Genomic DNA, 57,671 nt, shown 5'->3' on the forward strand with positions numbered 1-57,671 from the left:
GCGAGTTTTGACCGATAGCGAGATTAAAGGGTGGGTTTGACAATCCTCAGACGTAGGGTGGGCATTGCCCACCATACTTCGCTACTCAGACGTAGGGTGGGCATTGCCCACCATACTTCGCTACTTCGGTGAAAGTTAACTATTTAAACTATTTGGATCGATCCCGTGCGATCGCAGCAATTCCTCAAGCTGTTGCGATCGCGTAGCTGCGGCTTCAGCGCGTTGTCGTTCCGCTTCAGCGCGAAGGCGTTCCGCTTCAGCGCGAAGGCGTTCCGCTTCAAGTTGCTTCACGGCAAGCGCTTCCCGTTCACTGGGTGTTAAAATCCAACTTCCTTGAGCATCATACCAACGTAACCAAACTTGATTTAGTCCTTCATAAGCTCCAGACCACAAACCCAAACCCAACTCTAATTGAGGCAGCCAAATTTTCGGTTCGGTTAATTTCAATTCCTGATAAAAACCAGCCATTAAAGCAAATGCTTTTAACTCATCGGTATAGCGATCGAACACTATATAATAAGGAACTTTCAAAATTTGTTCATAAACTTCCCATTTCGTGGGCGGTTCGCTAACCAACCGAGTCCGTTTACCCAAGTCTTCGGTTTCTGTCCCTGGTGACAATAATTCCACCACCACTGTGGGCGCAACCATTTCTTGCCACATCACATAACTTAAGCGTAAATCCCGATTGTCATAAAGTCGAGAAACTCCTACTACTCCAAACCAGTCCGGTCGTTTATACCAAGAATGGTGACGTACATCATAATAGAGATTAATATTTCCAGCATGAAATACTTGTTCTAGGGGATAATTTTTCGGATGAAAAGTTAGACTGAGTACAGTAGATTGAAGATAATGGAATTCGTCAGGCCATCCAGGTTCCTCCGGGTTTTCGCTAGGTAGATCGTACATAGTGGGCAAAGTTTCTCTGGCAGAAAGCGGCGGATCGCTTTGCTCAACTGGATATTTTATTTGTTTGATTTGCATCTCTTTACTGATTCAACGGGGTACGATTCTATGATAGTTCGGCCTGTTCTTTGGCATCTAGCCAATTATCCCCGACCCTCGAATCCGCGATCGGCCAAAAAAAATCTTTCCATCAGCGGAGGGCGATCGCTCTCTCACAAATTCTGGAGCAAAATATCGACTTTTGACTAATATAGCGATCGCTATTTTGTGGTAAAATAAAAAATTATTTAACTTCAACAATTCGGCGAGGTTAGGCTATGGCAACCGGAAAGCAGATTCAGAAAAAAGGATCGTCCCATTTCACCCCAACTCCCGTAACGGGAATGTTTAAGCCGCGTCCCTTTGCGGAACCCGTGCAACCGGAAACCGCAACACCGGAAGTACAGACTAAAGTCGAGTTAGGAAATATAGAAGGCGATCGCCTTGCGGGGATGCAAATTTCTGCCCCGGCACCCATTCAGGCAAAACTGACCATTGGGGCACCGGGGGATAAATATGAACAAGAAGCGGACACCATTGCCGAAACGGTGATGAGAATGCCTGCGATATCTGCTCCGGCGCCCGTGGAAAATCCCACAGCCCCAAGCCCTTTTGCTCAAGCTAAACCCATTTCTGCGGCTATCTTTGCTCAAGCTAAACCCATTTCTGCGGCTATCTTTGCTCAAGCTAAACCCATTTCTGCGGCTATTACTCCAGTAGAACCTGTTATTCAAATGCAGCCACAACCCTCTGAGTCACTATCAGAAGAAGCAGGGGAAAATAAAAAAGGTTTTATTCAACGTCGGATTAAAGTCCAGGCAGCCGCAGATGGTAGCCTTAATGCTCCAAATTCTCTGGAAAATCAAATCAGTCAAAGCAAAAACTCTGGCAGTCCTTTAGCCCCGCAAATTCGTGCCTACATGGAACCGCGTTTTGGGGCAGATTTTAGCAGTGTGCGCGTACATACGGATAGCCAAGCGGTACAAATGAACCGAGATTTGGGCGCACAGGCATTTACCCACGGCAATCATATTTATTATGGTTCGGGGAAATCTCCCGGTAATAATCATTTGACTGCCCATGAGTTGACCCACACTATTCAGCAAAATGAAAGTTCTCAGGTTCAACGCGCAACAGAGTTTTTGCAGAGAAAAGCTGGAGATAATCCTGACAGCAGCGTTCTCGCAGGGTGTATCCATCCTTATGTTGTTCGTCAGATTATACAATGGTTGGAAAATAGAAAAGCAGCACAACAGCGTCAATATAAGACATTCGTATTATTTTTTCTCAACCAAAGTGATGAAGTTCAAGAGAGAACAATTGTTAATATTGTTCTTAATGATAAGCAAAAAAAACAGGCTCAACAGAAGCCAAAAGGCGAATATATCATCACAGAATTTAATAGTGATGTTAAAAATAAATTCAAAAAAGACGCTTGGTTTGGTCTAAAGAAGAATGCCAGCGAAATCGATTGGGATGCTTTTACTGAGGCGGCTCGACAGGCGGGGGCAAACACAGATATCTGGAAAAATTACGATTTTGACTCAGTAGAAGCATCCCAATCGAAAGAAGTCTTAAAAAATACAGCATTAGAAGTCACGGGCTTATCTGCGTTTGATAAAGACTTGCAAACTAGCGATCGCTTTGCCGGTGGTGCAAGCCTCGCAGGGAACATTTCAATAGCCGTTGGTTCGTTGACCAAAGCTATCAGTGACGAAGTTGCCAAAGCGGCTTTGATGCCCACGGGGATTGTCACCGGAGCAATGGATGTTGTTACGGGCGGTGTTAATGCATATACAAATACGAAACAGGCTAACCAATCCCGTGAATTGCAAAATAGTGAAGACAAAAAAATTGCGGAGGCAGCACGAGTCAATAAGCGTAATCAAATGGCACTTCGAACCGATAATATCGGGTTAGCGGCTCAAGGTGCGATCGCTGTGACTTTAACCGCTGTTGGTTTAGCCACCATGACCTTCCCAATTATCACAGCGGTGGGGTTAATGGTTTTAGCAGGTCGCAAAATATATGCGTACTTGAAAAATCAAGCTAATAAGGAAAAATTTGCCGATGAAGTTTTGCAAATCCAAGATATCAAAGATAAGCAGGAGCGGTATAACAAAAGAGAACACTTACTACATTCAAACGGCTACGCTAGTGTTGACGGACTCTACAAAGATTTTGTAAACATGGTATCTGCGGATCTCTATTTACGAGGTGTTATTCGTGGGGAAGAAGAACCTGTTCAGTTGATTAATTCGCTGGGTCTGAAGATAGATCGCAAGAAAGCTCCACCTACACCCACAGAGAAAGTAATAGCCAGTAAGTATGGAGTTTAAAACCAAGTCTGTTCAATATTCGCGATAATTCAGGATTTCTCGATCAAGATATATGATGGTATCAATACAATCTCAAAAAAAATTTCTTAAGAATCTGCAATCTCTTTTTGAAGAGTCAGGACAGGAAACTCTCTTAGGACACCCTAGCGATAATCCAGCGTTAGATATGCTCGCAGTTCGCTTTGATTTCATCGGCGAAAAAGATGCGTTTTTGGATCTGAATATTAATTTCATTCCGTTGGACGATATGTCCCCATTCTATCTCTTACAATTTTTCCTCATCGTCAGTGATGAAGTGACTCCAGAAGCCGCCGATGAATTGTATATTGTAACTAATACTATTAGTGAGAAAATTCCCATTGGTGCGTTTGGCTATTTACCCGATCGTAATGTTTGTTACTTCAAACATAACTACATCATGCCTAATAACTTTGAAGAAAGTATAGGGCTATATTTAAGAATGGTTCAGTATCAATGTATATTATTAAGGGGAATCCTCAATAGCTTTATTGATTCTATCCTAGCGGTTGTTGAGCAAAAATTAACGGCTCAGAATGCCTTACAGTCGGGTCAATTGGCTCAATTTTTTGGAGACTCATCCGGAAAAGAAACCGGGTTTCTATGAGAGAGCAGTAGGGTGGGCAAATTTTGCCCACCCTACCCCTGAAAAATCAACCCGGTTTCTGAATCAAGACCTTTGCCACAACAATTCATTACGACTCGGAGCGCCAATTTCAATCAATTCTCGATTGCTGGGATAATTGCGGGTAATTTGTGGGAAAGGTTCCGGGGATATTCCCCATTGTTTTAAGAATTGGTGTAATAACTGGTCTTGTCGATCGCGAAAACCCCAAATATCATCGCCCCCACCGTTAAGGATGGCAAACCAGACTAAACCGCGATCGCGGGTGGGTAAAACTCCGGCTAAGGCACTCACATTCCAGAGGGTGCCGGTTTTAACCACGGATCCAGCGGGAATATTGCGGTCTTCCATCGTGCCGCCATCAGTTCCGGCAATGGGAAATAAGTCCGCAAGAGTCAGGGGCGCTGTGGCGTTCCCCGGTTTGGCGGCATCCCGGCGTAAATAATTCTGAATCGCCATAAATAAGCCACAAGCCGCACGAGGAGAAATCCGATTTTCTTCACCCAACCCAGACCCGTTAATCAGTTGAATTTGTTCTGGGGGCACTCCCGCAGCTTCAGCGGCAATTTTTCTGACTACTTGCACTCCCCCCAGGGCGTCCGCTAATATCTCCGCCATCGTATTACTGCTGTGGATGTTCATTAACTTTAATAGTTCTACCAGGGGCAGGGAATAATGACGAATTAAGGGAGTAGTCTCGGTCGGGGGTTCTTTAGACACAAGCACCTGACCGGCGATCGCTACTTGGGGTTTGGGTGTAGCTGGGGCGGCCAGTTTTTTTTGAGCATTTCGGGACATCAGATTATAGGTATCGGTAATTTCTGCTGACCAGAGTTGTGCGTTCAATGCTTGTTTCAGCAGTTCCCCACTTTTTTGCCCGTTATCCTCGCCATTCATCAAAAAATCACCTGCAATCACCAAATTGCCGGTGACACGCCGAATGCCCAAGCGGTTGAGGGCATTCCCCAGAGCGATCGCCTCTTCCCACACAAACAAAGGATCGTTGCCACCGACAATCACTAAATCCCCTTCTAACACCTCACCCACCACCTGACCCCTAGCGGCAATCAGGGTTTCAAACTGATGATCCAGTTTCCAAGTAGACAAAGCCGCCAAAGAGGTCGCCACCTTAGTAATCGAAGCTGCTGACCGGGGAATATTCCCTTGATGATTAGCCAGTAACTCTCCGTGAGTGGTCTGCAACCAAATCCCTTGATTGTCTCGCCGCACCCCTTTCGCCTCCAATGCTTTGAGATATTCCTCTAAGGTGGCATTCGTGGGCGAATCCACTCCTCCGATTTTTGTTTCATCCCAGACAAAACCGGGAATTCCCGATCCGACTAATAATTCCCCCGCATCCTGCTGACGGATCTGAACTCCGCTTAACTCCAACCATACAGATATCAAACCTGAACTCAATAACTCCAGCATTTTTCTAATAATCGATAAAATTTTTTAAGTAGGGACAGGGAATTTTCTCTACCCTACGCCGACAACCAATTCAGGACGGATTCCCTAGGGCATATCATTTTTTTGGATGCTAGGAAACAAGTATAGTTTCTCCGGTGTGTCGATCAAGCACTATACTTATGCTTGGGTAGAAGCCTTCTGGTAGAATTTTTAAGGTTTCTATGACGAAAGATCAATGGGATCGACTAGCGCAAGAATAGCAGTAGATGCGATGGGAGGGGATCATGCCCCTGCCGAAATCGTCGCTGGAGCTATTAGAGCCCAGCAAGAATTGGGCGTAGAGGTTTTGCTGGTCGGCGATCGCGATCAGATTTCCCTAGCGCTCAAGCAACATACCAATATATCTCCATCTCAAGTACAGATAATTCATGCTGAAGAAGTTGTGGAGATGGGTGAGGAGCCTTTGACCGCTTTAAAACGCAAGCCCAAGGCTTCAATTAGAGTGGCAATGGATTTAGTCAAAAATAACCAAGCGGATGCGGTTGTCTCTGCCGGACACTCTGGTGCGGCAATGGCAGCAGCATTGCTTAGGTTAGGACGTTTACCCGGAATCGATCGCCCGGCCATTGGCGCCGTTTTTCCTACGGCGATGTTGAATAAATCTGTACTGATTTTGGATGTGGGAGCTAATGTAGACTGCCGCCCGAAATTTTTAGAACAGTTCGCGGTGATGGGATCGATTTACAGCCAATATGTCTTAGGTATGTCCGAACCGAAAGTCGGACTGCTCAATATTGGCGAAGAAGCTTGTAAAGGAAATGAGCAGAGCCTGAAGACCTATCAACTCCTCGAACAAAACTCCCAAATTACCTTTATTGGTAATGCGGAAGGTCGGGATGTGCTGACAGGAAAATTTGATGTCATAGTCTGCGATGGCTTTGTCGGCAATATTTTGTTGAAATTCGCTGAAGCCGTGGGCGAAATTGTCCTGCAAACCCTAAAAGAAGAACTTTCCGCTGGCTGGCAAGGTAAGCTTGGAGCCACGCTTTTAAAACCTAGTTTAAGGCGATTTAAGCAAAGGGTGGATCATGTGGAACATGGGGGCGGCTTGTTGCTGGGTGTGGCTGGAGTTTGTATTATTAGCCACGGCAGTTCTCAAGCACCTTCTATCAAGAGTGCCATTCGTTTGGCCAAAGAAGCTATTGACCATCAAGTGTTAGACCGAATCAAGGTTTGGGATCAAAACCCCGACCCATCAGAGGTGAGCAATTAACTCAGGTGGTGGCGACTAACAGCGAATAGATAGCGAATAGATATTTAACGCGAATGAAACGCCAATGCTTATGGAGAATTTACATTGAAACAGGTATTTAATTCTGGAGGGGCAGGGATTGCAATTATCGGCAGCGGTTCAGCTACTCCAGGGGTTTCCTTGGATAATGAAGCCCTTTCACAGATAGTCGAAACTTCCGATGAGTGGATTACAACTCGCACCGGCATTCAAAACCGGCATATCGCTCAACCAGCAGATTCTCTGGCGCAGCTAGGAACCGAAGCGGCGGTTGAGGCGATCGCTATGGCCGGTATTACACCAGCAGACATCGATTTGATTATCTTAGCTACCTCCACAGGTGATGACCTATTTGGCAGTGCCACGACCATTCAAGCTAACCTCGGAGCGACGCGAGCGGTAGCTTTCGATTTGACCGCCGCTTGTTCGGGCTTTTTGTTTGGATTGGTGACAGGCGCCCAGTTCATTCGCACCGGCGCCTACCAAAATGTGCTTTTAGTAGGTGCAGATATTCTATCGCGCTGGGTCGATTGGTCAGATCGCACGACCTGTGTCCTGTTTGGGGATGGCGCCGGAGCCGTGGTGATGCGGGCATCTTTGGACGGCGATCGCTTGTTAGGATTTGAACTCCGCAGTGATGGCAGCCAAAATCAATGCCTGCAACTTCCCTACTGCTCAACCCCCAAAACTCTGGTCAATGACATTTCGGTCAGCCAAGGCACTTATCAGCCCATCGCGATGACGGGTAAAGAAGTTTATCGCTTTGCGGTGACGCAGGTGCCAGAAGTGGTGGAAAAAGCTCTGTTTAGGGCAAATTTAACCGTTGACCAAATCGACTGGCTGCTACTGCATCAAGCAAATCAGCGGATTCTGGCTGCTGTAGCCCAACGGTTAAATATTCCTAGCGATAAGGTATTGACAAATTTGGCAGCTTATGGTAACACATCGGCGGCTTCTATCCCCTTGGCACTGGATGAAGCGGTGCGATCAGGTAAAGTGCAACCCGGTGATATTATTGCCTCTGCTGGCTTTGGTGCCGGTTTAACCTGGGGTGCGGCGATCTTTCAGTGGGGTTGATTTTTGGTCGGTGGCCGTTGGCTGTTAGCCGTTTGCCGTTCGCGAAGCGTGCCGGAGGCATTAGAACAGTGAAAATTTAACCGTCTGTAGGGGCGAATGGCCATTCGCCCCTACCAGTCAAAACTTAACCAACAAATTCTTAATTCCTATTAGGGATTTCTACAACAGTAAAGTAAAAATAAACATAAATGACTAAAACAGCATGGGTTTTTCCCGGACAAGGTTCTCAGGCGATCGGCATGGGAGTGGATCTCCAAGAATTGCCCCAAGCACAACCTTTCTTTAAAAAAGCTGAGGATATTCTAGGTTGGTCGGTTTTGGATATCTGCCAAAGTAATGAAGAAAAATTATCCTATACCCCATATACTCAACCTTGTTTGTATGTGGTTGAAAGCATTCTGGCACAGTTGATGCGCGATCGCGGATATCAGCCCCAGTTAGTCGCCGGTCACAGCTTGGGAGAATATGTAGCCCTGTATGTGGCTGGGGTCTTTTCCTTTGAAGATGGATTAGCCCTAGTCAAGCAGCGGTCGGAATTAATGAACACTGCTCCCGAAGGGCAAATGGATGCTCTGATGGGCTTTCAGCGGGAAGAACTGGAACAAGCGATTGCCCAAATTCCTGATGTGGTTATTGCTAATGACAATAGCGCCGTGCAAGTGGTGGTGTCCGGCACTCCTGCCGCGATCCAACAACTTAAAGCCAGTATTAAGATTAAGCGAGCGGTGACATTGAAGGTTTCCCGCGCTTTTCACTCCCCGTTTATGGCTACTGCGGAAGCGGAATACCGCGAAGTCTTGGCATCAGTGCCATTTACCGATGCTCAAGTGCCGGTGTTGTCTAATGTTGACCCCACCCCCGCGACCAAAGCCGAAATTTTAAAAGCCCGACTGATGGCCCAAATGACTGGTTCAGTCCGTTGGCGAGAAACTTCTCTCCAGTTGGCGGCAGAAGGCATTGAAGAGGCGATCGAAATTGGGCCGGGTAATGCCCTGACGGGTTTGATTAAGCGGACTTGTCCCGATATCGCTTTGAAGAATATTCACCGGGTGGCAGATTTATTGCCGAGCTTATCTTAAACCAAGCCGCAAGCGATCGCCTTGTAATATCCCCCGATCGCTGCCCCATCACTGCCTTTGTCATGTAAATCATAGATCACCATAGATCACCATAGATCACCAATGAGTCACGACCAGCCGAAATCCAAATTTGTAGGCCGCGAACCGCGATCTAGCTTAATCCTTTATCACTTATTTAAGTGGTCAGTGGTTAGCCCCATGCTGCATATCTATTTTCGGGGTCGCATTTATGGCGCCGAAAAAGTCCCGCAGTCCGGCCCTTTGGTGGTAGTCAGTAATCATGCCAGTGATTTTGATCCGCCGATTGTCTCTAACTGTATGCGGCGACCTGTGGCGTTTATGGCCAAAGAAGAGTTATTTCAGGTGCCGGTACTGAAAGATGCCATTCGCTTGTATGGAGCTTATCCAGTGAAACGCGGCTCCGCAGACCGCAGTGCGATGCGTTCGGCTTTATCATATCTGGAGCAAGGATGGGCAACGGGGCTATTTTTGCAAGGCACTCGCACCCCCGATGGTCGGATTACAGACCCCAAGCTGGGGGCGGCATTGATTGCGGCGAAAGCGAAAGCCCCCATCCTGCCGGTGAGTTTGTGGGGGACTCAAGCCATTGTGAAAAAGGGATCGCTTTTGCCCAAACCTGTACCCGTTACTATTAGAATTGGCGAACTTATGGAGCCACCGAGTTCGAGCGATCGCGAAGAATTAGAAAGAGTCACCAATCATTGCACTGAAGCTATTAATGCGATGCTTGATTTGGGACGATAAGAAATTGTTATTATTTGTTGGTTATTGGTTATTGGTTATTGGTTATTGGGCGAATTAAACAACAACCAACCAATAGTTATCAGGGAACAGGCAACAGGGAACAGGCAACAGGGAACAGGCAACAGTGGTGAATAGTGAATAGTGAACAGGGAACAGGGAACAGGCAACAGGCAACAGGCAACAGGCAACAGGCAACAGGCAACAGGCAACAGGCAACAGTGGTGAATAGGGAATAGGGAATAGGGAATAGGGAATAGGGAATAGTGAATAGGGAATAGTGAATAGGGAATAGTGAATAGGGAACAGGGAACAGGCAACAGTGGTGAATAGTGAATAGTGAATAGTGAATAGTGAATAGTGAATAGTGAATAGTAAATAGTGAATAGTGAATAGTGAATAGTGAATAGTGAATAGTAAATAGTAAATAGTGATACTTCTTTTGTACGGGCGTCCTTGCGAAGCATAATCCGTCAGGCTATATGGCCATTCGCCCTTACCACTTTTGTACGGGCGTCCTTGCGAAGCATAATCCGTCAGGCTATATGGCCATTCGCCCCTACCACTTTTAACTTTTAACTTTTCACTTTTCACCTTCCCCGTTCCACGCCACTTGCTAGACTTGGGGAGACCCCAAGATCGCAGTGGCTCCTGATAACTGTTCCCCTTTCTCCAACCAACAACCACCAACCAACAACCAACAACCAACAACGAATATTAACTTGGTTCCTTGCGGTTAGCCAAACTCGATCCGGTATATCCGGTTGTCACCCACAACACCGATCGCACCCCATCCCGAATGACTTTTTCTATGGGTTCAGGCGATCGCCCCGAAGGAACAGGTAAGGGCTGAAATTTAATCCCTCGACTCCCCAAAACAATCTCCCCAATCACTCGTGCCCGCAACATGTGGTCATCGGATGTCACCAAATAAACCGATTCAACCCCTTGGGACTTGAGTTGATCCACCACCGTCGTAAAGTTTGTCACCGTATCCACCGCTTGATAATCTAGATGGACTCGATTTAGATCGATTCCCTCGTTGGCAAACAGCCATTCGGCATATTCTTCATTACTGCCTCCAGAAACCCAAATCTCTAATTCTGGGTGTTCTAAGGCAAATTTAGCAGCAAATTCTTCCCGTTCGATCGCCCCTCCCAAAACTAACAATGCTTCTGGAGGCGAGGGACTTTTGAAGGGTTGATAATGCAACCATAACGCCATTAAGAATCCTATGAGTAACCACCAGAAAGTCTTCCGCATAGAAAACTTTTGAGTACGTCTTTTTCTGGAAGTCAAACAGAGCCTCATATCGATTCGGGAGTTGGGTAGATTTTCAATTAGAGAAAGGTAGGATCCTTTTTTTGGCGTCAGGGCTTTCGCATTGGCACTGAAACTTTAGTTGTAAGGCAATGGGAGAATCGCCAAGATTTTCAAGGGAATGCGAAAGACCCTATCCGGGCTGCATGATAAACCAAAGCGATGCCTGTTCGCTAGACATCGCTTTAAGTTTAGCAAAGGAAAATCAATTTCCACCGGAAAATTTAACGCTTATTTAAGCCTTGTTTGGACGGGACTGGCCGGATTTGAACCGGCGACCTAGCGCTTCAGATTCGTGAGAGTTTCCCCTCTCTCTGGACTATTCCTTCACCTTATGCTAACAGCCGTTAGGTGGTGGCCGTTACGTTTGAGGAGGTTTCTACTTTGTAGAGCATCGTTTCCGGGACATAAGGCCGAATTCGTTCAAGAAATTCTTTCCCTGCCTTGGTTCCCATGCGTAGACGGTAAAAGTTTTTCCCTTTAGTTAACCCCCAGTTTATTTCCCAAACTTCGGAAAAATAAGCGATAATTAGCTCATTTTCTGCCTGAGAAATTTGGGTATTTAAGGTTATTTCTAAGCTATGAATTTTACCGTTTTTTTTTGAACGATTTACTTCCTTTGTCTAAGAACCATAAGGCAATTCCTGGCAGAGTTAATAAGTTTAAAAACTCTCTGGTTATTTTTTGAGTGCCTCCAGGAAATCGCTTTTTGACCAATACCCTAATTAAAGGGATTAACTTGGGTTCTAAACAGAGGAGACGAGCGCCCTTTTTCGTGAACCGACTATACAGGCTAACGGGTTTTTGGGTAATCTGTTCCAGAAGTCGCTGTTTAAAGAGGACGTAATCTTCTTGAAAAGCTGGGTGTTGAATATAAAAGTTGTTTTGTCTTTTATACGCATTTCCCAACAACATTCCCACTAAAACCCCGCGTTTCTCTACTTTTGATGAGACATAATAGTCCATCTAAATTTCGCTCCCGCAAACCAGTCTCTGCACCTTCTCTACCTTTATTGGGTAGAGCTTGGCTCAAGATTACCTTATTTGTGACTTAGAGTCATCTGGGATTCCTCTCAACACATCTTTAGGCTTTCTTGAATTTGACCACATTCACTCCTGAAGTTTCCCCCAGGGTGCCCGATGATTCAGGAGGCGCTTGCTCTATCCATCTGAGCCACAGCCCCACGCATTTTTAGATCATAGCAGACCTTTACGGCAACAAAGCAGGATTTTGACCTGAATCTTTGACTCTGAGAGAGATTTCCGCGTTGATAAATCCATCGATGGGAATCGGTGTTCGGTTGAAATTCTGTCCCCAGCCCCGGAACCGGATCCGGCGATCGGGTGTAAGCTGCGATCGCAATTGATTAGTTGATTAGTTGATTAGCTGATTAGTTGATTGGTTAATTGATTCGTTTTTGCATCGGAGTCGCCATGAATAGCCGCAATACTCAAAATCCTGTACTCTTGGTTCATGGGATTTGGGACAAAGAGAAAATTTTCTGCCGTCTATGTGATTATCTGCAAAATCAGGGTTGGACTTTGCATACCCTAAATCTCAGACCCAATACTGGGGCAGCCCCTCTGGAAACTTTGGCGCAACAGGTCGCAGCGAAAGTCGATCGCACCTTTAGACCTGATGATATGTTTGATTTAGTGGGTTTTAGTATGGGGGGACTCGTGACTCGCTACTATGTCCAAAGACTTGGGGGTGTGGAACGAGTGCAGCGATATATTACGATTTCTGCGCCTCATCATGGGACCATCACGGCTTATTCTCTGCCGTTGAAAGGGGTGATGCAAATGCGTCCTGGGAGTGATTTTCTGCAAGACTTGAATGGGGATGCGGTGGAAATTTTGAGCCGATTGCAGTTTACTTCGATCTGGACTCCTTACGATCTGATGATTGTGCCCGCGAGTAGTTCCAAAATGCCTGTGGGAGAAGAAATTGTGCTGCCTGTGCCAGTGCATCGTTGGATGGTGAGCGATCGCTGCTGTTTGGAAACCGTGGCTCAAGTGCTTTCGGTTGAGCGGCGCTCTAGCGGCGCACGAGATGTATCATCGATTTATGCCTAGCCAACGTATGATAGTAGCAGATTATCAGGCAAACAAGGCAAAAATTATCTTTGCGCTTCAGAAACGCCAATATAGTAAATAAAACATTACTAAACTAATGACTATGGCAAAAACGACAAAATCAACAGCAATTAAAGTTCAGCTATTGCGAGAAGGGATTGTCGAATCCGTTCATCAGGTTGAAGCCGTAGTTTGCGATCACCGAGGACGGGTGCTTTCCGTGGCAGGTAATGCTCAAACCACTGCCTTTGTTCGCTCCGCACTCAAACCATTTCAAGCCCTGGCAGTGACTTCTACCGGCACATTGGAACGCTATGACCTGAGCGATCGTGACTTAGCGATTATTTGTAGTTCTCACAAAGGTTCTATTGAGCAATCACGGCAAGCGTTTCATATCCTCTGGTGCTGCGAACTCGAACCCTCAGCCCTGCAATGTCCCATTCCTCCTGGGAAAAGTAGTCCCTTGGAACATGGTTGTTCTGGGAAACACGCGGGAATGTTAGCGGTTTGTCAGCAGCGTAATTGGGCAATTAACACTTATCTGCAACGCAATCATCCGGTGCAACGCTTGATATTAAGCAAAATTGCCGAACTGTTGCGGATGCCTGCGGAAGAGTTTATCTCCGCTTACGATGACTGCGGCGCCCCAACTTATCTGATGGAACTGGCACAAATGGCCACTTTATATGCTCAACTCACCTCTGGGGAAAATTTGGAGATGGAACGGATTATCCGCGCTATGACCATTTACGCCGGTTTAGTCTCTGGAGAGGGAGAATTTGACACAGAACTGATGCAGTTGACTCAAGGAGAATTGGTCAGCAAATCTGGGGCTGAAGGAATTCAATGTATTGGTCAAGCAAGATCGGGGCTGGGATTGGCAATTAAAGTCCTTGATGGCGGCAAACGCGCTAAACGAGCCGTGGCGATTCACTTGCTGAAACAGTTGGGCTGGATTACCCCAACGATCGCCGAAACTCTTTCGGACAAGTATATTAATCTGACCAATTTTACCCGGTTAGATACCTTTGGCGAATTGTCTATGGTCTAAGTCATCGGGTATTTTCGCTCCCCCTGGCGACAGTTTAAAACTTGTCTCTGGATCAAATAAGTCCGCTTTGGCGGGCTTATTTGATATTAAATACTTATTATTGAATATTTATTATTGGTTATTTGTTATTTGGGACAAAAGTTTTTTTAATTAGGGGTTGCAATTTAAATCAAAGTGTGGTTATAATAGTGAAGGCAACGCGGGATAGAGCAGTCTGGTAGCTCGTCGGGCTCATAACCCGAAGGTCGGTGGTTCAAATCCGCCTCCCGCCATTTTACTTAAACCCTTATAGGCTAATGCTTATAAGGGTTTTTATTTAATATCCTATGCTTCTGGTTTTGTTGAATCGCCATCGTAATACAATTTGATACTCCGCCGCTAAGAAACGGGGGATTCTAAGTAGAAAGGGGAAAAATCAAGTCAAGAAGACTTTTGCCTGCGATCGCTTTGATCGGGTAAATTGTTCAATAAAAAATCGATCGCCTCTGGATCCATTGGCCGATAAAATAAATAGCCTTGTCCATATTCACAACCGAGCGATCGCAAAATTGCCATTTGTTTAGGGGTTTCCACCCCTTCCGCAATCACATCCAATCCCAGACTATGCGCTAAAGTCACAATTGATTTAACCAGAGTGAAATTTTTGGAATGTACTTCCATATTACTCACGAAAGAACGGTCAATTTTCAGGGTATCAATCGGTAAATAATGGAGATAACTTAAAGAAGAATAGCCGGTGCCAAAATCATCAATCGAGACTTGAATCTGTTTCGCTTTTAACTGTTCTAAAATTGCCGTAGCGCGTGCGGCGTTCTCCATTAACACAGTTTCAGTAATTTCCAACTTGAGGTTGGCTCCTTTTAAAGAATATCCGGCTAGAAAATCATCAATTTCTAATAACCAATCGGGGTTAGCCAGTTGAATTGCCGAAAGATTGACACTAATCGTCATTGATTCAGCAATAGGGAATTTTTTTTGCCATAAATTTAACTGGCGGCATACTTCCGTTAACACCCATTTACCCAGGGGAATAATCAATCCGGTTTGTTCCGCCATAGGAATAAACTTTCCAGGAGAAATCATTCCCAAACGGGGATGTTTCCAGCGCAATAAAGCTTCAAAACCTTTAACTTTTCCGGTTTTTAAGCAAACAATCGGCTGATAATTTAAATGGAGTTTTTCTAATTGAATGGCATTTTGTAGCTCGACTTGTAACTGAAGCGATTCAATCGCGCTGCTTTGCATTTGTGGATCAAATAGCGCGGTTTTTCCCTGTCCGTGGAGTTTGGCATGGTGCATCGCCGTATCCGCTGCTGTGAGAAATTTCTCTGGGGTTTGATAACCGATATGGCTCATTACAATGCCAATACTGGCGGTAGAAAAGACCATTGGGCGAACGCTCAGTTGAAAAGGCGCTTCCATCGCTTGATGAATCCGCTCGGCGACGGCGATCGCCTCACTAACCTCTTGAATATTAGGCAGTAAAATTGCAAATTCATCAACGCCAATCCGGGCAATTTCTATGTCATTTTCCAGACAAGTTTTTAACCGACGTGCGGTCGCTGCTACCAATTGATCTGCCAGCCGATGACCGAGGCTATATTTAATAATTTGATAACGGTCTAAATCAAGATATAAGATAGCAAAGCCACCCGCAGGCTGATTTGGCTGATTGTCTAATTCGGGAGGGATGTCTAATTCATCAGATTGATCGGCATAATAATGTAGAGGAATAACGTTACAAATAGCCGACGTTTGCTGCTGCTTAATTAATTGACTCAGGTGTTCCAAAAATAAAGTTGTGTTGGGTAAACCTGTGAGGTCGTCGTATAAAGTTAAATACTCTAATTTGGCGATCGCCTGTCGGCGTTCGGCTCGCAGTTCTGCTTCTTTTAGCTCCCGATCGATCACGGGAACCAGTCGAGTCAGCTTATCTTTTAACATACAATCATGGGCTCCGGCTTTCATCGCCGCCACAACGATTTCCTCGCTCACCTTGCCGGATATAATAATAAACGGAACATCTAGTTCTCGTTCGCGCAATAATCGCAAGGCCGAAAATACATTGAGGTGGGGCATAGAATAGTCAGCCAGAACAATATCCCACTGCTGCATTTTCAGGGCTTTGGTCATTGCCGTCGCATTATCCACCCGTTCATAAATCAAGTCATATCCACCTTGCTGAAGCGCGATCGTCAGCAATTCAGCATCATCTGGTGAATCTTCTAGAATCAAAACTCTCAGAGACTTAAGCATATCAATTTTCGATAATATCAGGAAACATTAGCAGGAAACATTAACAGGAAACATTAACAGGAAACATTTAGTTAAGATGGCACCTTAACCTTTCCTTGACAGAATCATCGGCGATTTGAGACGAATAGCCAAAAATTATACTGAACTTCAATCTAGACAGATCCGTACCAAAAAAACTGTGTCACAGATCACTATATTCAATGGTCAGATTTAACCGATCCCTTAAATTTGATCGGATTTAACGGATCAGATTTAACTGGTAAGATTTACTTATGAGATGGCTAAAGCAATTCAAATTAGCTTTTTGTTGTTGAGATTTGGCTCTTCAATATGTTCGATCGCATCCCCTGATTTCCAGATATAGATTACCGACGATTCGTTAAGTTTGGGTATTGATTCGTTTAAATTAATAATTATTAAATTTTTATTAATTTTTTTCGGTTCTCTATAGTTTCTTTCAAGAAGTATGATATCACAGTAAATTTACTTATACAATCAATATTCTTTCAAGGTTTCCTCAAGATTAACTGAGTTGACTGATTACATCAATAACCCGATGTCATAGAATTTTGTCATAGAGGGTTAATTGAATAGTTAAAGCTGTGGAGATAGATGGCGGATTCTGTTCAGAATCCGCCATCTATCTATTTTAATCGGTAATCATTAAATAATACTTAAAATAAATTCAGCCAAAGAAATAAAGATTCTGGCTGGAGCAAAATAAGGTTTCTTCTTTATATGATTGTTATTAGTTATTTGTTATCAGCTAGTTATGACATATAATAACAAATAACTAATAACCAATAACCATCCCAAACAACCAATAACGCTTAACCAATTAGTCAAGGCGGCGAAGCCAAATGTTAGATTTTCTAGATCCATTAAGTGGAAGGTATGGGCGCTTCATTGAAAATTAACCAATAAATCGCTAATTGCCGAATTGTTGCTTGAAACTGAGTAAAATCAACGGGTTTGCGAATATAACTATTACATCCTAGATGATAACTATTAATCAAATCTTCGGGTTCCCCAGAGGTGGTCATCACCACCACCGGCACAAATTGGGTGTCAGGGTTCGCCCGCAAACGGCGCAATACTTCAAAACCACTGATTTTGGGGAGTTTTAAATCCAGTAACACGAGGGAAGGGATGACTGGACGATCGCATGAACCAGACTCATTTTGAGCAAATAAATAATTGAGTGCTTCCTCCCCATTACGAGCGATCGCGACTTCCGGCAATAAACCACTTTCTTGAAAAGCTAATTCAGCTAATTCACAATCATCGGGGTTATCTTCTACCAACAAAATGGTCGGTCTCATGGTCATATTTACCTGGAAACGATGTGAAGTTTTGTAAAAACCATCTAGTCAGTCATCCACGGTTGAAGGCTAATTTAGCCGATTGACAATTATTTGTGACTGGCTGAGGTGAAGATTTTATTAAAAAATGTAACAATTATAAGTAAGAATGACTCAGAATTTTTTTGGGCGACAATAAAAGTAATATCGCCATTTTAACCAGAATTTTCAGGGACAATATTTTCAGAATAATGTCAGGAATTAATTAACGTTGAATCATTAGCTTAATTTTCCGAAAAAAACTCTCGTTAGGCAGCGATCGCAGAGACAGCAAATCCGTGATAAATCAAACCAAAAATAGTGAGCCAACCTAGAGATAGTCTGTGATAGGGATCACTCAGTATTTTTAATTAGATTTATGATTTTTTTATGAATTTAAATTAAGACAATTCTGCCAAAGATTCATTGTTGGCTGAAAAGCCTCTATATTTTTACAGATCGATCGAGAAAACTTTGATAAACTTTCATAAAGTTTTGATAAAGTTATGACATAAAACCTTCATGGCTCAGTGTTTTCTCCGCCAATTCACCATTGGATGTCAACTGGGCGCGAAATTCTCGGTGTACCGCTAAGTGGCGTAATTTTTTTTCAGTAAAATTGCGTATTCGCGGCTGGATCTAGGAGCCAGCAATTTCCAGGGCTAACCCATCGTGGTGATATTTAATCGAAGCATGAAGAATTGCTGGTCGTAAATTCACGAATGGGTCAGGCGATCGCGTCCGGCTAGGATAAGGTAAAATAAAAAGTAGCCCCTTGATTCACCGCACTTTCCGCCCAAACTTGCCCGCCATGTTTGTGGATAATCCGCTTCACCGTGGCTAGTCCGATACCAGTACCGGGAAATTCCTCCTCAGAATGGAGCCGCTGAAAAGCGCCAAATAATTTGTTGGCAGAGCTCATATCAAATCCGGCGCCGTTATCTTTAACAAAATAGGCTAATTTTCCATGATAATTTTCGATCGCGCCAAATGAAATTTCTGCTTTGGGTTGTCGGCAGGTGTACTTCCAAGCATTATTGAGTAAATTTTCCAGAACAATTCGCAACAGTCGCGTGTCCCCTATAGCGATCAGTCCTGGAGTGCTGCTAAATTTAACATTTCTTTCGGGGGCATTTTGGCATAAATCGGCCATAATTTCTGAGGCGATCGCACTTAAATCCACTTGAGTCCGCTGCATCTGACTCCGGGTAAGTCGTGAAAGACTCAACAAATCGTCAATCAATTCTCCCATCCGCAAGCTATTCGCTCTAATCCGGTTTAAATAATGTTTTGCCCGTTCATCTAATTGATCTTGATAAAACATGAGCAAAGCCTTGCTAAATCCATCAATGCCCCGCAGAGGAGCCCGCAAATCGTGAGAAACCGAATAGGAAAATGCTTCGAGTTCTCTATTAGTAGCTTCCAGTTGGGCGGTGCGTTCTTGAACCCGCTGTTCTAACTCCTGGTTAATGTTTATAATTTTTTGTTCCGTTTGTTTGCGTTCGGTAATGTCCCAAAACATAGAAACCCCGCCAATAATCGTGCCATCGAGATGGCGAATCGGGGCGGAACTCATCAGCAAAGTTCCGAGAGTTCGATCCTCATATTCAATGACAATTTCTTCGGCTTTGATCGCTTCTCCCGTGGTAATGGAACGGATAATCGGCCATTCTTGCGGTTGATACAAACTTCCATCTGGGTGAAAACCCCGCCAGTGAGAATAGTCCTCAATGTTTGTGGTATCTAAAAAAAGATTGCCAGAAAAAAGAGTGCCAGAAATTTGTTTGGCTTGTTGGTTGCGCCAAATTAAGCGCCCAGAAGGGGCTTCCGCCACGATCGCGCCCACGGGCATATATCGCAAAACCGCTTCCAGAAGCGATCGCTCTTTGGCTAATAATGATTTAGATTCTTGAGTGACGATCCCTTGGGTGTTTCTGGGCAAATTCGTTAACTTTTTGATAGGTAAACAAGTGCTTTGGATGATTAATCCCGCAATTTCACCAGTGCGATCGTACCAAGGACACATTTGCCAAATTACCGAATAAATACTGCCATCGGCTTTCACCCATTCGGCAATTTCACTGGTTAAAGTTTCCCCAGCTAAACATCGTTCTTTAATCACAACCCAATTGGGCGGGAGTAAAATTGGTAATCGCTCGTAAACTTGACTGATAGTTTCGTCATGTTCTAGGTTATAATCCTTGAGCCAAAGCTGAGTGACTGCCAAAATCTTGCCTTCATAGTCCACCCAGGCGATCGCCGCTGGGATAGAGGATAAAAACTGTTGATAAGGTAGCAACTGCTGTGGTTCTATTTCGTAATTTTGCTCTGAATCTTGATCTGGTTTCGCCATCATAGAGATCAGCCTTAATACAACTGAAAGCTTGCCGCAATGTTTTTGGGCAAAATTTCCTGGAAAAATTGGTTTAAAAAAATGGCTAAAACATTACGGTATTTTTAGGGGCATAAATTGACCAATTTGAATAAATTATTCTATAAATGAGAGCCAATGGCTTTATGGTTATGGCCAGTAAATCTCAACGTACCTAAAATTTAACATCAAAACTATATTATAGATAAGATAGCCCTGATTTTTTTAATAATTTTTTTGCTCAAATAAAATAACTTAAATTAAGTATTAATAGAGACAACATGGCATCGAAGAAATGTTTCCTGGAATACACAAAATCCTCGGAATTACCAGGTTAAAATTTTTTCATTAATTCCTAGATCGGCAAAGGTATCGGTAAAGGTGTGGTTTACTGGTTAGTGGTTATTTATTTGCTATATGCAATTTAAAAGTAAGTTTTTGTTAACCAACAACCAACCACCAACCCTTCTTCGACCGCCATCGGGCTAGGGGGGCAACCACCAACCACCAACCACCAACCACCAACCACCAACCACCAATATGGGCGAACAGCCGTTAGTCCCTACAGAATAATAACCAACAAGTAGTAACAATTACATCTGATATTTACCACCTTTTTGAGGATTTGACCAGTCACATCCATAGTTTTTCGTCTCTTTAATTAATTGACTCCACGGATTTGGCAAGATAGGCTTGTCTGTAGAGTGAATAATCTCAAATAGGCCATCATCTCTTACCTGACCAATTCGCACGGTTTTCGATAAATGGTGATTATTTTCTATTCTGACTATCCCTTCAGGAGCCATTATTTGTTGACCCAAAGCCGCTGACCGGACTGCGGTTAAGTTCGCAAATGTTCCGGCTTTTTCTACTGCTTTTTTCCACAAAAATACCATAATATAAGCTGATTGCATTGGGTCACTAAGCACCCGTTGTTTTCCATACTTAGCCTGGAAATTTTGGATAAATTTTTTATTTTCTGGACTATTTAGCGTTTGAAAATAGTTCCAAACCGCATAGTGTCCTTTGAGATATTGCGAGCCAATAGCTTTAATTTCCGTTTCGCCGATACTGACGGACATAGTAGGATATTTTTCGGGGGTTAAGCCAGCGTTTTTAAGTGCCTGAAAGAAAGCGACATTACTATCTCCGTTCAAAGAGTTAAAAATCACCCCCCCATCAGGCATTGCCGCTGTAATTTTATCAATGATTGGTGTTACTTCTGTGCTACCTAGCAGCAGATACTCTTCGCCGAGGGCTTCTCCTCCTTCGCTCGCTAACTGTGCTTTAATAATTTGATTCGCTGTTTGGGGAAAAATATAATCAGAACCCACTAAGAAAAATTTTTTACCTTTATTTTTGAGTAACCAGTCAACAGCCGGTTCAATTTGTTGATTAGGGGCAGCGCCGGTATAAAATATATTTTGAGAACATTCTTGTCCTTCATATTGCACTGGATACCACAGGAGATGATTTGTTTCCTCAAAAATTGGCAAAACCGCTTTACGACTGGCAGAAGTCCAACAGCCAAAGACCGTGACCACTCGATCTTGAGAAATCAATTTGCGGGCTTTGGCCGCGAAAGTAGACCAGTCAGAAGCTCCATCTTCTATAATGGGTTCTATTTGTTTACCCAGGACTCCACCCCCGGCATTGATTTCCGCGATCGCCAGTTGTTCGGCATCAACAACACTTTTTTCACTAATGGCCATTGTTCCCGTCAGAGAATGAAGAATTCCGACCTTGATGGTCTTGATGGTATCATCAACCGCTGATGATTGGCGATCGCACCCTTTTAATAAAAAGCTGGTTCCCAGGGTTCCAGATGCATACAACATAAATTTGCGACGATTCAGTTGGCTAGTCATGGTACTTTGTCCTCACTTGATTAATTGTTTGAACTCAGTGAACTCTGATTAGACTTAGATAAAATGACAAATGTTTGTTTTTTTGTTACAATCCTAGATCGAGCTTATGGATGTTTTTCAAAAGCCTTTTTTGTCGTCTAGGATGGGGCTAATTAAGGATTATAATATAATATTAATGATTTTTATTATTTTTTTCTCACATCACAAATAATTTTATTTAAATAATTTATATTATTAAAATAAGTTTTTATTATAAAAGGTATTTTTTAATTAAAATTTAAGTATAATTAATTGTTGATTTGAGCAATAATAGCGAAAAAATTCCCAAAAAATATGGCAAAAATATTAGTGATTGATGATGATATTACTGTCCAATTAGTGTTAGTTCACTTACTAGAAAGAGAAGGACATCAGGTGAACACCGCAACCGATGGAGCAACCGGAATGCAACTGGCCAAGCAACAGCATCCAGATGCGATCGTTTGTGATTGGATGATGCCCGGTCTTGACGGTCTAGAAGTCTGTCGTCAAGTGAATGCCGATCCCGATTTGGCCACGACTTTTTTTATTTTACTAACCGCGAGGGAAGATGTGGGCGATCGCGTCAAAGGTTTAGATGCGGGGGCTGATGAGTTTCTCTCGAAACCCATTGAAGCGGAAGAATTGTTAGCCCGAATGCGAGCCGGTTTGCGATCGCGTCGGTTAACCCAACAAGTGGCACACACCAATCAGTATCTAGCGGCCTTAGTAGAAGTGCAAAATTTATTATTAGCCTGTAGCGGTCACTGTATTTTATACAACCAAGCGATCGCCACCTTGGGAAAAGTCTTTGGGGCGAGTCAGGTTTATGTTTGTCGATTATCTTTCGACTCCGAGGGCAACCTTAAACCTTTACTCCAAGGGGAATGGTGTGAAACCAATTCTTGTGAGACTTCGGAAAAACTTTCTCCACCCACACTGATCGAGACTCAGCTTTTCCCTAGCTGGTTAGAAATGCTAGAAAAAGGCCAAATTATTACCGGGAAAGTGGCGGAATTACCAGAATCCGAGCAAGAGGTTTTACAGGCTTTAGGGATTTCAGCCATCTTAATTTTACCTTTAATTGTAGATGCTCAACTATTTGGCTGGATTAATTTTGAATTTAAACATCAAGATTACTCATTTAATTCCTCAGAAATAGAAATTTTACGAGCCGCCGCCGCCGCATTTTCCCTGCATTTTGATCGCTGCTTGACCGAGGAAGAACTCCGCAAAAGTGAGGCGCATTATCGGGCGATTGTGGAAGACCAAACCGAACTGATTTGTCGGTTCGCTCCCGATGGCAAACTGACTTTTGTCAATGAGGCTTATTGTCGTTATTTTGGCATTAGCCGTGCCGAAGCCTTGAATAATTCTCTCGTGCCATTCATTCCTGACCTGAAGCGAGATATTATGCAATATCCCGTGATGATTCACGAAAGTCGGATCGTCTTAAACAATGGCAAAAATCGCTGGTTACAGTGGAGCGATCGGGCTATTTTTGACCACCAAGGAATCTTACTAGGTTTTCAAGCGGTTGCTCAAGATATCACGGAACGCAAGCGAGCGGAGGAAGAAACTATCAAAGCACTGCAAAAAGAAAAAGAATTGTCAGAACTGAGAAGTCGCTTTGTTTCAATGGTGTCCCATGAATTTAGAAATCCTTTAAGTTCGATTATTTCAGCGGCAGACTTGTTGGAATATTACATAGAAACTGCCAGCACCGAGAAAAAACTTCAATATATTGAGCGGATTCAAAATGCATCGACTACGATGAATGAGTTATTAGAAGATGTTTTAGTCATTGGTCGTCACGAAGCGAATAAGGTAGTTTTCCAGCCGACTGAAATCAACTTAATTGAGTTTGGTCAAAAAATCATCAAAGAAATTGAGTTTAGTTTGAATCGAGCCAATCAAATTATTTTTAAATATCAAGCATATTTGGATTCAGATAAAGATGAATTAAATCATAATATTTGCGGCTTTTTTGATGAAAAATTGTTGCGACAAATATTATCTAATTTACTATCGAATGCCATTAAGTATTCGGCGAATAATGCTTTAATTTATCTGGATTTAATCGGGAGAGATAGTGAGGTTATTTTTATGGTTAAAGATAGCGGTATTGGCATTCCCAGTGATGATTTGCCTCACCTGTTTGAATCATTCCATCGCTGTCAAAATGTTGGTATGATATCTGGAACTGGACTAGGTTTGACCATTGTTAAACGCAGTGTTGATATGCACGGAGGCCAGATTTTTGTGGAGAGTGAAGTTGGTGTTGGGACTACGTTTACAGTGACTCTACCATTGCAGTTATAACTGGAAGAAAATACCAGTCCTTAGCCTTGGAAAAATCAGGTGAACCGATGACAAGAAACATGGCAATTGTTCCTCGTATCTTATAGGAAACGCCGCTATTTTTTCCTGTTGTTTCTCAGTGTATTGCTCAGAGTCAACAAAATACATTGAGCCGCGATCGCCACTGGATTTTGGAGTAAAGCCAGTGGCGATCGCGGCAATTCGTCTCGAATAGGGAAAAGAAGAATTATCTCCTCTGATTCCCCTAACATCTTTCTGAGTTATGGAAAATTTTGGGGCATTTCAACCTTGTTGGGAATATTTAAGACCAGAGGGTTTTGGCTTGAATCCACTCATTTGACTCATAGACTTGCGACGGTACATGACTTGTCACTCCTTGAAGAGTTAAAGGATCAAAACCCAACTGCTGAGTAATTCTTTCCCTTGCTAAAATACGATATTCCCAGAAATGCTCTCCTGCACCACATAATCCTAAATAGATATTCAGCAATTGAGGCTTTTGCTGGAGAATTTGCCAGAGTTGTTGCCAAAACTGACTACGAATTTCTGGGCTTTGCCAACCTTGTCGCCATAGTAATCGAGCTATGAATACCAGGAGTTTACGTTTAGGAAAATACATCGGTTGGTGTAGCAGAGGATTGGTTTTGATTTTAAGACATTGTTGAAAACAACGTTTTAAATAGTTTTGCGGATCATATAATGTCCAAATTGCTTCAATATACTCGTGTGCAATCTCAGCAAGGGGACGAGTGGGTTTAAAATTCATCAGGGCATTTTGATCCCCAAATTCTTCTCCTCCTGTTCCTTCTAGGAGGCGTTGTTCTTTTTTGAGGCGTTGCCACAGGGCAGTATTGGGTATCGCTTGTAAAATCCCTAACATCGGTTGGGGAATATTGGTGGCTTCGACAAAGGCTTGAATGCGATCGCCCGCTCCTTTGCGTTCACCATCAAAACCCAGGATAAATCCGGCATAAATGAGTAAACCTGCGTCATTAATAATGTGACAGGCATCGATGAGGGAATGACGAGTATTTTGAAACTTCAGCGTGAGTTCTAAGCTATCCTGATCCGGTGTTTCAATCCCCAGAAATACCGCATAGAAACCCGCTTTGACCATTAAATCAAGCAACTCTGAGTCTTCGGCTAAATTAACCGAAGCTTCTGTCATAAAAGTGAAAGGATAATGACGTTCTTCCATCCAGGGAATTAAATCCCGTAATAATCGTTTGACATTACGAGTATTCCCGATAAAGTTATCATCAACTATCAAAACTGAACCGCGCCAACCTAAATCATAGAGAATTTGTAATTCGGCTAAGGTTTGACTAGGGTCTTTGGTTCGTGATTTGCGTCCGTAAAGGTTGGTAATATCGCAAAATTCACATTGAAAGGGACAACCCCGCGAAAATTGAACTGCCATCATTAGGTAATCTTCTCGTTTCAGCAAATCGAAACGAGGTGGAGGGCTTTGGCTTATATCAGGTTTTTCTGAAGCCCGAAAAATTCCTTGTTCTTGACCGGAATTAATGGCATCAAGGAATTGGGAAATGGTAATCTCTCCTTCATCTAAAATCAAATAATTCGCACCTGCTGCCAGTGCCGGATCGGGAATTGAAGTAGGATAAGGCCCACCCACAGCAACCTTTTTGCCTAGTTGCACTGCTTTTTTTATTTGAGCGAGAAAATCGTCTTTTTGGGCTAACATTGCGGAAAGAATCACTAAATCACACCATTCCCAGTCTTGATCGGTTTCGGATTGAACATTGCGATCGCAAAACCGGATTTCCCAGTCTTGGGGTAATAAAGCGGCAACAGTAATAATACCTAACGGGGGAACTGATGCTTTGAGTCCTACCATTTTCATAAAGGCATGATAAGACCAAAAAGTTTTAGGAAAAAGAGGATAAAGCAATAAAGCTTTCATACAAAATTGATTTTAATAAAAAACTGAATAGTTTATTTTAGCAATCCATTTTATGTTTGCCCACATTTATTATAAAACTTTATATTTATTTTATTTTTATTAAAATAAAACACCATAAAATGCAAAGTTTTTGCCATAAGACTTGTTTATTCTTGATCCCAAACTATATATATAAATCAAAAATGTATTTGTAAATTAATTTTGATAAAAAAAACCAAATAAAAAATTTTTTGTTTTAATTACATTATTTATTGTTATTTGTTTTGTTAAAAACATTAAAAAATTTAATATATTAAAGCAATAATGATTTTAGGCTTAAATAATCTCACCTCACCATGAGAATAAACAATGACATTTGGTAGAAAAAATATTTGTTTACCTTGTTTCAAAGAATTAATAGGATACTTATTGTTTGATGATTTTGTGGCGTTTGATGCAGGTAATCTCAGGCTAAATCTAATAAAAATATTTTTTTCCCCTGGATATATATTTTAAAAACGTTGATTTATGGCGATGACAATAAAAAAATAATTTTACGACGGAATTAATCAATCAAAATCCTCTGAACTTCTTTCATATCCAGGGGAATATCTCTAACTCATTTTAAAATAAGCCAACCGAAAACTTAAACATTCTTTAAGAATGTTTAAGTTTTTATAACGGTCAGATCGGATCGCTAACCCCGAAAAAGTTTTTTGGCAATCCTCAATAGCATCTCTGCTGCTTCCTGTGTGCATATACAGACCACAGGATAAAAAAGAAAAGCATAAAGGATTCTCTGGGAAAATCGGCAGGGGCGATCGTTATCGAGCCACTAAAGCGATATATTTAACAAAGGAGACGATCGGGTTCATCTTCAAACCATGACACAAAAAGATCCGTTTTATTTGGCGCTGGCGTTTACCCTAAAATGGGAAGGCGGTGAAGGACATTCCCAGGATCTAGCTGGGGTGGTGAATCGAGGCATTAGTCAAGATACTTACGATACTTATCGCCAAGGGAAAGGCTTATCTTTAAAATCCGTGAGTGAGATTACTGAGGCGGAAGTTGAACAAGTTTATCGAGAATTATTTTGGCAACTTTGCCACGCAGAGTTAATGTGTCTGCCGTTGGCGATCGCCCACTTCGATACCGCCGTTAATTTTAGTGTTCGGGGTAGCATAGAATTTTTGCAAGAAACCCTCGGTGTGGCAATCAATGGTAATTTTGGGTCAACGACCCAAAAGGCATTGGCTGCCCAAAATAATCTGGCAACGGCCAAGCGCTATTGTGAAAATCGGATAGCTTATCGCTACCAGCGGGTTGAGAAAAGTCCCTCGCAGCAAATATTTCTGGAAGGATGGCTGAAAAGAGATCGCGACCTATTGGAGTATATTAGTCAGCAGGAAAATTCTCAACACGATAGTTCAAATCTGAAAAATTCCCAAGAAAACAAGGAAAAATCTATGAAACTAGAAGATTTTTTAGGCACCCAGAGAAAATATGATGTGAAGGCGATCGCGGCCGATAGTGAACTCAGTAAACAGATTCAAACTCGCCTCATTGACTTAGGCTTACTAGCTCCTCCCGCAGACGGAATGTTTGGCCCAGTTTCCACCGGATCTCTAAAGCGGTTTCAAGAACTGATGAACTGTGGGGAACCGAACTTTTTAGGAGCGAAAACAGCCAAAGCACTGCTCGAAGCCACTCGCGATAGCTTGGCTGCGGATGCCCCAACCCTGTACACCACCAGAGCGACTGTCTTTAAAGCCCGACCGATTCAATCCACGCAATTATCCGATGCGGAAAAAGAAGCAATTTCTGATGGCAGATCCTTTAAACTGAATAACTATGAAGTCGAGCGCGATCACATCAGAATCACCCTGCGAAATGACTCTTTTAAAGGCTCAAAAGTTTGGTACGTTTTTGGCGCCCACGCGGAAATTTTTGAAGGGAATAAACGAGTTTATCCGCCCCTCAAACCCCAAACCGTCAAACTGAATGTTCCTTACAAATCCCAACTAGATAACTATTATAATCCCACCGGGTCTTGTAATGTGACTTCCTTGGCCATGTGTATGGAGTATGTGGGCATTCCTCGGCGAGATAATATCGGCCAATATGAGGATGAACTGTATGAATACGCCTTAAATAAGGGCTACAGCCGTCACGACCCCTACGATTTAGCGCGGATTGTGCGGGATTATGGCGGCAAGGATAATTTTAAAGACAATGCCACCATTGAAGAAGTCAAAGACTGGTTAGCCGCCGGAAATCCAGTGGTGACTCATGGCTACTTTACTTCTTTTGGTCACATTGTTGCCCTGGTTGGCTATACTCCTTCCGGCTTCTATGTTCACGACCCCTACGGAGAATGGTTCCCCACGGGCTATCGCACCGACCTACCGGGCAACTATCTCCTCTACTCCTACAATTTAATTCGCAACGTTTGTATGCCTGATGGCAGCTTCTGGGTTCACTTTATTTCTAAGTAAGCAAACTAAGTCAGCAAACTAAGTCAGCAAAAAGAATTTTGGGCGATCGCGCTGAAATCTGATTCATCAGCGATCCCCAACGAGTATGATTACCCTAGCTAACCATTTCAGGGAAAGCAAAAACCCAGATGCGAATATTATTTGTGGCCGCAGAAGCGGCACCCCTGGCCAAAGTTGGTGGGATGGGTGATGTTGTCGGCGCCCTCCCAAAATACCTCCGACGCATGGGCCATGATGTCCGAGTATTCATGCCCTACTACGGATTTATGCCCGATAAAGTGGAAGTCCCCAAAGATCCGATTTGGTGGGGATATGCCATGTTTGAAAACTTCGCGGTTTATGAAACCGTGTTTCCGGGAACCGATGTACCACTCTATTTGTTTGGTCATCCCAGTTTCTGGCCTCGGCGGATTTACTCCGGCGAAGACGAAGACTGGCGGTTCACCCTATTTGCCAATGGTGCCGCTGAATTTGCCTGGAACTATTGGAAACCGGACATCATCCATTGCCACGACTGGCACACCGGCATGATTCCCGTTTGGATGAACCAGTCCCCGGATATCACCACGGTTTTCACTATTCATAACTTGGCCTATCAAGGGCCGTGGCGCTGGTACTTAGAGAAAATTACCTGGTGTCCTTGGTATATGCAAGGCCATAACACTATGGCTGCGGCGGTGCAGTTTGCCGATCGCGTCAACACCGTGTCTCCCACCTACGCCGCACAAATCCGTACCCCTGAATATGGGGAAAAAATTGAGGGATTGCTCTCTTTTATCAGTGAGAAAAGCTGGGGCATTCTCAATGGAATTGATACGGAAAGTTACGATCCAGCCACGGATGTGAGTCTGAAACAGACTTTCACTGCCGAAACCATTGAGAAACGTCAAGCCAATAAGGTGGCCTTGCAAGAAGAAGTCGGTCTAGAAGTAAACAAGGGTGCCTTTTTAATTGGCATGGTGACTCGCTTGGTCGAACAGAAAGGGATTGATTTGGCTTTACAAATCCTCGATCGCTTTATGGCCTATACCGACGCCCAATTCGTCTTACTAGGTACGGGCGATCGCTACTATGAAACCGCGATGTGGCAACTCGCCACCCGTTATCCCGGTCGCATGGCCACCTACTTGCTATATAACGACAACCTAGCGCGGCGCATTTATGCTGGCTCCGACGCCTTCTTAATGCCCAGTCGATTTGAACCTTGCGGCATCAGCCAAATGCTGGCCATGCGCTACGGCTGCGTCCCCATCGTGCGTCGGACTGGCGGTTTAGTGGATACGGTTTCGTTCAATATCCCTGGGGATTCCACCAGTGAAGGATCTGGGACGGGTTTCTGCTTCGATCGCTATGAACCCTTAGACCTATTCACCTGTATGGTGCGAGCCTACGAAGGTTTCCGTTACAAAGACGAGTGGCAAAAACTCCAACAACGGGGAATGCGTGAAGACTTTAGTTGGACAAAATCCGCCAAAGAATATGTGCGGATGTACAACTCCATCTATGGCATCACCGAAGAACCACCAGATCCAGAACCCCCGACCACCTAGCAATTAACAATTGACAATTAACAATGAAAAGAGAAAAGAGATGCATAGAAAAGAGAAAAGAGATGCATAGAAAAGAGATGCATAGAAAAGAGATGCATAGAGACTCTATCCTCTATCCTCTATCCTCTATCCTCTCTCCTCTATCCTCTATCCTCTCTCCTATATCCTCTATCCTCTCTCCTCTATCCTCTCTTCTTCTTTGGGGTAATTGTCAATATTTAAATCGGTTCCACATATAAATGTTGCATTTTTCGCTGTCGTTTTTTCACTTCTTCGGGAGTTAATTCGGCAGCGAGTTTTTTCTCTTCTTCCTGGCGTTCAATGTCCGGTAATTTCAAAATCACCCCCGCGAGAAACCAATAATAAACCGCCACTGGATCCACATCCAAAGGGTAGTAATAAGTATTCACCGTAATAAACAAAATAAAGACCCAAAAACTCGCCCCATAACCGCGTAAATGTTTATCTTTCACCGAACGGTAAGCCTTGAAGGTAATAAAAGTCAAATGTAACGCCGTTGCCAGGAAAGCAAACATCCCTGGATAACCCAGTTCATAGAGTAACTTGGGATAAAATGTTTCGATTAATTGGGCATCCCCAAATACCCGCGTAGAATTGGTAGCCTTGCCCACCCCTTTACCCAAAATACTCCCTTTCAGAAACTTATGACTTTCATGGAATTGATTAACAATAAATTCTTGGGGCGGAGAAGCTTGCCAGCGACTGACAAAACTATTCACTCTCTCTTCAACAATTGCGGGATTTGATGCTGCCCCAATCACGAGAACTAATGCCAAACCTACGGCAATGGGAACAAATCGTTTAAAGTTGGCAACTTGTCCGGTTAGCAGTAAGAGAATTACCGTTAAAGCGGGCACCAAAGCTAAGGCAATTCTTTGTCCAGAAATTACCGCATTGACAAAGACTAATGCCATAGAAAATAAACCAACAATTCGCCAAAATCTGGAGGTTTCATTAAAGGCTGGGGCAAAACTAAACACCGCATTGCTAATTAAGAACCAAGCCCATTGCCAGGGAGCAACAAAGGTGCCCGGTAAACGCACCATTCCCACTTCGGGACTAAAAACTAAAGACCCTCCCACCAGACATTTGGCATCTAAAGTGGCTTTAAACAAGTCATCTCCCACTAAGCCCCTGGTGCCCCCACATTTTCCTGAATATAGTAAAAAATATTGCAGCAGACCCAAGCCACAACAAATAATCGCCAGAACTGCGTGTAGCCGACCACAGAATAGTAAATCTTTTTTATGCCGAATTAGGTAATAGGCACAGGGAATTAATGGCACATATCCGATTAATACTTTTAACCCAAGAATTCCTTGTAAAAAGGGTTTATAAGGCCCCGAATAATTCGGTGGAGGTGGGGTCATTTGTAAAGAACCGTTGACAAATAATAAAGTGAGTAAGGTGACTCCGAGTAAAATACTGAAGCTGGGCATCCATTCTTTGGCGATCATCAGGGGTAACTTTTTTTTGTTGCAGATCAGTGCCAGAGCGATCGCTGCTGGAATAAAAAACCCATCTTTCGCCAATTGAAATATCGGACTACCTCCACCGATCCAGTAAGTAATTGTGCCGGAAAAGGGCATATAAATCATAAATGCCCATAACCCTTGTCGGGGATATTTATAGCAAAGACCTAAGACCGCAATGCCACCCCCTCCAGCAATGGCAAGTTTCGCTCCGGCAGCGAAAAATAGCCCAATGCCAACCAGCAACCCTATGGCTCCATAAGTAGCGATCGCGGATATGGCTTCTTTAAGATATTTTTGGGCTTTTTTCTTTTGGATAGTCAGTTCTTTTTTGCTCAGAATTGGAGTACCAACTTGTGCCAATTCTTCGCTTGCCGATTTATTCTTTTTTTTAGATTTTTTTTGAGATTTTTTTGCAGATTTTACCATCAGAGGCAATTCTTTAATTTATTCAGAAATGGCCATCGCTTGGGGGATCTTTAGGGAGCGGGGGAGAAGTGAAAAGTCGTAGGGGCTTTCTGGCCATATAGCCTGACGGCATGGGCTTCGCAAGGACGCCCGTACAAAAGAAATATCACTATTCACTATTCACTATTCACTATTCACTCTCTCCTCTGCCCCTCCGCCCCTCCGCCCCTCCGCCCCTCCGCACCCGCCCCTTCGCCGACGGCGAGCCCCCGCTTCTTCCTTATGCCGCTAAGTAGGTCTGCACTACTTGCACCAGATGTTCTGTCCAATATTCGGCCATTTCCTCGGTGGCGGCTTCTACCATGACGCGGATCAGGGGTTCCGTACCGGAAGCGCGGACTAATACCCGACCCCGATCGCCCATTGCTTTTTCTGCTTCGGCGATCGCTTCTTGGACTGGGGCGCATTCTTGCCAAGTGAGACGGCGATCGCGGTCTTCCACCCGGACATTGCGTAACAATTGGGGATAGGTTTGGAAACTCTCATCCCGTAATTCCGCCAAAGACCGGCCACTTTCTTTCACCAAAATGGCAATCTGTAATGCAGTCATCAAACCATCGCCGGTAATACTGTAGTCAGGGCAAATAATATGGCCGGACTGCTCGCCGCCCAACTTAGCACCCGATCGCTGCATTTCCGCATGGACATATTGATCGCCCACGTTCGTGCGAACCAGCTTACCACCAAGTTTTTCCCAAGCTCGCTCAAACCCTAAGTTCGACATCACTGTGGCGACAATGGTATCACCGGGAAGTTTGCCCATTTCCCGGAGTTTTTTACCCCACAGGTAGAGAATGTAGTCGCCATCGATGGGGCGCCCCTGATTATCCACGGCCAGGGAGCGATCGGCATCCCCATCAAAGGCAAAACCCATATCGGCACCATAGTCTTTCACCGCCGTTTCTAACTGTCGCAAATGGGTAGAACCACAATTCACATTAATGCGATCGCCATCGGGCCGATCATGTAAGGCAATTACCAGGGCTCCCATCGCCTCAAACACAGCCGGGGCCAATTGAGACGCGGCACCCCAAGCTAAATCCAAAACAATCCGCAATCCAAGTAACGGCTGTAACTCGTCACTATGTCCGAGAGAACGCTGCAACGACGCAACATAATCCTCAACCAATTCTGGGCGATAGTAATGATGTCCCCAATCATGGTTTAAGGCAGATAAATGGGACTGACCTCTGATTCCCGCTTCAATTTGGGCTTGAACAGCCCCGGAAAGCTTTGTCCCATCCAAACCAAAAAACTTAATCCCATTATCCCCTGGTGGATTATGGCTGGCAGAAATCATCACCCCGCCGATCGCCTTAGAAATACTGGTCAGATAAGCCACACAAGGAGTCGGACATAAGCCCAAATTCCAAACATCCAGTCCAGCAGAAGTCAAACCGGCAGATAGGGCCATTGCCAACATATCGCTAGAATTTCTCGAATCTTGGCCTAAAATAATCGGCCTAGGGGAGTTTTGGTTGACTGTTGACAAAGACTTCAACACTTGCCCAGCCCAAAATCCCGCGTGCAAGGCTAATTCTGCCGTGAGAAAATCGCCAACTTTACCACGAATGCCATCAGTGCCAAATAGAGGACTGTTCGGTAAATCCAGTGCTTTCCCTCTCTGGAGAACCTCATGGAGTTCCAAGGGGGTAGCGATCGCCTCACTTATTGGCGGCACTAACGATAAATTCGCGGTTGCATCTCTAGAACCTTGATTCCAAATTTTTGATGTCACCATAATTTTTTCCACTCCACACAAACACACACAATGTGGAGAATAACATTTTCATCTCCGCTTCTACATAATCCATCGGTAAATTGCCGATCCGGAAAAGCGAAGTCATAAACCTGAGAACTGGCAACTTCCGAGCAACACCCTGGATCTTTCAGAAAAAATCGGGTTTCTCCAGTCTGATTTAAATTTAAATACCCTAATTTTGACTTATTCAACGCTTCTAGAGTTGCCAATTTGCCAATTTGGACAGAGAAATCGGGTTTCTGGGAAATGCCGATCTAAGTCTAGGGGTCAACAACCGTTAACCCCTACATGAAATAATTCCGGTTTTTTCCATCTATATATATTGCTGCAAAACCTTGGCGGTTGCTGCCCCAGTTTTTGCCCAACTAAATTCAGTCGCCCGATTTAAACTAAGTTCTCGTAACTGACTACGCAATTTTGTATCTGTTGCCACAAGATTCATCGCCTCCGTGATTTCTGCCGTATGGTCAGGATTTATTAACAAACCAGCATTGCCCACCACTTCCGGTAAGGAAGAAAGATTAGACGCGATCGCCGGAGTCCCACAAGCCATTGCTTCCAGAATTGGCAGACCAAAGCCTTCCCAAAGACTGGGAAACACTAGGGCGATCGCCTGATTAATTAATATAGGCAATTGGGCAAAAGGCACATATTCTAAAAATTTCACTTGCTGAGTTAAACCCAACTCTTTTACCTGTGCTTTTAGCTGGGGAGTATAGCGATGATCTGGTGTTCCTGCTAACCATAATTCATAATCATAACGATATGGCAAATTAGCAAAAGCTTGGATTAAACGATGCAGATTTTTATACGGATCGCAACGACCAATATAAAGGAAATAATTTTTAGTTTGTAAATCCAGAAACCGAAAATGTTCCGCATCATACCCCAAAGAAATCGGGGTAATTTTTTCTGGAGAAATCTGGCAATATTTAATAATATCTTTGGCGGTGGCTTGGGAATTACAAACAATATGCACTGCTTGCTGGAGTACCAACGGAATATAATAACGGTGGTAATAGGTGAGGGGCGATCGCCAATTGGGAAACCTCAAGGGAATAAAATCATGCACCATCACCACCCACCGACAATGGGAAAATAACGGCGCTTCTGTGACCGGGGAAAATAATAAACTGGCGTTTAAATTTTGGTAAATTTTTGGTAAATTTAATTGAGTCCAGAGAATCCGGGATAAATGTCCTTTTTTGCCATAATCAGGGGTTAAATTATGCGGCACTTGATAGCAGTCATAGCCCCGAATTGTTTGGGATACTAACAAAGTAGGATTTAACTCCCTTAAATAGGGAATAATATTTTTGGCATAAGTGGTAATTCCCGTGGCTTTGGGAATCATAAAAGATAAATTTATCAATAACTTCTGATTTTTAATCATCACTCATTTTGAACGCATAAGAACATTGATTTTCCCAATTAAAACCATTACCTTGACTGAGTGATATTGCTCCGCAACCCTGTCGCGATCGCACATTTTACTAATGGGAAAAAATAACTCTCAATATCATAATCAATCGCCTCATTTTCCGTACTAGCGGCGATATTTTCAAATAATTCTAGAGATTGACGATATTCTTTTCTCTCGGCTAATGCTTGGGCGATCGCCATCAAAGCACTACTTTTAGTATCTGCGGAAGCAATCCCATTGGCCAAATCCAAAGCTTTGGCAAAATCCCCCATCGCGGCATAGCCACTCACCATAGAAATCAAAGCCCGATTTTGCCAATATTCATTTTCGATAGAATTGGTTAAAGTAGTAATGGGATTAATTTGGCCGGTTTTGGCGTATTCCGCAATAATTCCTGGCAACAACCAATCATTGCCCAACAAAGTCTTAGTTAACTCTGCCGCTTGGTCAAATTGCCCTGCCCGAATATACAGCATCACAACTTCTGCTAAGGCGGCGATTTTATTAGTTTCATCGGTAATCCGATTAATATTCTCGACAATGGGCGGAAGTTGATCTACTGTAACTTTTTTGGCAATATCAGTCAATGCCTGAGCTTTATAATAGTCATCTTGAATACTTTGAGCAACTTGTAAAGCTTTGCTCAATTGCTGGGCTTTTGCCCATGCCGTCGCCATTCCCGCTAAAGCCATTGCTTTGCTATTTTCATCCTGAATTTCGGCCACAAGCTGCATCGCTTCCTGTTCTTTTCCTGCTGCCGCATATTCAATAGCAATTTCGGCCAAAGCCATTGGTTGAATCGATTCTGCATCCAGAGTTTTGGCAAAGGCGATCGCCTCAGAAAACATAAGATTTGCCGCTGAATTATTCCCGGAGATCGCATAATACTGGCCAATTCTGGCTAACCCTTTCGCCCGATAAGTTTCATATTCTTTAATAGTTGCCACAAGCTGTTTAGCTTGTTCATAGTTTCCCCCAGCAGCAAGCTGACCCGCGAGTTCTACCAACGTCTGATTTTTCTGTAAATAATCGCCCATTTTTTCCGTCAGAGTGATCGCCTGGGCAAAATCCCCGACCTTGGCATATTCCAGAGCAATTTCTGCCCATTGTGCCGATTGGAAATTCTCCAATTCTACGGTACTACTGGTAATCGATGGATGAATCCCTTTTGGCCCCACCTGGACATAACAAGACAGGGGAATTCCTCTAATTTGGGTGCTGATTTCCGTAGCGGGTGGCCTAGTTTCGGTTTTGGTTTCTTGGCGATCGCTGCACCCACCGACTTGCCCCGTTGCCAAAAGAATTGACATAGAACCCATCATTAGTTTTGAAGAGAAAAATGCTTTCATTTTTATAGGCTCTCAATTGATTATTTTTTGCCGCTTGGTTAGCTCTGACTCGCTGATTATAACACGGGGGAAAAAATTTATAAATATTTTCTAAATAATTTAGAAATAATATTATTGCCCGATAAATCACGAATCAATTAAGCACCCAGGTCAGGTAGGGAGTTAGGTAAATTCAGAAATAGGCTATTGCCAGCGCGATCGGCACATCCCTTCTATCCCATCCTGAGAAGTTTGGGGTATTGGTCTAATCTTTCTTCACAAAACCATCACCAGATCGCCGGGATGATTTCTGTTAGATTCATAATCAGTTAATTCAGCTTTTTTGCCAAAAGCCGACTCTAAAGGTAAAACTTTTAATCCCTCTAATTTGATGCCATTATAGGTGACACCTTGTAACGGATGCCAGCGATAAAAGGGAGCAGTTCCCTCCTCATATTCAATTTTCGTTATTACTAGATAACTAACCGTTAAAATTTCTGGAACTAACAGCACGGGGATTTCTTCTCCCGCTGGAGCGATGAGTTTGTGGGTGGGCTGAAAACTTTTCATGGTCAAAACCGAGGTAAAAGTGAACCATTCAGAAAAAAGCCTTTTACGCTTATCTTAATCAGTATGAAGTCTTGCTTGCCTTTCTTGTGCGATCGCCCGCACAGAATTCCTGTGATTTAACAATGCTTATTTGGTGATTTCTATCACCGAATATCCGATGATTAAACCAGTTTGTAAATTATTGTAAATTATTAAAATAATCTTAAATTATTTTAGACAAATTAACGGCTTTTGCGTTCAGGATTCTACCGAAAAAAAGATCCGCCCGTAGCCCAGAGAAACGGGGTTTCTTGACTAAAATCATGCAGCAACGCCGCAAATTTTAGCCAGAAACCCGGTTTCTGTATTCCTAAACTAGCCCCCCTACACAACTGCATAAAACATGATTTTTGCCAATAATTTGCCACTAATCTTAATAATTATTTACATCCAGCAAACCGGGGGGTGGGGTAATCTCAATTCGCCCCAATTCGAGGTCTACCACGGGGACAATTTCCATCACAAAAGGAATCAATAACTGAGGTTTTTTGGGCTTTTTTGCCTTTTGCTTTTTGCCCGACCCCAAATCATCCTCGCTCAAATTAGCGGATAGGGATTTTGACTCAGCCGCCACCACCAAAACATCGTGACCGGCAGAAATCATATCCACCACCGTCCCCACGAGTTCGCCTGTTTCCTGAAGGAAAACGGGTAAATTAATCAAATCACGGACATGATATTCACCTTCTTCTAAAAGGGGGCGATCGCTTTCCGGCACCAGCAGCAGACTACCGCGCAATGCCTCCGCCTCTTCCACCGTCTCCACCCCAGCCAACTGCACTATATATAAGCTTTTATTAGACAGATAGCGACCGTCCAACAACTCAACGGGCTGAGGTTCCCTGTCACCAGGAGACAATAGCCACCGTTGCCCCGGTTCCAGAAAGCGATCGGGAAAATCCGTACTCGGATAAACGCGCATTTCCCCCCGCAGTCCTTGGGGGGCGACAATTTTACCAATTTCAATCCATTCAGACATCGATTCAGACATACACAAAAAACCAGGGATTATTGTGGATTTAATATTTTTTAACTGTTTTCTAATTGCGATCGGGTGATTTCGCTCAATTTTCCATTGAGAAACTGATATTCCTTGGTCGATGGTTGACCCAAGCACTTTAAACACCAGGCAAATAGCGTCCTCAAAGATGCACAGGTGTCAGGATTGGACAAAACTTTTTCTAAATCAAGCTTCTGTAAAATTTTACCCCCATCTTTTTTTTCGTCAAAACCCGGATATCGTTGTTTTAAATCACCTTTGGGATTGCGGATCGTTTCGACATCTCCCTGATAATCTGTTAAAGACGTTCCCAACACCGCATTAATAGCCTGAGCATCAGCAAAATAGTAAGCTTCCAGCATATTCACCAAAAAATGAACCGAAGCACGATATTTTTGGTCTGGTGGTAATATATCCAGGGCATTTCGGTATAGATCAAAAACCGCTTGTCCTTGAGACTTGCGACTATGTTCTAGGTCGTCCACCACGATCGCATAGGTGTTTGATTGATTCAGATATTGCTTCGCAGGCCATGTAATTTCCTTTTCATCTTTGCTGGGGATTTTTTTGTCTTGAACTCCCGTAACTGTTAGCTTTTGCTTCCGATCCGTTCTCGGATCTAGCTGTGGTATTCGCCGGATAACTTCAAAAGAACAACTACCTAGATCCATCAACGTTTTGAATAACTTTGGCAAGTAGATTTCTTCCGTTTCTCCAGTAAAGATTAATCCGAACTTAACATAGCGATAAGGTTGAGCGGGGGTGGTTGATTGACTGGTCATTTCCGGGACTCCTGAAACCGAGGCTTACTTTGAGCCGCAACCATTTCAGCCATATACAGTGAACCCGTATCATAATCTGCGAGCAAATCTTGAATATCTTCTATTTCATTGACCCGTTTTATGATTGTCCGACCCAATTCGTCAACCTCCGCAGTTAAGATATTCTCTGCTTCAAATTGACTAATGAGGACGGGGGAATGTGTGGCAATAAAAACCTGCTTATGCCACTGTTCAGTAGCCAACTTTACCGCTTTAGCAAAAACCGCTAATGCCCAGGGATGCAGAGATATTTCTGGCTCATCAAATAAAATTATAGTGCGGTTGTCACCTTCGGAAAATAAAGCAGTAAGATTCAGTAGCATCTGAATATGACCATCAGAAACTCCTGATGCAAATATTGGCTGCCGACGTTTTTTTTCTACAAAGTTTCCATAAACAGATCGCGGCCCAGTTTGCTTAATAAACATTCCATTAAATGATGGAAAACTTTCTTTCATAAACTGGACAATTGTATTGTAGCGCTCGTCAATTTCCCGGAGATCGTGTAAGTTTCTCAACACCGACCACAAGTTATCTCCCCGCTCTTGTAATCTTTCTCCATAATCTGATTCAGAACCGAATCTTTTAATTTTATATAAGGAAGCTGATCGGGAATGATAAAAACGCACGTTGCGAAGCAAGTTATCTACATCAGCGGCAGCCGGATCGCTTTCTTCAAACGCTACATAACTTGTTAAAGCGAGTTTTTCCGGTTTTTTTAAAATTTTTGAAACTAATTTACCACTACTAAATTGATAAAATTCAGCCTGGTTACTGCCGATTTCTCTATTAATTAAACAGAGATTTTTTTCTTTAGAATATAGTTTTTCCCCCACAAAAGGTTCGATTCTACCGGCAGAATACCCAAATAACACTTGATACTTACTGGATTCTGTCTCGATCGCGATTGCAATATTCTCGTAATTTTCGGACCCATCCCAGAGCAAACCAATCCCATGATCTCTATCGGCAGAAGCTAAATCCACCCCTCGGATGGCACAGTCGCGGATAAACCAGATTGTATCCAATAAACTAGATTTTCCTGAGCCATTTGGTCCAAAAAAAAGATTCAGACAATTGGTTTTAATCCGCAGGTTGACCAGGGAGCGAAAATTATTAATTTCAATACAATCTAATTGATTAGACATCATCAATATTTTTTTACTGCCAACAAATGAGAGGTAATTTTGTAGTGATTTATCGGGTGGGCAATGCCCACCCTCCCTTTTAACTAACCAATACCTTTTGATGAACTTCTGCCGCAACTTTGGCTAATCGCTGCATCCCGGTGGTGAGTTCTTCATCGGTGGCGGTTAAACTAATCCGAATACATTGTTGAGTATGGGGCCAATCTTCGCGCAAACCAGGGAAGAATGAACTACCAGGCACCACAATCACGCCGACTTTTTTCAGTTCTTGATAGAATTCCCAATCGGTCATGGGTAACTCTGGCAACCATAACCAGGAAAAGATCGCCCCTTCTCCACGGTGGAGACACCAAGGCAAATCTTTAGGCATGGCTTGATCTAGGGTATTTTCGACGACGGTGAATTTTTGCTGGTAATGAGGGCGAATTACGGTTTCGGCAATATCCGCTAGTGTACCAGAGGCGATCGCCCGAGCCGCGATCGCCTGACCGTAGCGGGGGGAGTGAATACACATATTCGTCTGGAAACATTCCAGCACTTGAATCATCTCCGGATCGCCGATCGCAATCCCAATCCGTTCTCCCGGTAATCCCGCCTTAGATAAACTAATACAGTGGATGATATTCTCACCCATAATTGGGGTCATATCGGTAAAATTCAAAGCTGGGTATGGGGGAGCATAAGCAGAATCCACCAACACCGGCACATTATATGGCGCTGCCAGGGCTGCAATTTTTTCCACTTCCTCCTGAGTCAGCACATTTCCCGTGGGATTACAAGGACGGGAAAAAATCACGCAGCCGGTATTTTCATCAATCGCAAGCTGACTAAAATCGGGACGGTACTTAAACCGATTGGCTTTTTCATCAATATCCAAAGTGGGTTTATAGGCGATCAAAGCCTCTGGCACCAACGTCACCCCGCCATATCCCGTATAGTCAGGACTCAAGGGCAGGACAATTTTTTTCAGTTGACTGCCATCAGCGGTATAGCCCCCAAACGCATTCGCCGCATAAAAATAAATCGACTGACTGCCCGGAGTAATTAAAATATTGTTGTTGGACAGGTTCAACCCATAGCGGCGGTTAAAATCATCCCGGACGGCTTCGATAAACGGCTGATATCCTTGGCTGGCGCCGTAGCGACAAACCACCTCCCCATATTCCGAAGCCACTGCGGTCTTGGGGTCTCCCCAAGTAGAGCAAGTGGCGTGACTAGCCAACAAATCGGCAGTACAATCGCGCCATAGTTGCTCAACTTCCGGCAAAATCACCGGGTTGCCAGCGCTGAGATTAATAAATTCCTGCCCCTTCCCAGCACGGAGCGTTTCTACGATATCTTTCATGATTGCCCGCACTCCAGTTAAGTGGGACATTTGGGCGCCAATTTTACTCAGGGCAGGATTCATAGGACTTAAAGATATAAAGGACAAAAGAAGTTTATTTTTGTATTGTAACTACGGGACTCAGAACGGTTCAAGCCTCGACCCGATCGGGGGTTTCAGGGAGCAGCCCATAAAAGTCAACCAGAAAAACATGGTTCTCTTTTCCACCTCCGGGTCTTTATCGAGTGCCTGACTCGGTTAATTTTCTATTATATTTTAAGGAATACAGTAGATTAAGAATTTTTAACTTTTTTATTTAAACTGTATGTTGTGGGGCTGAAGTTTCCGGTTAGCGCCGAGAAAAGCTGCCATTAAAAGGTGCGATTAATGGGATTCGCCCCTAAGCGCGATCGCTTCACCCGCCCCTTGACTGCACCATCAGTTTGACCACAATCCTTGTGTTAAGATATTAGGCCGAACTTAAAGGGTCTTCAGTCTATTTCCACCAATCATATAGATGCCAAAATCTCTATGTCAGGATTTTTAAATATTTAAACCGGGTAATTAACCATTAAATTCACATAATTTCAACAAAAAATCTTTTCTTGATTAAAATGCCCTAAAAATTAGATATAACGATTCACTTTCACCGCCTCACCTAGCACAAAAGACGATATAATCTGGTCTACAACAGGGCAAAAATCTGCCAAAAAACGCAACAATAAATTTCCTGAAACTCAGGATTGCTAATCAAGGTGATGAATCCATGAAAGCTGTCGAAAAACTCAAAGCAAAGTTACCAATTACCCTCAAACCTTTAGCGGAAATTGCCTATAACTATTGGTGGAGTTGGACTCCAGAGCGCATTTCCCTATTTCGGAACATCGATCCAGAAACATGGCAAAAGTGTAATCATAATCCGGTTGCCTTGTTACGATTTGCTGACCAAGTGCGCTTGAGTCAGCTTGCCAACGATCCGATTTATATCAAACGAGTCACGTCCGTCTTCAAGCAATTTCAGCGTTACATGAGTGAGGCGGATACCTGGGCATCTCGCGTGGCTCCGCAAATTTCACCCACCAGTCCCGTGGCTTACTTTTGCGCGGAATTTGGCATCCATGAATCCCTGCCCATTTACTCTGGAGGCTTGGGCATATTAGCCGGAGACCATCTAAAATCCGCCTCGGATTTAGGGGTGCCCCTGGTAGCGGTGGGTTTGATGTATCGCCAGGGCTATTTCCGGCAACGCATCAACCGTCATGGCTGGCAAGAAGATTATTATGTGGATAACAATTTTGAACTTATGCCTCTGGAGTTGATGGTCAACTCACAAGGACACCCCATAACCGTTGAAGTGGAAATTCGTCAACGTCTGGTGAAAATTCAAATTTGGCGAGCCCAGGTGGGACGAGTCAATCTCTATTTATTAGATACTGACCGCGAAGATAATGATTTGGTTGACCGTTGGCTGACCGGCCATTTGTATGGTGGGAATGCAGAAACCCGCATTGCTCAAGAATTTATCCTGGGAATTGGGGGTTTCCAAGCTTTAAAAGCTGTGGGAATTGAGCCTGCTATTTGTCATTTGAATGAAGGCCATGCGGCGTTTTGCACTTTGGAAGCAGCGCGGCAAGAAATGCTGAAAACGGGTAAGTCTTTCTATGAAGTGGAAGCGACGGTGCGCGATCGCTGTGTGTTTACCACCCATACCCCAGTTCCTGCTGGCCATGATGTGTTTTCTCGTGACCTAATTGAGTCCTATTTTTCCCGTTATTGGACAAAATTAGGTTTATCGGAAGATCAGTTTATGGCCTTGGGCGCCCGTCGCCTGGACGATCCCTGGGAACCTTTCGGCATGACGGTGCTGGCATTGCGGATGTGTCGTACTGCCAATGGCGTCTCAGCCCTGCATGGGGAGGTTTCTCGGAAAATGTGGCATATTCTCTATCCCCAGGGTTCCGTGGATCAGGTGCCTATTGGCCATATTACCAATGGGGTTCATGCTCGCACTTGGACGGCGCCTCTGCTAGATGACCTTTATACAGAATACCTGGGTCAAGACTGGTCAAGTAAAATTGCCGATCCGCAAATGTGGGCGAATGTGGAGCAAATTCCCGATCAAGAACTCTGGTGGCGGCACCTGATGCTGAAAGATTACTTGATTGCCCATACGCGGGCTAAACTCAAGCAAGCCCGCAAAGAACGGGGTGAAGATCAGTTTTGGATTGATGCCATAGACCGAATGCTCGATCCAAATGTGTTGACCATTGGTTTTGCCCGTCGATTTAGTACCTATAAGCGCGGTTATCTGTTGCTACGAGATATCGAGCGATCGCTGGCAATTTTGGGCAACCCCGATCGCCCAGTGCAGCTAATCTTTGCCGGGAAAGCCCATCCCGCTGATGAAGAAGGCAAGCGGATTTTGCAACGGTTGTTTGATTGGTCTCGCAACCACGAACAATTGCGCGATCGCGTGGTGATTATCCCCGATTACGATATGTACACCGCCCGGAAATTGGTGCAAGGGGTGGATGTGTGGCTGAATACCCCCCGTCGTCCCCTGGAAGCATCGGGCACCAGCGGCCAAAAAGTCTGCTTCAACGGGGGGATTAACTGTAGCGTCCTCGATGGTTGGTGGTGTGAAGGCTACCAAGCAGGCCCCGATGGCAAGGGAATTAATGGGTGGGCGATCGGGGAAGATGCCCATACCACCGACCAAGAACTCCAGGATAAAATCGACTCCGAAGCCCTCTACAAGTTATTAGAAGAGGAAATTGTCCCGTTGTACTATGACCGAGATGCCAACGGCATTCCTCATGGCTGGATTCAGATGATGAAAGCCTCCATCAAAACCAACGGCCCATTATTTAACACCGATCGCATGATTGCCGATTATGTGGCTAAAGTCTATGCACCGGGTATCGCAACTAATGTAGAGTCAATTCGAGCCAGCGTTTTGGCATAAACTGGTCTATCTGTAAGGGCGGCGATCAAGAAGAGAGAATAGAGGAGAGAGAATAGAGAATAGAGAATAGAGAATTCTCTTTCCTCTCTCCTCTTTCCTGGTTTTATGTAAGAGTGTTGAGGTGGGATATAGTTGATATGATTATGAGTGGTGATCGCATATATGCTCCTAGTTTATATTTTTATGGGTTTGAGTTAAAAAATGAGGGCAAGCCCGTAGAAACACAGCAGATTTATCAACATGGTGAAAAATTGTTAAACCAAAGCCACTGCGGTGCGCCGTCGGGTTCCGTAGGCGCCAGAGCAAGTGGCGTATTAAAATCACCGCCAGAAACGCCCCAGAATACGTCAGAAACAACACAGGAAAACCCAAATATGCTGAGGTTTTTCTATGAGATGACTCCCCAAAAGAGTCAGTCTCGCTTTGCTCACAAGATTAAAATCCGGGAAAAAGACTATCCGGTCTGGGGATATGCTAACTATCAAGAAATCGATCAAAGTTATGGGTTGTGGTTTAATCTGCATATTCCTGAACGGGAAGCAGGTTCGGGAAAGTTACTAGAAGTGCCCATAGAAATTTTCCGGGAATTCAGCCAAAACTATCCGTTAATTATTGACCGGAAACATGAGAATAATACTGAGGATAATACTGAGGGTAATTTAGAGAATTTTATCGGCCAAACTTTGTTGGTTACGAGTTTATTGACTCCCGAACAAAAGTTGCAAGCCAAAACTGACCAGAAATATTTAAAATCCTTGAGCGATCTCGTTTTAAGTGAGCTTTTGACTGCCATTGAAATCAAACCGTCATTTAAAGGGGAAGGTAGACTGCTAGGTTCTCCAGTTTTTGAATATGGTCTCACTGCTAATGTCACCACGATTCCCCATATCTTAATTTGGTTTTTAGTCGAGAGGCAAATCGAACAAGTTTATCAAAAATGTCAAAGAGAATTTTTTCAGTTATTTTTTTATAGCCATCAGATCGTAGCAGTGGCTGTCGAAAGCGAAAAAAAGCATGATTTAATTGCTGAAGCTTATCATAATATTCATAATCATATTTCACAAATGGAAAGGATTGGCTTTGACAAAAATGGATGCTCAAATCAGGTTTTAGAGTGTTTGTGGAATCAATTCGGCAACTTTCCCCAATTGGCTTTAGGCTATGCCGAATTATTAAGAGATTTAGAAACTTTACAGGAAGCGATCGCCTTCAGCCGCGATCGATATCAACAAACGTTGCAGCGGATCGATTCATTAGGAATTAAAGATGAATCATCGGTGAAATTTTTGTCCCGATTTATCCAAAAAGATGCTGAAATTTGTCAAAAAAAGCTCCAAAGTCATGTCAACAAGTTTAAACCCGGACAATTCTTGTTAGATCAAACTATTTCCTCTATGCGGGGCTTAATAGAATTAGCTCAATTGCAACGACGAAGGCGTTTAGAAACTCAACTGCAAGCCTTAGCCGCTGGGTTAGGAATGGCAGGAATCATCGCTGCCAGTCTTCTCTATATCATCGTCCCGGATCGAGCTTTAATTATACCATTAATCAATCTATCCGTCCATCCATTTTTCGCCAGCGTTATCTTGAGTCTGGCAATGGGTTTTGGGACTTTTTCGAGCGTTTATAAATATTTAAGTAAACCTTAAAAACCCTTAGAAACAGAATAGTTTCACTAACTCGCGCAAACCTCTGGGGATATGGAGATTTACTAAGTAAATCTGATGCAGTAAATTAGAGTAAGTTCTAGAAACTTATAGAAACTTATAGTAAGTTATAGAAACGGTTATAGAAGATATCGATATCTGCGGATTTTTTGGTGCTGAAAAAATTTAGCAACCAAGGAAACGCCCCAAAACTGACCTAAAATAAATTCAGAACTAAAAAATAAAAAAAACTTATTGCTGTTCTGATAATTTAAAAAGCTGTTCATATGATTTAAAAATTTGAATCCCGGATCGTAAACATATCGCTTGAATCGCGGTATGCTAAAAATGCCCTTTAAGGTGTTTTGCTTTTGGTGAACCTAAAGCAGAAAAAATAGTCAAGTTAAACGCTTATTTTTTTCCTGCTAAGTTTTCCAGAGCAGGGAAGAAGTAAATTATCTCTCTATGTCCTCCTCTAACACCACTCACTATATGTCTGATTGTTTCATGTTGTTCCCACGATCGCTAACGGGAAAATCAACCAAAAAACCCCCCGCGAGTTCACGGCCTTTTCCCGGGCTGAAAATAGCTTCCTCCCTGGGCCTGGCGTTCTTAACTGCCATCATCACCACCGCCCTACCCTCGCAGCAAGCCCAAGGGGTAATGCGTCCCACCTGCCAACTGTCCGCAGACGAAGTGGCAAAGAAAAATGACCTGCGGCAGGCAGCAGTTGCCGGGGACAGCCAAGCCCAGCAGGAATATGATGCCCTCTTACAAACACAAGCAGAACGGCTGAACACTTGTCGTAATCAGAACTGGCCGAAAAATCAAGCAATTTGGTTGCGGTTATATCCCTGTGATGCCAGACCCGGAAACCTCGACGCTCTTTTGGATCGAATCGTCAATAAAGGATATAACCAGGTATATGTAGAAACCTTCTATGATGGTCAAGTCTTGCTGCCCGTATCTGACAATCCTACTCCTTGGCCTTCGGCGATTAGAACTCCTGGATTAGAAAACCTAGACCTCCTGGCAGAAGTGATTAAAAAAGGCCGCCAGCGGGGACTGAAAGTTTACGCTTGGCACTTCACTATGAATTTTGGCCACACTTATGCCCAAGACCCTATGCGACAGTCTGCCCTAGCTATGAATGGTCAGGGTCAACACACCATGAATATCAGCCAGGAATTAGGACTTCATAGTCAGGCAGAGTCTCAGGAGAGTCATGTCTTTATCGATCCTTATAGCCCCCAAGCTAGGCAGGATTACGCCTTAATGATTTCAGAAGTTCTCGATCGCCAGCCCGATGGAATGTTGTTTGACTATGTGCGTTACTTGCGAGGTGTCGGATCCGCGTCCGTGGTCAGCAATGTACAGCAACTTTGGATTTATTCTCAAGCTTCCCGAGAAACTCTTTATCAAAGGGCATTGAATCAGAAAGGCAGGGAGTTGATTCGCCGGTTTGTTGCTAATGGTACGGTGACAACCCAGGATATTGCTGATGTTAACCAGTTGTATTCCGGTGAAGGCGAACCCTTGTGGCAAGGGCGTTCGGTCGTTGCCACCAAAACCGTGGCTACCCCAGAACAGCTTCAATCCCAGTTGCAATGGGAATTGTGGTATCTGAGTGTAGCCCATGCGGTGCAGGGAATTTTGGATTTTGTAGCTTTAGCGATCGAGCCGATAGAGGCGCAAGGTTTACCTGCCGGGGCGGTGTTTTTCCCAGGAGGAAATCGCCCTGTGGGAGAGCGGGGTTATGATTCTCGGTTGCAGCCGTGGGATAGATTTCCTGCCAGTATGGAGTTCCATCCGATGGCTTATGCTAATTGTGGGAAAACTCAATGTATTGTGGATGAAATCCAGCGCGTGGTGTCGATGGCGTCCCCGCAAACGAGAATTATTCCCGCTTTAGCGGGAGACTGGGGTAAGTCGATTAAGGATCGTCCCAGTTTAGAGGCGCAAATGGATGATATCTATCGTCGATTGGGTAATCGAATTGATTCGGTCAGCCATTTTGCTTATGCGTGGCAGGAGCCTGAGTCCGAGCGCGATCGCAAGTTTTGTAATTCTAATTAACTGGTTACAGCTTAATGTAGGGGCGAAGCATTCCCGCCGATAATTTATGGTTAGAAGCGTAAATTTTTTACGGGAATGCTTCGCCCCTACGGATATACTGATTCTAAAGCCTGTTTAAATGCCGCCGCCTTTTTAAAATAAATATGCCCTCGATCGCCTAAAGCCAAATCCACCAACTCTGCCAAAGCCTTGGGGATACCTGGGTGGCGATCGCCAATTGGCACTGGTTCTGTTTGTAGCACCGTCAACCAAGGATTTTCGCCAACAAAATTGCGAACAAAACGACCAGTCAGCATAAAATATAAGCAAGCTGCTGCTGTCCACACATCCAACTCAGCCTGTACGCATCTAAAATCAATAGCTTGTTGACGGCAAATAAAAATCGGTTGACGAGGTTTAATTCCCGTCATAGTTAAACCCCCCAAACCTGCCAAATCAAACGCCTTATCTAAAGCATAATCACTCAGCTTAACTCGGATTTTTACTTCTTGGGGCGTATTAGGCTTTACACCAGATAATACACCAGATAATACACCAGATAATACACCAGATAAAAAGATGTTTGCTGGTTTCAAAGTTCCATGAAACAAACCCTTACCATCACTCAAAACGTTCGCTTGTTTTCCAAATGGCACATCCAGATGATGAGCATAATCCAGACCGTCCAGCACTTGAAAAATAATTTCTAGGGATTTTTCTACTGATAAACATTTTCCTTGTTGCTGCATCAGTTTAATTACATTTTCCCCAGGGCAATGTTCAAGGATTAGGAAAAACTGTCCGCCCCAATAGCCGTAGTCAATGAGTTGGATTATGTTGGGGTGACGCAACTTTTTCAGGTTTTCTAAGTCCCGCAGGAAGGAGGCGATTTTTTCCCATTGATTCCCGGACTGCTTCCCGGACTGAGGTTGCAGCACTTTCAAAGCCATAATTTGCCCGGTTTCATTGTGACGAATTGAGTGTACTTGACTGGTGCGTCCCCGACCCAAAACATCCAAAATAGTATAGCCTTCAATTGTCGGTAATATTGGTAATCCCGATGAATTATTGGCCGAATCGTTGGGCAAATTAAAGAATAAATTGCCTTTTATTGATGAATTTAAATTCAAAAAATTTTGATCAATATTCTCTTTTGACGGTTTACTATTAATCAAAACTGCGAAAGATGTGTAACCAAGTTTAAAGCGATCGCCATCATTCAGTTTCATTTCATACTTGATATTTCCTGCGACAGTATCTTTGATATCTTTACCCAGAATTTGGCCATTCACAAAAGTGCCATTTTTGCTATTTAAATCGCGAATTCTAATAGAAAAAGGTGGGTTAACATCTAACAAACAGTGATAGCGAGAGACTGTTTGATGACTGGAGTCGTTGGGAAGAAGCGGAATACAGCCTTGACCCCGACCAATTACGCAAGTAGTGCGACTATTAAAATGAAACTTTTGTCCTTTCAATGGACCTGATTCGATTACTAAAGTAATCGCGTCAGGGTAGGTGGGGTGCGGGGAAGCGGGGGTGCCGGGGATCCGGGGATCCGGGGATCCGGGGAGCAAAAGCCCCTCATCCGACGGCGGGCCGATCATCCGACCGCGGGTCCCTCTGCCGACGGCGGGTTCCTCTGCTCCTCTGCCGATGGCGGGCTCCTCTTTTGACACACTTTCTGGGGCGTAATAAGTTAGCTGAGTTCCTTCATATTCTAACTCCGAGTAGGAAATTTCAGCGATAAAGGGAGATAACCACTGCCAATTAGCGGCCATTGCTTCTAATTGAGTTTTCAACCCTTCTGGTTCTAACCAACCGTAACCACTCCACGAGAGAATGCGGAGTAGTTGTTGAAAATCTGCCTCTGTCCAGGTGGGTATTTCCTCTGAGGAATTTTCCTCACTATTTTCCCCTACCTCGGTTCCTGGGATATGGGTTCCTGGGATATGGGTTCCTGGGGTGTGTAAAGTTAGAAACACTTCTAGGTAGGGGCGGGCGGCTTCATCCCAAGGTGCTGGGTCGCGGTTTTCTAGTTCCCAGTCCAGCGACCAAAGTTTTAGGGTCATAGCGCTGCTACAGAGAGCATAACGGCCGTCTGCACTTAAAGAAACACTTAGGGGGGAAACACTTAGGGAAACGTCGCCCCCAGAACTGGGTATTCTCATAAAGGTATGCAGACATTGACGATTAGCTACTTGCCAAACTTTTACGGTTTGGTCTTGACTGGCAGAGAGGGCGTAGCGACCTTCTTGGGTTAGGCAAACAGAAGTTACTTCAGCGGTGTGTCCTATGAGGGTTTGCAGGCACTTTGACTGATGGAGGTGCCACAGTCTGAGGGTTTTATCGGTGCTGCCGGTGAGAGCGATCGCACCGTCGGCGCTGATTTGCAGGGAAGTAATGCTGCCTTGATGACCTTTAAAAGTCCGCAGACATTTTTGCTGACGTAAATCCCAAACCTTGAGGGTTGTATCGGCGCTGCCAGAGAGGAGGTAGCGACCGTCAGGACTGGGATATATGCAGTTAACTGCTCCGTAGTGACCTTTGAGGGTATAGAGACATTTGCCCGTGGCGATATCCCAAAGTTTGATAGTGCGATCGCTACTTCCAGAGATAACATAGAGTCCATCGGCACTAAAGCTTACGGAATTAACTGCATCCTGGTGGCCGGTTAGGGTACAAAGACATTTGCCCGTGGCCACTTCCCAGAGTTTCACGGTTTTATCCGCACTACCAGAGAGGGCGGTGGAGTTATCTGAACTTAAGCTTAAGCTTCGCACTTGGTCTTTGTGACCGACGAATTCCCGATCGCCTCCGACCGCCCTACTCGGTGCTTCGTCGGTAGATTCGCCGCTACAGCAACGCTCATCAACGCTGAACATTCCCACAAAAGACTTATCTAAACTTCCAGCAAAAAGGGCGATGCGACCGTCAGCACTCAGAACAGCGGGGCCAATAGTACTACTGTGTTCTGCCAGGGTAATTTCTTCAGCAGCGGCAACAAATGATTTTTTCGGCAAGTGGAAAATCCTGTATTTTTTAGACTGTCTAGGGATGCTCTTGTGCTCTTGTGTTCTTGTGTTCTTGTGCTCTTGTGCTCTTGTGCTCTTGTGTGGGGGAGCGGGGGAGCCGCCATCGAGCGGAGGAGCCGCCAATCGAGCCGGGGAGCCGCCATCGAGCAAAAGCCCCTCATCCCCTCTGCCTCTTATCCCCTCATCCCCTCTACCCCGGTGTGGGGTGCAGAGGAGCTTTGTCGCGATCGCGGGAGTTTGGGGGGGGCGAATATACCAGAGTTTCAGGGTATGATCCATGCTGCCTGAGAGGGCTATTTGCCCGTCAGGACTCAAGCACAGGGAAGTAATAGCGCCATTGTCACCTTCAAAGGTGCGTAAACAACGTCCGTTTTCCAGATGCCAGAGTTTCAAGGTATGGTCGGAACTGGCGGACAAAGCGTAGTTGCCATCAGGGGTTAGGCAGACCGAAGTAACTTCATCCCCGTGACCGAACATGGTTTGTAGGCAATCCCCGGTAGAAAGTTGCCAGAGTTTTAGGGTGCGATCGCGGCTGCCGGACAGAGCATAGTCACCATTATTGCTGAAGCATACGGAGGTGACTTCTCGCTGATGACCGTGGAGAGTTTGCCGACAAATTCCCGTATCAACCTCCCAGAGTTTAATGGTTTTATCCAGACTGCCAGAGAGGGCATAAGAGGGGGCATGGGAGGGGGCATTGCTATTTAAGGCTAAAGCAAGGACATCTCCTTTGTGACCAACAAAACTACGCAGACATTCGCCGGTTGACATATGCCATAAACTAAAGCGATCGCCACTACTGGAGAGGGCGAAAACCCCGTTGGCACTGAGAGCTATGGTAAAGATTTCCTGTTGGCCTTCCTGTTGGCCTTCCTGTTGGCCTTCCTGTTGGCCTTCCTGTTGGCCTTCCTGTTGGCCTTCCTGTTCGCCAAAGTGCGGGTTGTGAGGAAAAATCCTCAGTGAGTTGCCGGAAATAACATCCCAAAGTCTCATGGTGCGATCCCAACTGGCAGAGAGAGCATACTTGCCATCAGCGCTAACGCAGACGCATTTAACTTCCTGGGTGTGACCGACGAAAGTGTGCAGACATTCGCCGGTGGCTACGGACCAAAGCTTAAAAGTGTGGCGATCGCTAGTGGACAGAAAGAAGCGACCATCGCCGGTAAAACAGACGGACGAAATCAAATTGGTGTGGTTAGGAATCTGGCGAATTAGTCCCATCAGCCCTTCGCCCCCGTAGCCCCGCGAGGAAGATGGGGGGGATGGGGAGGGTGGGGAGGATGGGGGGGATGGGGAGGATGGGGAGGAAAAAGGCTGCGGTAGAGGTTCACCTGAAGTAGTCGCTCCTACGCCTGCCCCTACGCCGCGTTCTAAATTAACCAGATTCAACAAATCATCTACCTGTTGACTATCATAGAAATCCCGGAGAGCTTCCAGCTTACTTATCAAAGTCACGTCATCAATTCGAGCGGTGCGCCAGAGAAACAAGCCCTGATTGTAGACCGACTCTAAATGAGCGGGGTTAATTTCCAGAGCCTTATCCCACAGTTGGAGAGCGCGAGGGAAAAAGCCCAAGTCTAGGGAACACAATGCTTTATTGTTGAGAGATGCCAGATAGTAGGTGGGATTTCGTTCCTTAGCCCAACTGACAAAATTATATGTACAGGTATGTTTACAGGGATAGGCAACCCCAGTAGAGAGCAGATAGATTTTTTCTAACTCTGAGGAAATTTCCTCAGAGGTGGGGCGATCGGTGGGGTTCTTGCGGAAACAGCGGCGCAACAACCAGCATAGTTCACTGGGCATTTGCGGACTGGGCATCTCACCGGGCGTTTGCGAACTGGGCATTTGGTCGGTGTTCCTACCAGACGAACCTGGGGAAAATGGGGAAAATTCCCCAGACTCCTGATAAGACTTCAAAGCTTGGGCAGCGGCGGATCCCGCAGACCAGGTGCGTTTTCCTTGGAACATTTCCAGAACCAACAGCCCCCAACTCCAACAATCCACAGTTGGGGTTAAAGACAAAGACTTGACTTGTTCTGGGGAAAAATAGGGATCGAAACAGAAATTATTGGATGGATCGCTTTGGGCAGAGGCACCGAGTCCCCAGAAAGTAACAAAGTCATTTAGTTTAACCAAACCATCAGGGCACAGGAGGAGATTTGCTGGACGAACCCCTTGATGAATTACGCCACTCCGGTGGATATAAGCCAGCGCCCAAGCGGATTTTATTGCTATGTCTAAAATTCTGGCCAAAACCGCGTTACTGGTTCCTTGGTACAACCTACCAGACCGAATTTCATCATCTAGGGTATTGCCAGTGACAAACTCGGTGAAGATGGCGAAACGGCTTTCACCGGCGAGTTCAAGATTTTTTGGGGGCAAGGAGCGCCCATAGAAGCAATTGACTAATAGCGGATGCCATGCCAAATCTGCCCAAGCTTTAACCCGGTCGGCGATGGAGCGATCGCCAAGGAAGACTTTCGGTTTAGGAACGCTCATTATCAGTTGGACATCCCAGCCCAGGTGCCTCACGTGATAACGCGTTCCCATACCAGGAGACTCAGGAGACTCAGGAGACTCAGAAGATTGGGTCTGCACTGCCAGAACTTCATATAGTCCCAGGAGAACATCGCCTACTTGCCAAGAATTAGAAAACTGTATTTCCATAGACCTATCAGACCTATCACTATAGCGGACGTAAGCATTACCAACCCACTACAACTTTTTACAAACAATCAACCTACCAATCAACCAGCCAATCAACCAGCCACCAGACTAACGATGAGCTTTTAGCAAAGCGTTTTTCAAATCAACCGCAGACTTAAGCTGAATTTCTGGGTTATCTACCAATGCCCAGTCAATAACTTTTGCCAGAGGTCTGGGGATATCGGGGCAACGTTTGGCGATCGCCACTGCCTCCGTAGTTAATACGGTCAAAAATGGATCTCTATTATGAGTAAAATCCCTAGGATAAGTGCCTGTAATCATGTAATAAAGACAAGCGGCGGCGGCCCAAACATCCACTGATCGTTCAGCATACTTAAAATTGAGAACTTGCTGCCGAGGCATAAAAAATGGCATTGACCCTTTAGTTCCCGTAAGACTTTGGCCGCTAAACCCAGCCAAGTCAAAAGACCGATCTAATCCAAAAACTCCCAGTTTGGCAAAACATATACCTCCTATATCAGTCAAGAAAAACTCACTTGGTTTTAAATTCCCGTGGACTAAACCAGCACTATGCCCATAGCTCAATCCCTCCAAAACCTGTAAAACAATGGCCACCGCTTCGTTCGGGGGTAATTTACCGCCTCGTTGAGCCATCAGTTCCTCAACATTGCCGCCGTTACAGAACTCTTCAACTAGGAAAAATAGCCCGTTGGCAAAACAGAAGTTTTTCAGTCGGACGAGGTTGGGATGCCTCAATAATTTGCTTTTTTCCATTTCTGCCAAAAACCAGTTTTGGGCTGATTCCTTGACTGCCACTTGTGGCACCATGATTTTCAGCGCTGATTTTTCTCCGGTGTTGGTGCGACGAATTAAGTGTACTTCCCCATATTTGTTACTGCTTGCTTTGCCCAAAGTTGTTTGAATTGCGTAACCTTGGCAGCACGAAGGGCGATCGCTCCCGGTTTGGCTGAGTAGTTGCTCCACAGTATCTCTGAGATTTATTGCTCGAAGAGGGGCACAGGAGCGGTTGTGTTCTGGTGCGGGGAAATTTCCCCCAGACAAGAGAGGAGATAGGCCGCCATCGGGAAGAGGAGCAGATGGGCCGCCATCGGCTTCTACGCTGACTCGGAAAACTGTGTTGCCTATTTTGATTTTATCCCCGTCGGTTAAGTCGTATTCGGGGAAGTTGAGCTTTGCTCCTTGTTGAGCAGTTTGATGGGGTTGCCGTTGGCCAATTTTTGCCCCGTTGACGAAGGTGCCGTTTTTGCTGCCAAAATCTCTGATTCGGATCGCGGGTGGGTTGATGTCCAGCAGGCAGTGATACCGAGAAATTGCCCGGTTGCTTCTGCGATCGGGGATTCTTGGGTGGCACTCCTGGGCTCGGCCAATAATACAAGTGGCGCGAGAATCAAACTCAAATATCTCTCCTTGGAGTTGACCTTGACTAATGGTCAGAATGACTTTTGCGTGCATGGGATTGTCGATTATGAGTAATAGAAGCCTCAGATGCTTCCCGATTAACGACGCAAGTCTATGCTAATTTTTTCTTAGCCGTGACAAAAAATAGGGGTTAACTACAGAAGCCGAAAACTTACCCAATCTTACCCAATCTTACCCAAAATTCCTCAAATCGTCATAAATTTCCAGAGGAAAGACCTGCGATTGTTAGATTCAAATTGTCAATCTGGTCATTAGTGGTGGTAAGATTGGATCTGGTTAGGCGCGTGGGAATTATGACTCCATGTTATTAGGGTTTAAAACACAACTTAAAATCAATCAAACCCAACGGCAACAACTTGCTCGCCATGCGGGAGTGGCACGTCATGCCTACAATTGGGGTCACGGTTTATGTTTAGGTATTTTATCACATAATACTCATTGTAGCCCAGAAGAAAAAATTAAATTTTCTACAGCCATTGACTTACATAAATGGTTAAATAAATTAGTCAAGCCAGAAAGTCCCTGGTACTATGAAGTTTCCAAATGTGCGCCTCAGTACGCTTATTTGTCATCTCACCCAACGGTGGCAAGATTGCTTTAAAAAAAAGAAAGCACGACCAAAATTTAAGAAAAAAGGTAGACAGGACAGCTTTACATTGGATGGGACAATTAAAATCTTATCATCAAATAAACTGAAAGTACCAGTTATCGGCTGTCTAAAAACTTATGAAAGACTCCCGGTCGTTCCCGACCCCAAAAATGAAGGAGAGAGAAGAGAGGAGAGAGGAGAGAGAATATTTTTCATGGTTCACCTCTTTACTCTTTACTCTTTCATGGTTCACCTCTTTCATGGTTCACCTCTTTCCTCTTTTCTCTAGATGTTCCCGTTGCCCCCACAGATAAAATAGTAGATGTAGTTGGGATAGATTTGGGGATAAAAGCCCTGGCTAACCTATCAACCGGAGCCTGTAGAAAGCAATCGAAGAAACTGGCAAAACTCCAAAGAAAAGTTAGTCGAAAAGTATCGGGGTCAGCCAATCGCCATGTAGGGGTTCACAGAAAAAGCCAAAGAGAAAGCCAATAGACAAGAAGGCAAAATTCTCAAAAGCCGAGTGGCGCTTTTAAGGGGAATTGGGGGATCGATCCCTTATTTTGCACTCTTGTCTAATGTGATTTGTATTTATTCGGTTTAAACCCGAAAAAATGATCCAGGATCAAAATCAAGTCAAAATCAAGTCAAAATCAAGTCAAAATCAAGTCAAAATCAAATTATCAAGGTATTGAGCCGATTCCCTAGATGAATTTCCCCCATTCCTTTACCCCATTCTCTTCAGATATCTGGAGAGCCAACGATTTCGCTATTCAGAAAAGGGAAATCAAGCCGATCGCCTCAAATATTTTCCATTAACCCCAATACCTGAATTAATGATATAATTGCTAAAATTCAGAAATTTTCTATATTGTTTGATTGTCATGAAAAATTGGCTAGAACACAGCGTTTTTGTGGAAGTAGACATCCCCATAGACTTTGTTTGGAGTCTTTGGTCTGATTTAGAACAAATGCCTCGGTGGATGAAGTGGATTGAATCCGTGGAGATTCTAGAAGACGACCCTGATTTATCTAAATGGAAACTCGCATCTGGGGGATTTGAATTTAGTTGGCTTTCTCGGATTTTAAAATTAGTCCCAAATCAGATTATTCAATGGGAATCCATTGATGGACTGCCTAACCAAGGGGCTGTTCGTTTTTATGACCGCCACAATAAAAGCATTGTGAAACTGACCATCTCCTATAAAATTCCCGGATTTTTGGGCGAAATTATGGATAACCTGTTTTTAGGCCGAGTGGTGGAATCAACCATTCAAGCGGATCTCGACCGATTTCGTGATTATGCACTCAAAGCTTACGCCGAAAATTAAGCCCTGTGATAATGGAATCAAGATTAGATGACTGATTGGGCAAAAAAGCCTTCCAAACATTCCCGGATTTAGATATCCCCCATAGAGACGGAATCTTTCAACCACCAACGTTGCAGATTCCGTCTCTTTATTCTTGTTTCTATCACCAAGCGTTCCAGAGAGTCCCTTGCCCAGGGCGAAAATATTGCTGATTAAGAGTTAGATATTAAATAATTAGATATTAAGGCAGTAAGCTGTCGGGGATTGCTTCTGTCGATCGCCATTAATCGCGATCGCGCGTTGCTCAGACGAGGGAATCGAGCCTGGGATCCAGGATGTATTGATTGGGGTAAATTTTTCTCAGAGATCGTCAAAGGCGATCGCCATCAGAAGCGATCGCATATCCGTAGAATCACTGACATACATAAAAATTGGCTAAGGATTTCTCAATTCTGAAGTGAAGATT

General features: G+C 44.2%; 43 protein-coding genes, 1 tRNA gene and 2 pseudogenes (1 of these 46 only partly in view). 20 read left to right on the forward strand and 26 right to left on the reverse strand.

From position 1 onward, the window contains the following. On the forward strand, nt 1-40 hold the final stretch of the coding sequence (locus ABWT76_RS20620) for an ATP-binding protein (protein ID WP_190878522.1). Its footprint begins 2,030 nt before the window's first position; the window shows 40 of its 2,070 coding nt (coding positions 2,031-2,070); the start codon falls outside the window, past its left edge; it ends in the stop codon at nt 38-40. Nucleotides 41-135: 95 nt separating this feature from the next. Here ABWT76_RS20620 and ABWT76_RS20625 read toward each other — a convergent pair whose 3' ends face one another. Both ABWT76_RS20625 and ABWT76_RS20630 read right to left on the reverse strand, forming a co-directional pair. Then, nucleotides 136-987, reverse strand: a complete 852-nt coding sequence (locus tag ABWT76_RS20625; protein ID WP_190878524.1) for a Uma2 family endonuclease — start codon at nt 985-987, stop codon at nt 136-138. A gap of 57 nt (nt 988-1,044) precedes the next feature. Then, on the reverse strand, nt 1,045-1,206 hold the full coding sequence (locus tag ABWT76_RS20630) for a hypothetical protein (protein ID WP_190878526.1): 162 nt from the start codon (nt 1,204-1,206) through the stop codon (nt 1,045-1,047). A gap of 20 nt (nt 1,207-1,226) precedes the next feature. Between ABWT76_RS20630 and ABWT76_RS20635 the strand changes: the two genes are divergently transcribed. Together ABWT76_RS20635 and ABWT76_RS20640 are read left to right on the forward strand one after the other, a co-directional pair. After that, nucleotides 1,227-3,287, forward strand: coding sequence for a DUF4157 domain-containing protein (locus ABWT76_RS20635; protein WP_190878528.1), 2,061 nt, complete (start codon nt 1,227-1,229; stop codon nt 3,285-3,287). 52 nt (nt 3,288-3,339) lie between these two features. Continuing rightward, nucleotides 3,340-3,912 carry a hypothetical protein gene (locus tag ABWT76_RS20640; protein WP_190878530.1) on the forward strand — a complete coding sequence of 191 codons (573 nt, stop codon included), beginning with the start codon at nt 3,340-3,342 and terminating at the stop codon, nt 3,910-3,912. Between the two features lie 63 nt (nt 3,913-3,975). On the opposite strand, the gene ABWT76_RS20645 is transcribed toward ABWT76_RS20640, so the two are convergent. After that, nucleotides 3,976-5,361, reverse strand: a complete 1,386-nt coding sequence (locus ABWT76_RS20645) for a D-alanyl-D-alanine carboxypeptidase (protein ID WP_190878532.1) — start codon at nt 5,359-5,361, stop codon at nt 3,976-3,978. A 214-nt stretch (nt 5,362-5,575) separates the two neighbouring features. Between ABWT76_RS20645 and plsX the strand changes: the two genes are divergently transcribed. From plsX to ABWT76_RS20665, 4 genes are all read left to right on the forward strand, one after another. Continuing rightward, nucleotides 5,576-6,613: a phosphate acyltransferase PlsX gene (plsX, locus tag ABWT76_RS20650; RefSeq protein ID WP_072160723.1), complete on the forward strand. Its 1,038-nt coding sequence runs from the start codon at nt 5,576-5,578 to the stop codon at nt 6,611-6,613. 84 nt (nt 6,614-6,697) lie between these two features. Next, on the forward strand, nt 6,698-7,708 hold the full coding sequence (locus ABWT76_RS20655) for a beta-ketoacyl-ACP synthase III (protein ID WP_054465770.1): 1,011 nt from the start codon (nt 6,698-6,700) through the stop codon (nt 7,706-7,708). Between the two features lie 188 nt (nt 7,709-7,896). Beyond that, nucleotides 7,897-8,787 (forward strand): ACP S-malonyltransferase, encoded by an 891-nt coding sequence (fabD, locus tag ABWT76_RS20660; RefSeq protein WP_054465769.1) that lies wholly within the window; start codon nt 7,897-7,899, stop codon nt 8,785-8,787. Nucleotides 8,788-8,889: 102 nt separating this feature from the next. Next, nucleotides 8,890-9,552: a 1-acyl-sn-glycerol-3-phosphate acyltransferase gene (locus ABWT76_RS20665; protein WP_054465768.1), complete on the forward strand. Its 663-nt coding sequence runs from the start codon at nt 8,890-8,892 to the stop codon at nt 9,550-9,552. Between the two features lie 714 nt (nt 9,553-10,266). Here the strand turns inward: ABWT76_RS20665 and ABWT76_RS20670 are convergent. The 3 genes from ABWT76_RS20670 to ABWT76_RS20680 all read right to left on the reverse strand — a co-directional run bounded on the left by ABWT76_RS20670 (nt 10,267) and on the right by ABWT76_RS20680 (nt 11,835). After that, nucleotides 10,267-10,773 carry a YdcF family protein gene (locus tag ABWT76_RS20670; protein WP_231636718.1) on the reverse strand — a complete coding sequence of 169 codons (507 nt, stop codon included), beginning with the start codon at nt 10,771-10,773 and terminating at the stop codon, nt 10,267-10,269. 443 nt (nt 10,774-11,216) lie between these two features. Next, nucleotides 11,217-11,456 carry a hypothetical protein gene (locus tag ABWT76_RS20675; protein ID WP_313890559.1) on the reverse strand — a complete coding sequence of 80 codons (240 nt, stop codon included), beginning with the start codon at nt 11,454-11,456 and terminating at the stop codon, nt 11,217-11,219. Nucleotide 11,457: 1 nt separating this feature from the next. Beyond that, nucleotides 11,458-11,835, reverse strand: coding sequence for a hypothetical protein (locus tag ABWT76_RS20680; protein ID WP_255353170.1), 378 nt, complete (start codon nt 11,833-11,835; stop codon nt 11,458-11,460). Nucleotides 11,836-12,303: 468 nt separating this feature from the next. Between ABWT76_RS20680 and ABWT76_RS20685 the strand changes: the two genes are divergently transcribed. The 3 genes from ABWT76_RS20685 to ABWT76_RS20695 all read left to right on the forward strand — a co-directional run bounded on the left by ABWT76_RS20685 (nt 12,304) and on the right by ABWT76_RS20695 (nt 14,268). Continuing rightward, nucleotides 12,304-12,945 carry a triacylglycerol lipase gene (locus ABWT76_RS20685; protein ID WP_054465766.1) on the forward strand — a complete coding sequence of 214 codons (642 nt, stop codon included), beginning with the start codon at nt 12,304-12,306 and terminating at the stop codon, nt 12,943-12,945. A gap of 97 nt (nt 12,946-13,042) precedes the next feature. Next, nucleotides 13,043-13,996 carry an asparaginase gene (locus tag ABWT76_RS20690; protein WP_054465765.1) on the forward strand — a complete coding sequence of 318 codons (954 nt, stop codon included), beginning with the start codon at nt 13,043-13,045 and terminating at the stop codon, nt 13,994-13,996. A gap of 198 nt (nt 13,997-14,194) precedes the next feature. Next, a tRNA-Met gene (locus tag ABWT76_RS20695) sits at nt 14,195-14,268 on the forward strand. A 148-nt stretch (nt 14,269-14,416) separates the two neighbouring features. Here the strand turns inward: ABWT76_RS20695 and ABWT76_RS20700 are convergent. The 4 genes from ABWT76_RS20700 to urtA form a co-directional block, all read right to left on the reverse strand. Then, entirely contained in the window at nt 14,417-16,252 is a 1,836-nt protein-coding gene (locus ABWT76_RS20700; protein WP_054465764.1) for an EAL domain-containing response regulator, read from the reverse strand. Between the two features lie 881 nt (nt 16,253-17,133). After that, complete coding sequence (locus ABWT76_RS20705) at nt 17,134-17,574, reverse strand: response regulator (RefSeq protein WP_231636712.1); 441 nt, start codon at nt 17,572-17,574, stop codon at nt 17,134-17,136. Between the two features lie 763 nt (nt 17,575-18,337). Continuing rightward, complete coding sequence (locus tag ABWT76_RS20710) at nt 18,338-19,948, reverse strand: ATP-binding protein (protein WP_054465762.1); 1,611 nt, start codon at nt 19,946-19,948, stop codon at nt 18,338-18,340. A 608-nt stretch (nt 19,949-20,556) separates the two neighbouring features. After that, nucleotides 20,557-21,831, reverse strand: a complete 1,275-nt coding sequence (urtA, locus tag ABWT76_RS20715) for an urea ABC transporter substrate-binding protein (RefSeq protein ID WP_190878534.1) — start codon at nt 21,829-21,831, stop codon at nt 20,557-20,559. Between the two features lie 333 nt (nt 21,832-22,164). Here urtA and ABWT76_RS20720 point away from each other — a divergent pair, with 333 nt between their 5' ends. Beyond that, entirely contained in the window at nt 22,165-24,171 is a 2,007-nt protein-coding gene (locus ABWT76_RS20720; protein WP_354634897.1) for an ATP-binding protein, read from the forward strand. A 95-nt stretch (nt 24,172-24,266) separates the two neighbouring features. Here ABWT76_RS20720 and ABWT76_RS20725 read toward each other — a convergent pair whose 3' ends face one another. Next, complete coding sequence (locus ABWT76_RS20725; RefSeq protein ID WP_156331642.1) at nt 24,267-24,422, reverse strand: hypothetical protein; 156 nt, start codon at nt 24,420-24,422, stop codon at nt 24,267-24,269. Nucleotides 24,423-24,472: 50 nt separating this feature from the next. After that, a complete protein-coding gene (locus ABWT76_RS20730; RefSeq protein ID WP_082348807.1) occupies nt 24,473-26,095 on the reverse strand; it encodes a B12-binding domain-containing radical SAM protein in 1,623 nt (540 codons plus the stop codon). A gap of 863 nt (nt 26,096-26,958) precedes the next feature. On the opposite strand from ABWT76_RS20730, the pseudogene ABWT76_RS20735 reads away from it, so the two are divergent. The 3 genes and pseudogenes from ABWT76_RS20735 to glgA form a co-directional block, all read left to right on the forward strand. After that, a pseudogene (locus ABWT76_RS20735) lies at nt 26,959-27,435 on the forward strand (glycoside hydrolase family 108 protein); the annotation flags it as partial. 105 nt (nt 27,436-27,540) lie between these two features. After that, nucleotides 27,541-28,569 carry a C39 family peptidase gene (locus ABWT76_RS20740; RefSeq protein ID WP_054465822.1) on the forward strand — a complete coding sequence of 343 codons (1,029 nt, stop codon included), beginning with the start codon at nt 27,541-27,543 and terminating at the stop codon, nt 28,567-28,569. 128 nt (nt 28,570-28,697) lie between these two features. Beyond that, complete coding sequence (gene glgA / locus ABWT76_RS20745; RefSeq protein WP_354634898.1) at nt 28,698-30,119, forward strand: glycogen synthase GlgA; 1,422 nt, start codon at nt 28,698-28,700, stop codon at nt 30,117-30,119. A gap of 218 nt (nt 30,120-30,337) precedes the next feature. Here glgA and hpsL read toward each other — a convergent pair whose 3' ends face one another. From hpsL to ABWT76_RS20795, 10 genes are all read right to left on the reverse strand, one after another. Then, nucleotides 30,338-32,041: a hormogonium polysaccharide biosynthesis protein HpsL gene (gene hpsL / locus ABWT76_RS20750; protein ID WP_054465757.1), complete on the reverse strand. Its 1,704-nt coding sequence runs from the start codon at nt 32,039-32,041 to the stop codon at nt 30,338-30,340. A gap of 259 nt (nt 32,042-32,300) precedes the next feature. Further along, a complete protein-coding gene (gene glmM / locus ABWT76_RS20755) occupies nt 32,301-33,821 on the reverse strand; it encodes a phosphoglucosamine mutase (protein WP_082348806.1) in 1,521 nt (506 codons plus the stop codon). Between the two features lie 334 nt (nt 33,822-34,155). Beyond that, nucleotides 34,156-35,235: a glycosyltransferase family 1 protein gene (locus ABWT76_RS20760; protein ID WP_054465755.1), complete on the reverse strand. Its 1,080-nt coding sequence runs from the start codon at nt 35,233-35,235 to the stop codon at nt 34,156-34,158. A 47-nt stretch (nt 35,236-35,282) separates the two neighbouring features. After that, nucleotides 35,283-36,575 carry a hypothetical protein gene (locus tag ABWT76_RS20765; protein WP_190882890.1) on the reverse strand — a complete coding sequence of 431 codons (1,293 nt, stop codon included), beginning with the start codon at nt 36,573-36,575 and terminating at the stop codon, nt 35,283-35,285. 294 nt (nt 36,576-36,869) lie between these two features. Further along, the gene (locus ABWT76_RS20770) at nt 36,870-37,163 is read right to left on the reverse strand and encodes a hypothetical protein (protein WP_054465753.1); all 294 of its coding nucleotides are present in this window, start codon (nt 37,161-37,163) and stop codon (nt 36,870-36,872) included. Nucleotides 37,164-37,408: 245 nt separating this feature from the next. Further along, nucleotides 37,409-37,540: a hypothetical protein gene (locus tag ABWT76_RS20775; protein WP_277926246.1), complete on the reverse strand. Its 132-nt coding sequence runs from the start codon at nt 37,538-37,540 to the stop codon at nt 37,409-37,411. Nucleotides 37,541-37,575: 35 nt separating this feature from the next. Continuing rightward, nucleotides 37,576-38,181, reverse strand: coding sequence for a ribosome maturation factor RimM (rimM, locus tag ABWT76_RS20780; RefSeq protein ID WP_054465752.1), 606 nt, complete (start codon nt 38,179-38,181; stop codon nt 37,576-37,578). 50 nt (nt 38,182-38,231) lie between these two features. Then, complete coding sequence (locus tag ABWT76_RS20785) at nt 38,232-38,984, reverse strand: DUF4276 family protein (RefSeq protein ID WP_190878538.1); 753 nt, start codon at nt 38,982-38,984, stop codon at nt 38,232-38,234. Then, entirely contained in the window at nt 38,981-40,174 is a 1,194-nt protein-coding gene (locus ABWT76_RS20790; protein ID WP_199317358.1) for an AAA family ATPase, read from the reverse strand. The genes ABWT76_RS20785 and ABWT76_RS20790 overlap by 4 nt, the downstream gene beginning before the upstream one ends. Nucleotides 40,175-40,250: 76 nt before the next feature. Then, complete coding sequence (locus tag ABWT76_RS20795; RefSeq protein WP_054465749.1) at nt 40,251-41,579, reverse strand: valine--pyruvate transaminase; 1,329 nt, start codon at nt 41,577-41,579, stop codon at nt 40,251-40,253. 682 nt (nt 41,580-42,261) lie between these two features. On the opposite strand from ABWT76_RS20795, the gene glgP reads away from it, so the two are divergent. The 3 genes from glgP to ABWT76_RS20810 all read left to right on the forward strand — a co-directional run bounded on the left by glgP (nt 42,262) and on the right by ABWT76_RS20810 (nt 48,182). Then, entirely contained in the window at nt 42,262-44,460 is a 2,199-nt protein-coding gene (gene glgP, locus ABWT76_RS20800) for an alpha-glucan family phosphorylase (protein ID WP_354634899.1), read from the forward strand. Between the two features lie 137 nt (nt 44,461-44,597). Next, nucleotides 44,598-46,109: a hypothetical protein gene (locus tag ABWT76_RS20805; protein ID WP_190878541.1), complete on the forward strand. Its 1,512-nt coding sequence runs from the start codon at nt 44,598-44,600 to the stop codon at nt 46,107-46,109. A gap of 462 nt (nt 46,110-46,571) precedes the next feature. Next, nucleotides 46,572-48,182 (forward strand): family 10 glycosylhydrolase, encoded by a 1,611-nt coding sequence (locus tag ABWT76_RS20810; protein WP_231636711.1) that lies wholly within the window; start codon nt 46,572-46,574, stop codon nt 48,180-48,182. An 86-nt stretch (nt 48,183-48,268) separates the two neighbouring features. Here ABWT76_RS20810 and ABWT76_RS20815 read toward each other — a convergent pair whose 3' ends face one another. The 4 genes and pseudogenes from ABWT76_RS20815 to ABWT76_RS20830 all read right to left on the reverse strand — a co-directional run bounded on the left by ABWT76_RS20815 (nt 48,269) and on the right by ABWT76_RS20830 (nt 55,339). Then, complete coding sequence (locus ABWT76_RS20815; protein ID WP_354636428.1) at nt 48,269-51,967, reverse strand: FHA domain-containing protein; 3,699 nt, start codon at nt 51,965-51,967, stop codon at nt 48,269-48,271. A gap of 25 nt (nt 51,968-51,992) precedes the next feature. Then, entirely contained in the window at nt 51,993-52,202 is a 210-nt protein-coding gene (locus ABWT76_RS20820; protein WP_082348808.1) for a PT domain-containing protein, read from the reverse strand. Next, nucleotides 52,187-53,866: pseudogene (locus ABWT76_RS20825) on the reverse strand (protein kinase); the annotation flags it as partial. The pseudogene ABWT76_RS20825 and the gene ABWT76_RS20820, both read right to left, overlap by 16 nt. A 108-nt stretch (nt 53,867-53,974) precedes the next feature. Next, on the reverse strand, nt 53,975-55,339 hold the full coding sequence (locus tag ABWT76_RS20830) for a protein kinase (RefSeq protein ID WP_054465745.1): 1,365 nt from the start codon (nt 55,337-55,339) through the stop codon (nt 53,975-53,977). A gap of 268 nt (nt 55,340-55,607) precedes the next feature. Here ABWT76_RS20830 and ABWT76_RS20835 point away from each other — a divergent pair, with 268 nt between their 5' ends. The 3 genes from ABWT76_RS20835 to ABWT76_RS20845 all read left to right on the forward strand — a co-directional run bounded on the left by ABWT76_RS20835 (nt 55,608) and on the right by ABWT76_RS20845 (nt 57,226). Then, a complete protein-coding gene (locus ABWT76_RS20835) occupies nt 55,608-55,907 on the forward strand; it encodes a helix-turn-helix domain-containing protein (RefSeq protein WP_054465744.1) in 300 nt (99 codons plus the stop codon). Nucleotides 55,908-56,102: 195 nt separating this feature from the next. Continuing rightward, nucleotides 56,103-56,390, forward strand: a complete 288-nt coding sequence (locus ABWT76_RS20840; RefSeq protein WP_354636429.1) for a transposase — start codon at nt 56,103-56,105, stop codon at nt 56,388-56,390. Between the two features lie 389 nt (nt 56,391-56,779). Continuing rightward, the gene (locus tag ABWT76_RS20845) at nt 56,780-57,226 is read left to right on the forward strand and encodes an SRPBCC family protein (RefSeq protein WP_054465743.1); all 447 of its coding nucleotides are present in this window, start codon (nt 56,780-56,782) and stop codon (nt 57,224-57,226) included. Nucleotides 57,227-57,671 lie beyond the last annotated feature (445 nt).

The organism is Planktothricoides raciborskii GIHE-MW2 (genome assembly GCF_040564635.1).
Taxonomy (GTDB): Bacteria; Cyanobacteriota; Cyanobacteriia; order Cyanobacteriales; family Laspinemataceae; genus Planktothricoides; species Planktothricoides raciborskii.

What these genes read in the sequence shown, in the direction of transcription:
- ABWT76_RS20625 (WP_190878524.1), bottom strand. Translation starts at nt 987, where the DNA reads ATGCAAATCAAACAAATAAAATATCCAGTTGAGCAAAGCGATCCGCCG.
- ABWT76_RS20635 (WP_190878528.1), top strand. Translation starts at nt 1,227, where the DNA reads ATGGCAACCGGAAAGCAGATTCAGAAAAAAGGATCGTCCCATTTCACC.
- ABWT76_RS20640 (WP_190878530.1), top strand. Translation starts at nt 3,340, where the DNA reads ATGATGGTATCAATACAATCTCAAAAAAAATTTCTTAAGAATCTGCAA.
- ABWT76_RS20645 (WP_190878532.1), bottom strand. Translation starts at nt 5,361, where the DNA reads ATGCTGGAGTTATTGAGTTCAGGTTTGATATCTGTATGGTTGGAGTTA.
- plsX (WP_072160723.1), top strand. Translation starts at nt 5,576, where the DNA reads ATGGGATCGACTAGCGCAAGAATAGCAGTAGATGCGATGGGAGGGGAT.
- fabD (WP_054465769.1), top strand. Translation starts at nt 7,897, where the DNA reads ATGACTAAAACAGCATGGGTTTTTCCCGGACAAGGTTCTCAGGCGATC.
- ABWT76_RS20665 (WP_054465768.1), top strand. Translation starts at nt 8,890, where the DNA reads ATGAGTCACGACCAGCCGAAATCCAAATTTGTAGGCCGCGAACCGCGA.
- ABWT76_RS20670 (WP_231636718.1), bottom strand. Translation starts at nt 10,773, where the DNA reads ATGGCGTTATGGTTGCATTATCAACCCTTCAAAAGTCCCTCGCCTCCA.
- ABWT76_RS20680 (WP_255353170.1), bottom strand. Translation starts at nt 11,835, where the DNA reads ATGGACTATTATGTCTCATCAAAAGTAGAGAAACGCGGGGTTTTAGTG.
- ABWT76_RS20685 (WP_054465766.1), top strand. Translation starts at nt 12,304, where the DNA reads ATGAATAGCCGCAATACTCAAAATCCTGTACTCTTGGTTCATGGGATT.
- ABWT76_RS20690 (WP_054465765.1), top strand. Translation starts at nt 13,043, where the DNA reads ATGACTATGGCAAAAACGACAAAATCAACAGCAATTAAAGTTCAGCTA.
- ABWT76_RS20700 (WP_054465764.1), bottom strand. Translation starts at nt 16,252, where the DNA reads ATGCTTAAGTCTCTGAGAGTTTTGATTCTAGAAGATTCACCAGATGAT.
- ABWT76_RS20705 (WP_231636712.1), bottom strand. Translation starts at nt 17,574, where the DNA reads ATGAGACCGACCATTTTGTTGGTAGAAGATAACCCCGATGATTGTGAA.
- ABWT76_RS20710 (WP_054465762.1), bottom strand. Translation starts at nt 19,948, where the DNA reads ATGATGGCGAAACCAGATCAAGATTCAGAGCAAAATTACGAAATAGAA.
- urtA (WP_190878534.1), bottom strand. Translation starts at nt 21,831, where the DNA reads ATGACTAGCCAACTGAATCGTCGCAAATTTATGTTGTATGCATCTGGA.
- ABWT76_RS20720 (WP_354634897.1), top strand. Translation starts at nt 22,165, where the DNA reads ATGGCAAAAATATTAGTGATTGATGATGATATTACTGTCCAATTAGTG.
- ABWT76_RS20725 (WP_156331642.1), bottom strand. Translation starts at nt 24,422, where the DNA reads ATGTTAGGGGAATCAGAGGAGATAATTCTTCTTTTCCCTATTCGAGAC.
- ABWT76_RS20730 (WP_082348807.1), bottom strand. Translation starts at nt 26,095, where the DNA reads ATGAAAGCTTTATTGCTTTATCCTCTTTTTCCTAAAACTTTTTGGTCT.
- ABWT76_RS20740 (WP_054465822.1), top strand. Translation starts at nt 27,541, where the DNA reads ATGAAACTAGAAGATTTTTTAGGCACCCAGAGAAAATATGATGTGAAG.
- glgA (WP_354634898.1), top strand. Translation starts at nt 28,698, where the DNA reads ATGCGAATATTATTTGTGGCCGCAGAAGCGGCACCCCTGGCCAAAGTT.
- hpsL (WP_054465757.1), bottom strand. Translation starts at nt 32,041, where the DNA reads ATGGTAAAATCTGCAAAAAAATCTCAAAAAAAATCTAAAAAAAAGAAT.
- glmM (WP_082348806.1), bottom strand. Translation starts at nt 33,821, where the DNA reads ATGGTGACATCAAAAATTTGGAATCAAGGTTCTAGAGATGCAACCGCG.
- ABWT76_RS20760 (WP_054465755.1), bottom strand. Translation starts at nt 35,235, where the DNA reads ATGATTAAAAATCAGAAGTTATTGATAAATTTATCTTTTATGATTCCC.
- ABWT76_RS20765 (WP_190882890.1), bottom strand. Translation starts at nt 36,575, where the DNA reads ATGTCAATTCTTTTGGCAACGGGGCAAGTCGGTGGGTGCAGCGATCGC.
- ABWT76_RS20770 (WP_054465753.1), bottom strand. Translation starts at nt 37,163, where the DNA reads ATGAAAAGTTTTCAGCCCACCCACAAACTCATCGCTCCAGCGGGAGAA.
- ABWT76_RS20775 (WP_277926246.1), bottom strand. Translation starts at nt 37,540, where the DNA reads ATGCAGTTGTGTAGGGGGGCTAGTTTAGGAATACAGAAACCGGGTTTC.
- rimM (WP_054465752.1), bottom strand. Translation starts at nt 38,181, where the DNA reads ATGTCTGAATGGATTGAAATTGGTAAAATTGTCGCCCCCCAAGGACTG.
- ABWT76_RS20785 (WP_190878538.1), bottom strand. Translation starts at nt 38,984, where the DNA reads ATGACCAGTCAATCAACCACCCCCGCTCAACCTTATCGCTATGTTAAG.
- ABWT76_RS20790 (WP_199317358.1), bottom strand. Translation starts at nt 40,174, where the DNA reads ATGATGTCTAATCAATTAGATTGTATTGAAATTAATAATTTTCGCTCC.
- ABWT76_RS20795 (WP_054465749.1), bottom strand. Translation starts at nt 41,579, where the DNA reads ATGAATCCTGCCCTGAGTAAAATTGGCGCCCAAATGTCCCACTTAACT.
- glgP (WP_354634899.1), top strand. Translation starts at nt 42,262, where the DNA reads ATGAAAGCTGTCGAAAAACTCAAAGCAAAGTTACCAATTACCCTCAAA.
- ABWT76_RS20805 (WP_190878541.1), top strand. Translation starts at nt 44,598, where the DNA reads ATGATTATGAGTGGTGATCGCATATATGCTCCTAGTTTATATTTTTAT.
- ABWT76_RS20810 (WP_231636711.1), top strand. Translation starts at nt 46,572, where the DNA reads ATGTCCTCCTCTAACACCACTCACTATATGTCTGATTGTTTCATGTTG.
- ABWT76_RS20815 (WP_354636428.1), bottom strand. Translation starts at nt 51,967, where the DNA reads ATGTCAACCGGCGAATGTCTGCGTAGTTTTGTTGGTCACAAAGGAGAT.
- ABWT76_RS20830 (WP_054465745.1), bottom strand. Translation starts at nt 55,339, where the DNA reads ATGCACGCAAAAGTCATTCTGACCATTAGTCAAGGTCAACTCCAAGGA.
- ABWT76_RS20835 (WP_054465744.1), top strand. Translation starts at nt 55,608, where the DNA reads ATGTTATTAGGGTTTAAAACACAACTTAAAATCAATCAAACCCAACGG.
- ABWT76_RS20845 (WP_054465743.1), top strand. Translation starts at nt 56,780, where the DNA reads ATGAAAAATTGGCTAGAACACAGCGTTTTTGTGGAAGTAGACATCCCC.